We start from the raw sequence: 57,671 nt of genomic DNA, 5'->3' as shown, positions 1-57,671 counted from the left end.
AGTCACATCCAGCATCTCTGGCGCCTGACACACCGCCATCGCGAGCAGGCTCACTCCTACATTTGGATGTGTGGCGCACACATTATTTGTGGACGCTGGAGATCCCCTGTAGGAGTGAGCCTGCTCGCGATGAGGCCATCACATCCAGTATCTCTGGCGTCTGACACACCGCCATCGCGAGCAGGCTCGCTCCCACATTTGGATTTGTGGCGCACACATTATTTGTGAACGCTGAAAATCCCCTGTGGGAGTGAGCCCGCTCGTAACGCGGAACTCAGACCTGCCGCTGCCGGACTTTCAGGTGACGCGCATACCACGGGCGTTGCGGTACGCGGCGGAACAGGCTGGCGAGTTTTTTGTCGTCTTCGCTGAAGGTGATGCGCAGTGCGAGCTTCATGGTTTCCGGGTCCATTTCCACGCTCTTGCCGGCCTGCAACCCCGGCGTGGTGCTGCAGCCGTGGGTGCTCGGGCCGAGCCACGGGTCGTCGATTTCAACGAAACGGCCCGGCGCGAACCACGGCACACCATTGACCTCAAGCCGCGTGACCTCGCCCGGATGAAAGCGCTCGTGCGCGCGGAACCAGTCTTCCAGTCGATCATCGATCCAGCCGTGGAAGTGCCAGAACACCGGGCTTACATGTGAAGAAAACGGGTCGCCAAGAAAATCATTTTCCGCCCCGAACCAGCGCGCGGAAAAGTCCGATGGGTCCCTGGCGAACGGCACCGGTTGCCCATTCGACGGATCGCGCGGCACCGACGCCCAGCGCATGTGCAGCCAGTCGTGCAGGCCCAGTTCGACTTCCGAACCGAACTGCCCCAACGTCAACTTCGATAGATAACGCGGATCGCGGTACTGCGATTCCCAGACCTGAAAGTTGCTGTGATAGGTCTCGGCGGTCTTGATGTCACTGACCCACTGGGTGTAATCGGCGTCCTCGCTGGCCAGCCAGGTCGGCGGCAGCGAGGCGCCGTCGTGGTTATCGAAATAACGTGCGAAACCCTGACGGTCGCGCTCCAGCTCCGGCTGCGGCATCGGAAAACTCGGCCAGGATGGCAAGTCCTGCATCGAGCGCGCCGTGCCGAGCATGTGGCGGTGCATGAAGAAAAAATCCACACCCGAGCCATTGCGATCCTTGCGCGGGCCGCGGGCATCGCGCTCCTTGTCGCGCGGGCCGGGCTGCCAGCCAATGCCGCGCAACGCCCCGCGCTTGTCCTCGGAAAGGGTGTGCCATTTGTCCCGCGAGGCGTGCCACAACTGGTGGAACAAACGATGTTCCGGCGACGTCAGCCACGCCAGCAATGTCGGATTGAGGCCGGTGCGTTCGCGCGCTTCAGGGAACAGGCATTTGTGCGCGACAAACTGGCTGTCCAGCGCCGGCAAACCGAGCGGCCGGTCCAACCGCAACAAGCGCCCGCTGAGGGTGCCACTGCCGGCATTGCCGAAATCCGCCCAGACTTCGTCAAGGGTGACCGCCAATTCATACGCAGCGGCGCCGTTGGCCGATTGGGTATCGACCAGGCGCCAGTAAATCTCGCCGGGTTTGCTCGACAGCAGATCACCGATCACCCGATAACGCGGTTCGCCGTCGCTGCGCAACTGCTGCGCAGTGTCCACGCAGCCGCGCAAGCCCCGGCCACGCTGGGCAATGTCGAGAAACAGCTGCAAGCCCTGCAACGGCAACCCGTCGAGCCCCGGCTGCGCCCCGTCAAACCGGATATCCCAAACCCCGCGCAGCGAGTTCGCCAAGTGCTGGCCGGCCGTATCCGCGAGATCGACAGTTGCCTCGCCGGGGGTGATCGTCGGGTCCGGTCTGGTCCATTCGCGATGCCCATAATAAGCCGCAGGCACGGCGGCGCCGGTCAGCGCCAGGCCCGCCATGAACCATCGTCGAGAAATCGTCATTGCCCTACCTGTGTCAGCCATGAAGCAGGCTTTATCCAAGCTAGAACGTTCAACCGCAGGACAAATTTAAGCGCTTGGCTGTAAGCGCGAGGCTTGCCCGCGAAGAGGCCCGAACAAACACCTAAATTCTTGCCCCAGCCACTCGTTCATCCCAGATAGCAAAGGCCCCTGCGTTGGCACCGGGGCGGCGAACCTGACTGAGACGGCAATGACAAAACCACGTTCGAAAAAGGCTCTTTACATCGGCCTGCCGCTGGCCCTGGCGATCAGCGCCGGTGCCGGTTTTGCGGTTTGGAATCACTGGTTCAAGGACAACCCCGGCTACCCGGTCAAGGTAATGAAACAGGCCGACGAGCTGCACGAACGCATGTTGTCCTTCGACAGCCACATCAGCCTGATGCAAAACTTCGGCACCCAAGGCAACGAGGCCGACAAGGATGGCGAAGGCCAGTTCGACCTGGTCAAAGCCAATCGCGGGCACCTATCCGGCGCTGCCCTGACGATTTTCGGCTGGCCGGAAATGTGGAACGGCCCGAACGCGCCGCACAAGCCTACCGCCGGATTTGTCGAGGAGGCCCGCAACCAGCAGGAGATCCGCTACAAAATCATCACCGGCATGGTTCGCGATTTCCCCAATCAGGTCGCCATCGCCTACACCCCCGACGATTTCCGTCGCTTGCACGGTGAAGGCAAGTTCGCGATTTTCATCAGCATGCTCAACGCCTACCCGCTGGGCCACGACCTGAACCTGCTGGACCTGTGGACGGCGCGCGGCATGCGCATGTTCGGCTTCAGCTACATCGGCAACAACGACTGGGCCGACTCGTCGCGTCCGCTGCCGTTTCTGAACGATTCGCCAGACGCGCTCGACGGCCTCTCGGATCTGGGCAAACAGGCGGTCAAGCGCCTGAATGACCTCGGGGTGATCATCGATGTTTCGCAAATGTCGACCAAGGCCCTGGAGCAAGTCGCGCAACTGAGCCGCACGCCGCTGGTGGCCTCGCACTCGGCACCGCGGGCGATGGTGGATATACCGCGCAACCTCAGCGACAAAGAATTGCAACTGATCAAGCACAGCGGCGGCGTGGTGCAGATTGTCGGTTTTTCGCAATACCTGAAACCGCTGACCCAACCCACCCAGGACAAACTCAACGACCTGCGCAAACGCTTCGACCTGCCGCCGCTGCCGAACCTGGCGATGGCGCTGATGCCGGGTGACCCGATCATCTCGGCGTGGTCCGAGCAAAAGTTCGGCCAGTACGCCAGTGGCCTCTATGCGATTCTGGAGGAAGAACCCAAGGCCAGCCTGAAGGACTTCGGCGACGCGATCGAATACACCGTGCGCAAGATCGGCATCGACCACGTCGGCATCAGCTCTGACTTCAACGAGGGCGGCGGCATCAAGGGCTGGGAAAACGTCAGCGAAATTCGCAACGTGACCGCCGAACTGCTGTCGCGCGGCTATTCCGAAGCGGACATCGCCAAGCTCTGGGGCGGCAACTTCCTGCGTGTCTGGGACCAGGTACAAAAAGCCGCCAGACCGGCGCAAATCTCGCAGCAGGACCAGAGCAAGCCATGAGTGATCGTCGAACCTTTTTGAAACAGGCCGGCATCCTCGCCGCTGGCCTGCCGTTGACTGCCGGCCTGCACCGCAGCGCCAATGCAACCCTCGCCAATAACCCGCACAACGCCCTGCCGGCGCCGCTGCCCCGGAACAAATGGGCGCAGTTGCGCCAGTTGTTCGACCAGGATCCGGACTACCTGCACTTCTCCAATTTCCTCATCACCTCGCACCCCAAACCGGTGCGCGAGGCCATCGAAATGCACCGCGCAGCCCTCGATAAAAACCCCGGACTGGCGATGGATTGGGACTTGGGGGTGATCGAGCAACGCGAAGAAGACGTGCGCGTGTGGGCCGGTCGCTACTTGCAGGCCGACGCCAAACAGATCGCGCTGACCGGCAGCACCACCGAGGGCCTGGCGATGATTTATGGCGGCGTGCACGTGCGCCCGGATCAGGAAATCCTCACCAGCGTCCACGAACACTACGCCACGCACACCATCCTTGCCCTGCGCACCCAGCGTGACGGGACCAAGGTGCGCAAGATCAAACTGTTCGAAAACCCGCAGACCGTCAGCAAGGAAGAAATCCTCGCGGCTATCGACCGCAGCATCAAACCCGAAACGCGGGTGCTGGGCATGACGTGGGTGCAATCGGGCAGCGGCGTGAAAATCCCGATCGCCGAGATCGGCGCACTGGTGGACAAGCACAACCGTGGCCGCAGCGATCAGGACCGGATCATTTATCTGGTGGACGGCGTGCATGGTTTTGGCGTCGAGGACCTGAGTTTCCCGGCCATGAACTGCGACTTCTTTATCGCTGGCACCCACAAATGGATGTTCGGCCCGCGCGGCACCGGCATCGTTTGCAGCCGCAGCGCCGAGGTCAAATACGTCACGCCGATCATTCCGACCTTCTCCGAAGCCACGGCGTTTTCCACCACCATGACGCCCGGCGGTTATCACTCGTTCGAGCACCGCTGGGCGCTGAATGAGGCGTTCAAATTGCATCTGCAATTGGGCAAGGCTGACGTGCAGGCGCGTATCCACGCGCTCAACGACTACATGAAAAAACGCCTGCTGGCGCATCCGCAGATCGAGCTGGTCACGCCGCTGAGCCGCGAGCTGTCGTCAGGTTTCAGTTTCTTCCGGGTCAAGGGCAAGGACGCCGACAAGATCGCCGCTTACCTGATGCAGAACCGCGTGGTCGCCGATGCGGTGGACCGCGATGTCGGGCCGGTGATCCGCACCGCTCCGGGGCTGCTGAATACCGAAGCCGAAATCGACCGTTTCATGGTCTTGCTCGGCACCCAGCTCGGCTAAACATGCGCCAGGAGCGAGCGTGTGTGGCGAGAGGCTTGTGTGGCGAGGGGGCTTGCCCCCGTTGGAGCGCGAAGCGCTCCCCGAAGCGCTCCCAGAACCCACGACTGCGGTGCATCAGGCATACCGCATGCGATGGTTTTGCGACTGCTGCGCAGCCGAACGGGGGCAAGCCCCCTCGCCACACAAGTCCCCTGCCACAGGGGTGTAAGACGCACCGGCGGTGCCCGCCCCACCCGACTCCTTTTACCTTTGCCTTTTATCTTTGTATCGAGAGAGATGATGAACAGTGAGCTGCGTAGTTTTTCCCTGAAGACGCTCCCCGCACTGGCCTTAGCCGCCGTCGCCAGCCTGCTGCCGGGCGTCGCCCAGGCCGCTGAACCGGCGCAACCGGGCAAGGTGTTCAAGGATTGCAAGGACTGCCCGGAAATGGTCGTCCTGCCCACGGGCACCTTCACCATGGGCACGCCGGACAACGAAGTCGGACGCGAGCCGGATGAAGGTCCGTTGCACCCAGTGACCTTCGCCAAACCGCTGGCCATCAGCCGCTTCCAAGTGTTGGCCGGCGAGTGGGACGCCTATCTGCGCGACACCGGTTACGTGATGCCCGATGGCGATACGCGCCCCGGCCGCGAGTGCAAGGCTGGCGTGCCGCGCTACGAGCGCACGGCCAAACATCCAGCGGTGTGCATGGACTTCCCCGAGGCCAACGCCTACGTGGAATGGCTGTCGAAAAAATCCGGCAAAACCTACCGACTGGTCAGCGAATCCCTGCGTGAGTACGCCGCGCGCGCCGGCAGCAGCGGGCCGTTCCCCTTCCCGTTCGATGAAGGCAAGGAATACAGCATCGCCAAACACGCCAACACCTACGGCGCCGCCGACGGCTACAACTTCACCGCGCCGGCCGGCAGCTTCCCGGCCAACGCGTTCGGCGTGTACGACATGCACGGCAACATCTATGAATGGACCGCCGATTGCTACAACGAAAACTACCTTGGCGCACCGAGCGACGGCAGTGCCTGGCTGACCGGCGATTGCAAAGTGCGGCGCATCCGCGGCAATGACTGGGGCGAAGCGCCGGTGTTCTCGCGTTCGGGCAACCGCAACGCGACCTACACCGACACCCGCGGCGACTGGATCGGCTTTCGCGTCGCTCGGGATCTGTGAGGCCCCCACCTCCTGTCGCATGACCTGCAACAAACCCGTGCGCGGCTAAATCGCCGCCCACGGGTTTCGTCTTTCAAGCAGCCAAACTCTTGAACCATTGCCCATTGCGGCCCTTGAAGCGGAAAACTTCCATGACCTCAAAATCGCGCGGCGCCTTCAGTGAAGTCCTCGGCCTGCTCAAGCCTTTCCGGTTCATCGTTGTCGTGTCGATCCTGCTCGGCATGCTCGGTGGCCTGAGCATCACCGCGTTGCTGGCGACCATCAATGACGCGCTGAACGCCGCCACCAGCCCGTCACCGCGCGCATTGGCGGTGTTTGTCGGGCTGTGCGTGGTCGCGTTGACCACGCAGATTCTGTCGGACATCGGCACCAACCATGTCGGCCAGCACATCATTGCCGGCCTGCGAAAATCGCTGGGTGAAAAAGTCCTGCTGGCGCCAATCGAACAGATCGAACGCTTTCGCAGTTATCGACTGATTCCGGTGCTGACCCACGACGTCGACACCGTCAGCGATTTCGCTTTCTCGTTCGCGCCGCTGGCGATTGCGTTCACCGTGACCCTCGGCTGCCTGAGCTACCTGGCGTATTTGTCGCTGCCGATGTTTGCCTTGCTGCTGGTCGCGCTGACCATCGGCACTGCTCTGCAATACGTGGCGCGGGCCAAGGGCATCAAGGGTTTCCAGGCCGCTCGCGAAGCCGAGGACGAACTGCAAAAACACTACAGCGCGATTGCCGCCGGGGCCAAGGAACTGCGCATCCATCGTCCACGCCGCCAGCGCATGTTCAGCCAGCGCATCGAAGGCACCGCCGACTTCATCTGCAATACGCACATCCGCGCGGTCAACACTTTTGTGGTCGCGAAGACCCTCGGCTCGATGCTGTTTTTCGTGGTAATCGGTCTGGCGCTGGCCCTGCAATCGTTCTGGTTGGGCACTGACAAAGCGGTGCTCAGCGGTTTTGTGCTGGTGCTGTTGTACATGAAAGGCCCGATGGAATATTTGGTGACCACCCTGCCCGTGGTCAGCCGCGCCAACATCGCGTTCAAGCGCATTGCCGACCTCGCCGAGCAGTTTTCGTCGCCGGAACCGCACTTGTTGCTCAGCGACAAAGACGCGGCCAAACCGCTGGTCGAGCACCTGGAAATGCGCGACGTGCATCTTGCCTTTCCGGCGGTGGACGGCAGCACGCCGTTCGCCCTCGGCCCGGTCAACCTGTCGATTGCCCAAGGCGAGATTGTGTTCATCGTCGGCGAAAACGGCGGCGGCAAAACCACGCTGATCAAACTGCTGCTGGGTCTGTATGCGCCACAGGGCGGTGAAATCATCCTCAACGGCGAGCCGGTACTGGCGAAAAACCGCGACGATTATCGCCAGTTGTTCACCACGATATTTGCCGATTACTACCTGTTCGATGAACTGGTGCAGGGCGATCAGAACGTTCCCGCAGACGCCAGCCGATACCTCGAACGCCTGGAAATCTCGCACAAGGTGAGCATCCGCGACGGCGCTTTCACCACCACCGACCTGTCGACCGGCCAGCGCAAACGCCTGGCGCTGTTGAACGCGTGGCTCGAAGAACGCCCGGTGCTGGTGTTCGACGAGTGGGCGGCCGACCAGGATCCGGTGTTCCGGCGCATTTTCTACACCGAGCTGCTGCCGGAGCTGAAATACCTGGGCAAGACCATCATCGTCATTTCCCACGATGACCGTTACTTCGATGTCGCCGACCAGTTGGTGCGCATGGAGGGCGGACGGGTCGTCAGCGAAAAAGCCCCGTTGGCCACCGCCTGAGCCGCCCCACTTTCTGCGCCTTTTGTGAGCTCCCATGAACGAACTTCTTGATGATGATCTGCTGGCGCTGCTGCTGGCAGAGGCCGATGACGCCGTCCACGCCCCGGCGACCACAACCCGACTGGAGCAAGCGCCGCTGTCGTTTGCCCAGCAGCGCTTGTGGCTGGAGCAGCAACGCGCGCCGCACAGTTCGGCGTACAACTTGCCGCGCGCCTTGCGCCTGAGCGGTGAGCTGCATGCCGATGCGCTAGAGGCGGCGCTGAATCGCGTGATTGACCGCCACGACATCCTGCGCAGCGCCTTCACCGAACTCGATGGCGTGCCGACACAGATCGTCGAGCGTGAAGCGCGGCTGACCCTGCACCGCGAAGACCTGTCGACCCTCGACGAGCAGGCCCGCGCCGCAGCACTGGCGCAGCGCATCCAGGATCAAGCGACGCGGGCTTTCGATCTGCGCCAGGCGCCGTTGATTCGGGCGACGTTGCTGACCACCGCGCCGGGGCAATACCTGTTGCTGCTGAACATGCACCACATCGTCTCGGACGCCTGGTCCAACGCGATCCTGATGGAGGATTTGTCGCGCGCCTACGCTCAGGCGCGGGCGGGTGATGATTCGCCGTTGCCGCCGCTGCACTTGCAGTACGCCGATCACGCGCACTGGCAGCGCGGCGAATACCTCGACAGTAGCGCTTGCGCGCGCAGCGGCGATTACTGGCGCGAGTACCTGGGCGGTGAATTGCCGGTGCTTGAATTGCCGCAGGACGCGACTCGCGCCGACGGTCAGCAGCACTTGGCCGGACGCTTGCAGTGGACGCTTGAACCGGCTCTCGCCGAGGCCTTCAACGCGTTCTGCCAGCGTCAGGGATTGACGCCATTTGTGCTGGCGCTGGGTGCCTGGCAATTGCTGCTGGCGCGCTACAGCAACCAGAACGACTTCACCGTCGGCGTGCCCAACGCCAACCGCAATCGCGGCGAAACCCAGGAGCTGGTGGGGTTTTTCGTCAGCAGCCAGGTGTACCGCGTGCGCCTCGATCCGTGCCAGCGCACGGTGGATTTCCTGCAGGCACTGCGCGGCCAGTCGCTGGCGGCGATGGACCATGCCGATTACCCGCTGGAACTGCTGATCGACCAGTTACAAAGGCCGACCAACCACAGCGCAAATCCACTGTTCCAGGTGTTGTTCAATTGGCGCACAGGCGGTGCGGACGCGCCGCCGATGGTTTGGGATGGGCTGACGCTGGACTTCCTTGATGCCGGGGAAAATCAGGCGAAATTCGACCTGTCACTGGATGTCGAATACTCCGCGCAAGGCCTGACGGCCAGTCTGGAATTCAGTCGCGACCTCTACCAGGTCACCACCATCGAGCGCATCGCCGGGCATTGGCAGAACCTGCTGCAAGCGATGATTCAGACACCTGAACGCAGCGTCGGCGAGTTGCCGTTGCTCAGCCCGCACGAACACCGCCAGACCCTCACCGAATGGAATCCACAGCCAACCCGGCTGCCGCGCCAACGCTGTCTGCATCAGGCGATCGAGGCACAGGCCAGCCGTGCCGGTGAAGCCATCGCGTTGACGTTTGGCGAACAGCACATGAGTTACGCCGAGCTCAATCGCCAGGCCAATCGCCTGGCTCATCAATTGATCGGCGCAGGGGTCGGGCCGGAAGTGCTGGTGGGCATCGCGGCGGAACGCACGCCACAGATGATCATCGGCCTGCTGGCGATCCTCAAGGCCGGCGGCGCTTACGTGCCACTCGACCCGGCGTATCCGGCCGAGCGACTGGCCTACATGATTGAGGACAGCGGTATCACGGTGGTCCTGACCCAGGCGCACCTGCGCGAACAACTGGCGCTGCCGCCCGAGGTGCGCTGCCTGATCCTCGAGCCGACGGCCACTGGCGCCGAGCACAATCCCGACGTTGCGGTGCACCCGGACAACCTCGCGTATGTGATTTACACCTCCGGCTCCACCGGCAAACCGAAGGGCGCGCTGCTGCCGCACCACAACGTGATGCGTCTGTTCGACGCCACGGCTGACTGGTTTGCTTTCAATCACCGCGACGTCTGGTGCCTGTTTCATTCCTACGCGTTCGATTTCTCGGTGTGGGAAATCTTCGGCGCACTGCTGCACGGTGGCCGACTGGTGATCGTGCCGCACGCGATCAGCCGTTCGCCGCAAGACATGTACGCGCTGCTCTGCGCAGAAAAAGTCAGCGTGCTGAACCAGACGCCTTCGGCGTTCAAGCAATTGATGCAAATTGCCTGCGCGCCGGGCCAGAGCCTGAAGCAACAGTTGCGTTACGTGATTTTTGGTGGCGAGGCGATCGACGTGCAAAGCCTGCGCCCGTGGTTCGAGCGCTTCGGCGATCACGCACCGCAGTTGGTCAATATGTACGGCATCACCGAAACCACCGTGCACGTGACGTACCGGCCGCTGTCGCTGGCCGACCTCGACTGTGCGGCGGCCAGCCCGTTGGGCGTGCCGATTGTCGACCTGTCGTGGTACGTGCTCGACCCGCAGCTAAACCCGGTGGCCAAAGGTTGTATCGGCGAGCTGTATGTCGGCGGCGCCGGCCTGGCGCGCGGCTACCTCAACCGCCGGAGCCTGAGCGCCAGCCGTTTCATTCCTGATCCATTCGACGCGTTGCCCGGCGGGCTGTTGTATCGCACCGGCGACCTCGCCCGCTATGGCGCCGACGGCAGCATCGAATACGCCGGGCGCATCGATCATCAGGTAAAAATTCGCGGGTTCCGCATCGAGCTGGGGGAAATTCAGGCGCGCCTCCAAGGCTTGCCGGCGGTGCGCGATTGCGTGGTGCTGACACACGAAGGGCCGAGCGGGCAGCAACTGGTCGGCTACGTGATCGCCAGCGAACCACCGACCGCCGAACTGCGCGAGCAATTGCTCGCCGCGCTGCGATCACAGTTGCCGGACTACATGGTGCCGGCGCATCTGTCGTTCATCGAAGATTTCCCGCTGAATGCCAACGGCAAACTCGACCGTAGTAAATTGCCGGCGCCCGACGCCAGTCTGTGGCAGCAAGCTTACGTGGCGCCGCAAACACCGCTGGAGCAAGCGCTGGCGGAACTCTGGCAACAAGCGCTGGGGGTTGACCGGGTGGGCATCAGCGACAATTTCTTCGAACTCGGCGGGCACTCGATTCTGGCGATCCAGTTCATTTCCACACTCAAAGCGCAATTGAACATCGACCTGCGCCTGCAAGAACTGCTGGCGCACCCGAGCATTGCGCAGTTGGCGGCGTTTCTTTCGCGCAAGCATCGCGATCAGAGCCAATGCGTGGTCGAACTGAACAGCGCGCCGAGCGGATCGCCCACATTGTTCTGTTTGCACCCGAGCGGTGGCATCGTGTTTTGCTACCAGCCGTTGGCGAAAAAACTCAAGGCGCATGCGGCGGTGAGCGGCGTGATACATCGCGGGTTCAGCGAGCAACATAACGACACGCACACCTGGGACGAGATGATTGCCGATTACAGCAGCGAAATCATCAAGGCCCAACCGCAAGGCCCTTATCACCTGCTGGGCTGGTCATTGGGCGGCGCCATCGCGCTGGACATCGCCGCCACGCTCGAAGGCCTAGGCCATCAGGTGGCTTTTTTAGGCTTGGTCGACAGCACCGTTCCAGAGCACCTGTACCCCGCCGACCTGCCGCGCCAGCGCCAACTCGACGAGGCGAGCCACAGCGAAGCCTCGGAAGAAATCCGCGATGCCATTCACTACTTCGACCTGCTGTTCCCGACGCTGACCGAGCACACGGCGGCGTGGCTGCGAGATTCGCCGCAAGGTTCGGTGAAAGGGTTTTATGACTGGGCAACCGGGCTGGTCGAACCCGGCCAGGGCGACTTGCTGGCGACCGTGCAAAACATCAAAAACGAAGTCATGAATGCCCAGGCGTTCGCGGTACACGATCGCCTGGTCGAAGCGTTCGCAGCGTTCACCTTCAAACCGGTAACCGTCCAGCCCAGCTGCTGGTGGGCCACGCCGGAAAAAACCGCGCAAGAACTGGCCTTCAACGAAACCCTGATCAAACGCTACAGCCGCACCGGCGCACTCAACTGCTCAATGCACTCACCGCTGCTGCACCGCAGCATGATCTTCGACGACACACTGATCGAATCAGTGATTGAAACATTCCTCGCGAGCGTGAGCACCCAGCGCTACCCCCCTCCTCCTCAGTAGAAATGCAGCGACGCGATGAAGTGATCCAGACACATCGCGTCGCTGCCTATCGCGAGCAAGCTCGCTCCCACATTTTGATGTTTTTGAATCAGCAAGAAAGTGGTTGGCTGTTAGGGAGCTATCGCGAGCAGGCTCACTCCTACAGGGATTGCGCATATCCGGGAGAACCAGGTCGGCTATCAGGCCGCCTCGCGGCGCTTTTGCGGTGCCCGCCCCCTCGTGAGGCCGAGCGCAGGTTCTGCGTAGTGGGCAACCCGGCAAGGATGCCGGGTTAGCCGCCCCCGGCCAGGGATGGCCGATGGCGGCGGGCCCACGGAGCAGGACCGGAGCGAGGGCATGCCGAGCCTAGGCGAGGCACCGAACGAAAGGGGCAAGAGCGCTTTGGTTACTTTCGCGCTTCTCGAAAGTGACTCGCTGTAAAAGCGAAACCCAATGCCGCCGTGACCGCAGAAATGGATATGTACACCCGACAAGAACAAGTTGGCTGATAGAAAGCTATCGCGAGCAGGCTCACTCCTACAGGGATTGCGCAGACTCGGGGGATACGGGTCGGGCCAATAAAAAGCCCGACTCACACATCGCGAGTCGGGCCCAGTCAAACAGTGAAAACGCAATCAGAACTCAGGCGTGTACTTCACACTGAACATCACATTACGCGGATCACCATAATTATTGTTGCCATTAATCTGATTGTAAGCCGGCGTGAAATACCCCTTGTCAAACAAGTTGTTCGCATTCATCGCCAACTCGATCTCCGGCGTCAACTGATAACCGACCCGCGCATTCCACACCGCATAACCCGGCACATTCACCGCATGATCGAAACCCACCGTGTGAGTCTGAGCGGTGAAGCCCAAACCCGTGCTGACCTGCTTCCAATCGCCAGTGAACTGATAATTGCCCCACACCCGCAACATATGTTTCGGCGTCCACCAGCTAAAGATCTTGCCCTCGTTCTCCGGGTCTTCCAGATACTTCGTAGTGTTATAGGTATAACCGGCAAACAGTTGCAGATTGTCGATCACCTCACCGCTGATCTCGGCATCCAGACCCTGACTGCGGACCTTGCCCGAAGCATTCGAGCAATACCAACCGTCACAACTCTGCTCGCCGGCCGTGTCGATAACGGCACGGTTTTCCTGGTCATAACGGAACAGCGCCAAGGACGTATTGATGCGGCCATCCATCAACTCGCCTTTGATGCCCACTTCATAGTTGCTGCCGATAATCGGCTTGACCACCGAGCCGCCCGTAGTGCGTTCGGTCTGCGGCACAAACACGTCGGTGTAGCTGGCGTAGACCGACCACTCGCGGCTCAGGTCATAAATGATCCCGGCGTAAGGCGTGACTTCACCGGATTCGGTGGAGGTGCTTTCAGGTTCTTCGGTGATGGCGGTGGTGGTCTGGGTCCAGGATTTGTAGCTGTAGTCGTACCAGCTGACCCGCGAACCGAGAACCAGCGTCAGGTCGTCGACCGGTTTGACTCGCCAGCTGCCATACAGGCCTTTCTGGCGAATGTCGTATTCGCTCGGGAAGCCACGGCCACCCGGGCTGTTGATCAAACCTTCGTAGCTGATGTCGGGACGATCGTGATTGATGTCGAAGATATTGTCGGAGCTGTTGTTGAAGGTCCGCGCGTACTTGTCATCGGTCGTCACCTTCGAATAGTTGCCGCCGAACATCACTTCCTGCTGCATCGACCAGGCGTCGAACTTGCCGGTGACGTTCATGTCCAGAGCGACTTTGGTGGAGTCCAGGTCTGTCAGGAAGTCCGCGTATTGCACCCCGGTGCCATCGGCGTTGATGCCGTTTTGCACGCGCTGGTTTTTCGCCTTGTTGGTTTCCGTCATGCGCACGGCGCCGACCTTGAAAGCCCAGTCGTCGTTGAAGCGGTGTTCCAGATCGGTGTAAAGCGTGGTGACATCGATGTCCGAATGGTTCCACTTCGCGCCGGTGTACGTCTTGCGTGGCAGGTCGATCGGTTTGCCGTCGGCATAACGCGGGAAGCCGCGGACATTGGAGCGCGATTCGCCGTCGGACTGGCTGACCGCGAAGCCGACTGTGGTGGCGTCGCTCAGGTCAAAGTCCAGCGCGCCGTACAGCGAGGTGGTTTCGTACCATTCGGAATCAACGAACGAGTGGCTGTTGTCCTGGTCGGCGACGAAGCGGCCGCGGATCGTGCCTTCCTGGTTCAGCGGTCCGCCGGCGTCCAGTTGCAGACCGTAGTGATCCCACGAACCGGCCTTGCCAGTCAGGGTCACTTTGGGTGCTGCCTGACCGCGTTTGCGCACCAGGTTGACCGCGCCGCCGGGGCTGCCGGTGCCTTGCAGCAGACCCGAGGCGCCACGCAGCACTTCCATGCGGTCGAAGAAAATCAGGTCCTGGGTGGCCCAGTTGCCCAGCGCGTAGGTGTTACGCGGGATCGGCACACCGTCGTACTGCCAGTCATCGATCTGGAAACCGCGCGACGACAGGACCAAGCCTCTGCCCACGCCCTGCGCGCCGACCAGACCGGTGGTTTTGTTGGCCGCGTCCTTGAGATCGACGATGCCCTGATCATCCAGTTGCTTGCGGGTGATCACCGTTACCGATTGCGGAATTTCCCGCAGGGTGTGGGTGCCCTTGCCGATGGTCACGGCGTTCGAGGTGTACGAGTTCGAACCTTCAGTGGTGGCGCTGGCCTGTTGCGCGCTGATGGTCGTGGCGCCCAGTTCCAGGCCCTGAGTCGAGGTGCCGCGCACCAGCATCAGCGTGTTGCCTTCAAAGCTGTAGTTGACGCCCGTGCCGCTGAGCAACTGGCTGATCGCCGCTTCGCTGCTCAACTTGCCGCTGACCTGTGTACTGCGCAGGCCGGCCATATCGTCGGCGTTGTAGATCACCTGTTGATTGGTCTGCGCGCCAAATGCCTGCAGCGCCTGCGGCAACGACTGGGCAGGAATATTGAGACTTAATTCTTCGGCACAGACCTGTGCGCTGAGTGGCAGCAGGCACGTCAGGCCGAGGCTGGCCATGGAACGACGCGAGCGCAGGGATCGGGCAATGACCAACGCCTTGAACAGAGGTTTGAACTCGTGAATTGCTGACATCGTGCTCTCTATTATTGAAGTGGTTAAGACATGGGCGCCCGAGCACCCTGTCGCTGCCAGACCTGAAAACCGCTTGCCTCGGCGGCCCATGCAGGCGTGCGTGGCAAGTCGTGACCGGCCCCTCCCCGGGCTCGATCGCTGGTCCGGACAGCGGAAAATGTTTTTTTGCAGTCGGTGCAACTGAACCTTGTGGCTACCCTGCCCGGTTCGATTTGTCTGCTTACGTTAGTAAGACGCAGCACCGGGGGAAAACCGGAATGAGTTTATTTATCATTCACAATAATTTTCACAAAAAAAGGCCGGCGCACTAAACGCCGGCCTGTTTTTTCCGTCGCCTCAACCGTTTAAAGCAGCCTTGGCGTTGTGCAATTGCCGGGCTTTTTCGGTGAGCAGGGCTTTTTCTTCAGGGCTCATGCTGTCCAGACGCACCCGCGCCTGGGCGATTTTCTCCAGTTGGCCGGGGCTGCTTTCCTGCGCGCGCAACGCCGCTGCCAGGCCCGCCACGGTCGGATGATCGAAGACCACGCCCGGCTGGATTTCGCACTGCAACAACTTGCGAATGCCCGCCACCAGTTTGATCACCAGCAACGAATGGCCACCGGCGGCGAAAAAGTCGCGGTCGATGCCCAGCCGCTCGACCCCGAGCAATTGCGCCATGCGCGTGGCCAGCAGTTGCTCCAGTGCATCGCGCGGCGCCAGGCCTTCGTCATTCGCCGGAATGGCGGCCAATTGCTGCAACGCGCGGCGGTCGATCTTGCCGTTGGCCAAGCGCGGGAAACTGTCGATGAACTGCAAATGCTGCGGCAGCATCACGCTCGGCAAGCGCAGCGCCAGTTCATCGCGGATAGCCTCAAGCGCCCCGGCCGCCGGTGTTTGCGCAGCGACGATAAACGCGAGCAGCCCCGCTTGCGCGCTCTCACCCGGCAGCACCAGCGCCTGCGCAACGTGCGGCAGGCGCAGCAACTCGGCTTCGATCTCGGCCAGTCCAATGCGGAAACCGCGCACCTTGATCTGCTGGTCGCGGCGACCGTGCAGTTGAATCGCCAGGTCCGGGCGATAACGCGCCAGGTCACCGGTGCGGTACAGCCGCTCCTGAGGATTGAACGGGCTCTGGATAAACACCTGCGCATCGGCCTCGGCATTCACGTAGCCACGGCACAACTGTGCGCCGCCCAGGTACAACTCGCCGAGCACACCGACCGGCGCCAGTTGCAGGTTGTCGTCGAGCACGAACACTTTATTGTTGCCCAGCACCTGCGAAAGAATCCCGCAGTCCGCTGCATCGGCGTCCAAACGCAGCGGATGCACCAGCACGCCGACCGTGGCTTCGGTCGGGCCGTAGTGGTTGAACACCCGGCAATCGCTGCGCAACCGGGCGAGCTGTTGCACCAGCGCCGGAGCAATCGGCTCGCCGCCGAGAATCAGCGTGTGCGGCAGTTGCGCGCGTTCGCTGGCGAGCAGCGCGGCAAGGTGCGACGGCACGATTTTCAGGCAATCAATCGCCTGTTGCTGGACGAATTCGGCAAACAAACCGCCATCCTGCATCTGCTCGTCGCTGGCCACGTGCAGCGTCGCGCCGTTGAACAGGGCGCCGAACAGCGCGGTGTTGCCGAGGTCTGCGGCCACGGTGGAGGTGAATCCGAACTGCTTGCACAGCGGCAAACCCAACGCCTGACTGGCGTGAGCGGTGTAGTTGAGCAACTGCTGATGCTCAATCACCACGCCTTTCGGCACACCGGTGGAGCCGGAGGTGAACACCACGTAGGCGGCATCGCTGGCCTGCGTGTCGAACGCGCTGACCGAGACTGCCGAGCCCGGCGCCGATGTCGATTGCAGCACGCGTTGCACGGTGGCCACGGGCAGCGGCTGATCGTGCCACTGGCCGATCTGCCCGTCCGCGACCAACAGCAGCGCCGCGCCGGCCTGTTCCAGCATCAGGGCTTGGCGCGCCAGCGGCCACTGCGCATCCAGCGGCAGGTACGCGGCACCGATGCGCCAAGCGGCGAGCATCGCCACCACCAGATCTGTCGACCGCGGCAAGGCCAGCGCAATCACCGCGCCCGGCGTCAGGCCCTGATCCTTCAGGGCCTGGGCCAGCGCTTCGACGTTGGTCTGCAACTGCGCATAACTGAGGCGTTGTTCGGCGGCCGTCACGGCGATCGCGTCCGGCGTCGTCTGCGCCCAATCGGCAATGCGCTGCGGCAGGTAGCGGCCATCGATCAAGGCTTGCGCGGGCGGGTTGAGCCCCAGCAGACGTTGCTGCTCGGCGGCGCCCGACACCTGCACCTTCGCGATTTCGCCGTGAACATTGGCGACGATGCTTTCGAGCACGCTGTGCAATTGTGCGATCAACCCGTCAATCGCCTGCGCCGAATAGCGCGACGCTGCGTAGTGAATGCGCAACGCCTGCGGGCCGCCCGCCGAATTGGCTTGCAGCTCCAGCAGCAATTCGAACAGCGCCTCGCCCGACTCGGCACGCGACTGCGCCGACCACTGCAGCCCTGCAGCGGTTTGCGCCTGCGCAGCCCGGCTCAGGGTAAATCCATAAGCCGGGCGCGCCGCGCTCGGCGCCAGTTCCGCCGACCAGTATTCCTGCCAGGTGCGGTGTTCTTCCAGCCGCGCGGCCAACTCGGCCAGCCACGTGCTGAACGGCGCGCGCGCGTTCAAGGACAAATGCAGCGGCAGGGTTTTCTCGAACACGCCCACGGCAGCGCTGAAGTAGTCGTAATCGTCGCGACTGTCATGCCGCGCGCCGACCAGTATCTGCTCGTGCCCACTGAGTCGGCCCAACAGCAACCACCAGGCACCTTGGACCAGCACCTCCAGCGATTGCCCCAACGAACCAGCCAACTGCTGTAAACCCTCGCGCAACGCCGGCAGAAGATTGATCGACTGCAACGCGGTGCTCGATGGCAACGCCGCGCCTGAGTTGCGATAAGCCAGCCACGGTGTGCTCAGCTCGACGTCCGCCCCTTGCAGATGCTCCTGCCAGTAAACGCGAGCGCCGGCGGCGTCTTCGTCGAGCACGACTTCGCTGCGCCATTCCAGATACTGGCTGAATTCCCCGGTTTCTTCGTCGTCCTGCGCCGTCTCCTGCGCATATGTCAGCAGCAATTGCTGATAAAGCAGGCGCACGCCACTGTCATCGAAGCTGTGGCGGGCCAGGCCGACAACCAATTGCCAGCGCTCATCGGCCAAGCGATACAGCACAGCCTGCGCGCCCTCGGATTCCCCGACGACATGACAACGTTCTGCCCATTCAGCCAACTGCGCCTGGATCTCTGCAGGCGTCACGACCCGCATCTGCACCGTCAGCGGAAACCGCTGGGCAGCCCCGGCGAACTGCCGAAGACCGTGCAAACCCGGCGCTTTCGCCAGCCGCGCGAGCAACATCGGCTGCTGCGCCAGCACGCTATCGAGGGCGGATTGCAGGCGCTGCGGATCGAGCGCTCCAACAATGTCGACCTGCAGAAACCGCAGCGCATCGGCGCAGACCGGCGCCGTCGGCAGCCGTTCGATCAATAGCTGCTGCTCGGCGGTCAAGGCGTAACCCAGATCCTGCTGGTCCATCGATACCTCGTTCATGCTCCGGTTTCCTCGGTGTTCATTGCGCGTTCAAGGGCGCTGCGGTCGAACATATCGCCCATCGCCACGACGATCTTGCGCGGCCCTTCGAACGGATCACGGGCGTGCGCCACCAGCATGTTGTCGAGCAGGATGGCGTCACCCTTTTGCCAGTCGAAACGCACCGCGCACTCTTCGTACAGATCGCCGATGCGTTGCATTACTTCATCTTCAATCGGCGTGCCGTCGCCATAGAACACATGGCGCGGCATGCGCTCGAGGCCGAACATCGACAGCAGGTCTTCGCGCACATCCGGCTCCAGCCAATAGATGTGATGCAGTTGCACCTGATTGAAGAACGACTTGGCGCCGGTCACCGGGTGACGAATGATCGCCGGGCCCGGCGTGCGGGTTTGCAGTTCGTTGTTGTCGAGCCAGCGCCATTCGATGCCACCGGCGCGGCACCGCGCTTCGACTTCGGCGCGGTCCTCGGTCTTGAAGAAGTGCTGCCAGGACACGTCAAGGTTGTCAGTGAAGGTGCGCACGTAGAGCAGGCCTTTTTCCTCGAACTTGTCGCGCAGGTCCGCCGGCAGTTTTTCGTACATCAAGCGGCAATCCACCACCGGCGTCGCCCCGCCGACCGGCGCGGCCTGCTCGCAATAAAACATTTGCTTGCGCGGCCAGCGGTCCTGATGCGAGCTCTCGTTGTGGAACAGGATCATCTTGCGCTCCGGGTACGGCGTGGAGCGGTAGGTGTTCTTGCCGCCCTCCTTCTTCGGCAGATCGCCGTACTGGCCGTACAACCCCGGCTGGATCGCTTCGGCAAACGCCTCGAAACCCTGAATGCCATCGAGTTCGAAACCGCGGAACAGGATCCCGGCATGGGTTGCCAGTTTGGCTTCGATCAGCGCCCGGTTGTGGTTGATCCACTCGATCAAGTCCAGCTGCGGCTCGTTCGGTTCCAGCAGCAACGGGAACGGTTGCGGCGCGGCCATCAGCGATTCGCGCACCGGCGCTGGCCGGGCCTTGGCTGCCGGGGCGGCACCGCGTTTCAAGAACTTGCCGAGCTTGTCGGCCTTCGGTGCTGGGGCTTGCGGTGCTGGAGCCTGAGGTGCGGGCGCGGCTGGCTTGGCGGCCACCGCTGAATTGTCGACTGGCATGCTGATAGCTCCCAATTGAATGTCCTGATCAGCGACGATCTGTTCCAACAGGGCTATCCAGGCCTGCACCAGATGCTGAATGCGCTCGTGTCCGAACAAGGTTGTGGCGAATTGCCAATTACCCAGCAATTGCCCTTCTTCATCGTCAACGAACAAGGCCATGTCGAATTTAGAATGGGTCTCCAGCGCCGGCAGCGATTCGACGCTCAAACCGCCCATGGCGTGGGTGCTTCCCGGCAGGTTGTTCATCACGAACAACACCTGCACCAGCGGGTTCATGCCTTTGTGGCGCGGCACGCCCGAAGCCTCGACGATCATGTCGAATGGCAGGTCCTGATGCTCAAGCGCGCTGAGCAGGGTTTCCTGGGTCTGGCCGAGGAATCTGGCGAACGGCATTTCAGCATCGAACCGCGAACGCAGCGGCAGGACGTTGACGAAGAAGCCGATCAGGCGTTCCAGTTCCGCTTGCTCACGCCCGGCGACGTCAGCGCCGACCAGCACATCCGCGCCGCCACTGACCTGGTGCAACAACACCTGGAACGACGCCAGCAGCGTGCTGTACAAGGTCACGCCGCGCTGCATCGACAACTGGCGCAGCGCCGTGCTCAGGCCCGGGCTCAGGCGGAATTGCACGGCATCGCCCTCATAAGAAGGCGTCGGCCCGCGCGGGTTGTCCGTTGGCAGCGATAACTGACCGTTGTAACCGGCGAGCCGGGTCTTCCAGTAATCCGCCTGACGCGCCAGCACACCTTCCTGTTCGAGGGCCTGCTGCCACAACGCAAAGTCGGAATACTGCACGTCGAGCGGCGGCAACGGCGTCGAATCAGCGACTTTGCTGCGGTCGTAAATCTGCACCAGTTCGTTGACCAGCAGGCCCATCGACCAGCCGTCGGAAATGATGTGGTGCATCGCATAAAGCATCACGTGCTCGGTCGGCCCCAGGTGCAGGATCCGCCCACGCAACAGCGGCGCATGTTCCATATCAATCGGCGTGCGGGCGTTTTCCAGCGCCGCTTGCGCGACCAGTTCTTCCTGCGCGCTGCGTGAAAGAGCGGACAAGTCGATCACCGGGAAATCCAGTTCGACGTGTTCGGCAATCAGCGCAATCGGATCACCTTCATCGTCCTGGGTGTACGCGGTGCGGAGCACTTCGTGACGACGCACGACTTCAGCGAAGCTGCTGATCAGTCGCTCGACCGACAGCTCGCCGCGCAGGCGCAACGCCATCGGCATGCCATACGCCGACGTGCCACCGGACAGTTGCTCGGCGATCCACAAGCGGCGCTGCACCAGCGACAGCGGTGCGCTGGTTTTACTGCCATGCGCCTTGAGCAGCGGCGCTTTGAGCAGCGCTGCATCGCTGACGGGCAAGCCTTGCTCGAACAACCGTTGTTCATGCATGTAGGCCGCGAGATCTTGCAGGCGCGGGTGGCTGAACAGGTCACGCAGGTTCAACGGGCAATCGCTGAGTTTGCGCAGACGCGAAACTGCCTGGGTCGCCAGCAACGAATGTCCGCCGAGCTCAAAGAAATGGTCGTTGCGCCCGACCTGCTGCAGTTCCAGGACCTCTTGCCAGACCGTGGCGATCTGCTGTTCCAGCACGCCGACCGGAGCGATAAAGTCGCCGGACGCCGCCGTCGCATCGACACGCGGCAACGCTTTGCGGTCGATCTTGCCGTTGGGGCTCAGCGGCAGGGTTTCGAGCAGCAGCACATGCGCCGGCACCATGTAATCCGGCAGGCTGGCGCGCAAACGGGCCTTGAGATCTTCACGCAGCAGCGCCTGCGACGTCGCATCGCCGCGGGCCAGTGCCGGGTCATCGAACGCCACGTAGGCGACCAGTTGCTGACCGATGGCCGCCGGTTGCGCCACCACCAGCGCCTGACGCACCGACGGCGCCTGTAGCAGATGAGTTTCGATTTCACCGAGTTCGATGCGGAAACCGCGAATCTTCACTTGGTGGTCAAGCCGTCCGGCGTAGTCGATCAAGCCGTCGGGGCGATACCGCGCCAGGTCACCGGTGCGATACAGACGACCACCGCCGAGCGGGTCGAACGGATCGGGAATGAAGCGCTCGGCGGTGAGGTCTGCACGATTGAAATAGCCGCGCGCCAGCAAATCACCGCCAATCACCAGTTCGCCGACCACACCGACCGGCGCCGGTTGGCCATGCATGTCCAGCACGTGCAAACCGCGCCCCTGCAACGCATGGCCGATCGGCATGGTCGCCGGCAGCGGCCGTTGGCCGAGTGCGTAGTCAGTGCAATCGAGCTCCGTGGCGCTCACCGCCGCTTCGGTCGGGCCGTAGGTATTGAGCAGGCGCACGTGCCCGAGGCCAGCCTTGGCCCAGGTCGCGACGCCTTCCGGCGGCATCGCTTCACCGCCGACACTGACCAGCCGCAACCGGCCGTAGTCGCGTGGCGCGCTGGCGGCGAAGTCCTTGACCAGCATGTTCCAGTAAGCCGTGGTCAGGTCGCTGAGGGTGATCTGTTTGTCCAGCACTTCACGATGCCAGGTTTCGCTGTCCCAGATCTCCGGACCGCGCAGCACCACCGAGGCGCCGCAGATCAGCGGCGGGTAAAGCTGTTCGACGAAGGCATCGAAGTTGAACGTGGCAAACTGCAAACCGCGATCCGCAGCGCTCAAACCATGGAAACCCACGGTCACTTGGGTATGCCGGGACAGCGCCGAGTGATTGATCGCCACGCCTTTCGGGCGGCCGGTTGAGCCGGAAGTGAACATCACGTAGGCCAGGTTCTGCGCACGGCAACGCACCGGCAGATTGTCGTCCTGCTGCGGCAACGTCAGATGATCGAGGCTGAGCAGCGTGACGTTTGGCGTGGTCGGCAGCGCGGCTTGCAAATGGCTTTGGGTCAGCAACACACGCAGCCCGCTGTCCTCGATCATTGCCCCGAGGCGCTCGGCCGGGTATTCCGGGTCCAGCGGCACGTACGCGCCACCCGCCTTGAGCACCGCCAACAGGCTGACGATCATTTGCGGCGAACGCTCGACGGCGATCCCGACCAGCACATCCGGGCCGACGCCGTGCTGCACCAGCAACCGCGCCAATTGGTTGGCCCGACCGTTGAGTTCGGCGTAGCTCAAACGCTGCTCGTTGTAGATCAGCGCCAGCGCATCCGGGGTCTTTTGCACCTGTTGTTCGAACAACTGCTGCACACAATGCTCGTCATCCGGTTGCGCCAGCACGTCGCGCAGCGCCACCGGCACCAGGGTCAATTCACCGAGGCAACGCTCGGCGCCGGCCTCGACCATTTGCAGCAACAATTGGTCAAGGCACGCCGCCAATTGCGCGATCACCGCGCCATCGAACTGCTGACGGTTGTAACTGAACTGCAGCGACAGTTGCTCGCCGAGCATCACCGACAGCGTCAGTGGGTAGTTGGTCTGTTCGACATTCGTCACTTCGCCGAAGCGCAGGTCATGCGCTGCGCCCTGCTGCAAGGCTTCGGCAATCGGGTAGTTTTCGAACACCAGAATATTGTCGAACAGCGCTTCCCCGCCCTGCCCGGCCCAGCGCTGAATGTCGAACAGCGGCGTATGTTCCTGCTCGCGCAGCAACAGGTTCTGCGCCTGCACTTGCTGCAACCACTGGTGCAACGGCTGCTCGGCACGCGGGCTGGCGATCACCGGCAAGGTGTTGATGAACAGACCGATCTGCTGCTCGACGCCATTCAGTTGCGCCGGACGCCCGGACACCGTGGCACCGAAACTCACCGTGTCCTGCCCGGTGCAGCGCTGCAACAACAGCAGCCAGGCGGCTTGCACCAAGGTGTTGGCGGTGACTTTTTGCGCTCTGGAAAACTGATTGAGACGGGCGGTGCGCGCGGCGTCGAGGTTGAGGAAATGCTCGCCTTGGCCGAGCTGATCCTTGGCGCTGCACAGCAGGGACTTGGCGAGGAACGTCGGCTCGTCGAAGTGGGCCAGTTGGCCCTTCCAGAACGCTTCGCTGAGCTGCGCATCCTGGCGCGACAGCCACTCGATGTAGTCGCGATAACGTCCGCCGCCAAGTGTCGGGGCGCTGCCGTTGTAGCGTTGCAGCACATCGCCGAGCAACTGCGAATTGCTCCAGCCGTCCATCAGGATGTGATGGCTGGTGTAGATCAGGTGATAGCGCTCGGCGCTGACCTGCACCAGCACCAGACGCAGCAACGGCGCGGCCTGCAGATCAAAACCCTGGTCGCGCTGGGCGTTCGCCAACGCGCTCAGCGCTTGTGGCAGATCGCTGCGCGAGCGCCAGTCGAGCACGCTGAACGGCACGCGCAAGGTTTTGTGGATCACTTGCAGCGGACGCTGCAATTCACCGTCCCAGCGGAAACTGCTGCGCAGCACATCATGGGCATCCATTGCCGCTTGCCAGGCTTGCTGGAAGCGCTCGACCTGCAGCCCATCGACGTCCACGCACAGTTGATTGATGTAGTCGCCACCCTGTTGTTCGTAGAGGGTGTGGAACAACATGCCCTGCTGCATCGGTGACAGCGGATAAAGGTCTTCGACCTGGCTCGGATTCAACGCCAGACCGTCGAGTTGCACTTGGCTCAGGTCGGCCAACGGGAAGTCGGACGGGGTCAGGCCCTGATGCGCGGATTGGCAGCAGTGCTCGATCAAACGCTCGAGTTCGCGGGCGTAGGCCTGGGCCAAGCGCTCGATGGTCGCCTCGTCGAACATCTGCTCGCTGAACGTCCAGCCGATGTTCAATTCACCGGCAAACACCCGGCCGTTCAGGGTCAACCAGTTATCCAGCGGGGCCAGCGGGCTCTGCTGAGTGCCGCAGGCTTCGCTGGCCGGGGTGAACAACGCGGCGGACTCTTCGCCGAACGCGGCGTCAAACTGGCCGAGGTAGTTGAAGGTGATGCGCGGCACCGGCAGCTCTTTCAGAGCCTGGCGGCTGGCGTCGTTGCCGAGGTAGCGCAACGCGCCGAAACCGAGGCCTTTGTCGGGGATCGCGCGCAGTTGTTCCTTGATCGCTTTGATCGATGCACCTGGCTCGGTTGCAGCCGTCAGGCGCACCGGGAACAGGCTGGTGAACCAGCCGACACTGCGGCTCAGATCAATCTCGTCGAACAACGCCTCGCGGCCATGGCCCTCGAGTTGAATCAGCGTCGAGCTATCGCCGGTCCAGTCGCCGATCACCCGCGCCAGCGCGGTCAGCAGCAGGTCATTGATCTGCGTGCGGTAGGCCGCCGGCGCTTCTTGCAGCAGCTTGCGCGTCTGATCCTTGTCGAGTCGGGTTTGCACCTGTTGCGCATGTCGATTGTGCAGTTCGCCGTGCGGGCGGTCGCACGGCAGATCTTGTCGCGCACCCTGCAATTGCGTGGTCCAGAAGGCCAACTGAGCCTGCATCGGCGCGCTGTCGGCATGCGCCTGCAAGCGCCGCGCCCACGCCTGGGTGGCGCTGGTCTTGGCCGGTAATTTCAGCGCTTGGCCGGCGTGCAATTGCTCGTAAGCCAGTTGCAGGTCTTCGAGCAGAATGCGCCACGAAACGCCGTCCACCACCAAGTGATGGATCACCAGCAACAAGCGCTGGCGGCCATCGGCGAGGTTCGCCAGCACCGCGCGCAACAGCGGGCCTTGGGACAGGTCGAGGCTGCGCTGCGCTTGCTCGGCGAGCCCTTGCAGTGCGGCGTCATCCGCCACGTCGGCCTGCCACAACAACGACGGCTGACGCTGTTGTTCGGCCAGCGAACGATGGTTGGCGACCCAGGCAGCGCCCTGCCGCGTGAACGTCAGGCGCAACGCGTCATGATGCGTGACCAGCGCCAGCAAGGCCTGCTGCAGATGCCCGGCGTGCAATGGCGCGGCGGCTTTGAGCAACACCGACTGGTTCCAGTGATGCGCCTCGGCGAGGTCGCGTTCGAAGAACAATTGCTGGAATGGCAACAGCGGCGTGTCGCCGGTCACCGGGCCTTGATCGATGCTCAACGCATCTTCGCCGAGCGTGGCCACCGCAGCGAGGCTTTGCACGGTCTGGTGCAGGAACAGGTCTTTGGGGCTGAAATGAATCCCGGCCTGACGCGCGCGGCTGACCACTTGAATCGAGATGATCGAATCACCGCCCAACTCGAAGAAGTTGTCGCTGATCCCCACCGGCGTGCGCCCGAGCACGCTTTGCCAGATCTCCACCAAGGTGTGCTCGGTGGCGTTGCTCGGGGCGCGGTAAGCGTGGCTGCTGACGCTGGTGTCTGCCTTCGGCAAGGCCTTGCGCTCGAGTTTGCCGTTGGGGCTGACCGGCATTTTTTCCAGCCACAACCAGTGCTGCGGCACCATGTATTCCGGCAGGCTCTGGCTCAAGTGCGCTTTCAATTGCTGCTGCACGGCGTGACGAGTTGCGTCGTCGGCGCTCAGCAGGGCCGCGCGTTGCGGCACCACGTAAGCCACCAGCAGCGTGCCGTCCTGGGCGATGACCACGGTTTCGCGGACTTCGTCGTGCTCGGCCAGCCGCGCTTCAATCTCGCCCAGTTCAATGCGTAAACCACGGATTTTCACCTGATGGTCGATGCGCCCGGCGTATTCGATGACGCCGTCGGCGCGATAGCGGGCCAGGTCGCCGGTGCGGTACAGGCGCTGGCCGCTGCCGAACGGACTGGTGACAAAACGCTCGGCGGTCAACGACGCGCGACGATGGTAGCCACGGGCCAGGCCTTCGCCGCCGAGGTACAGCTCACCGGTCACCCCTACCGGCAGCGGCGCCAGCTCGGCGTCGAGAATGTAGGTGCCGACGTTGGCAATCGGCTGGCCGATCGGCACCACGTCATGCCCTTCATCCACACACGTCCAGTGGGTCACGTCGATCGCCGCTTCGGTCGGCCCGTAAAGGTTGTAGAGCCCGGCGTTCGGCAACTTGGCGAACACCTGTTGCTGGGCGTCGACTTGCAGCGCTTCGCCACTGCAAACGATGCGGGTCAGGCTGGTGCACGCGGTAACTGCCGGGTCCTGGACGAACACCTGCAACATCGACGGCACGAAATGCAGCGTGGTGATCTGTTGCGCGCTGATCAGTTCGATCAGTTGCGCCGGATCGCGATGCGCACCGGGCGCCGCGACCACCAGGGTCGCGCCGGTCAGCAGTGGCCAGAAAAATTCCCAGACCGACACGTCGAAACTGAACGGGGTCTTTTGCAGAACCTTGTCCGCGCCATCGAGCTGATACGCCTGCTGCATCCAGCACAGCCGGTTGACCAGCGCCGAATGGCGGTTGGCCGCGCCTTTCGGTTTGCCGGTGGAGCCAGAGGTGTAAATCACGTAGGCGAGGTTTTCGCCGTGCAGCGACGGCTGTGGGTTAGCGTCACTGCGCGCGTCCAGCCAGTCGTCGTGCTGATCCAGCACCAGGCTGCGAATGCCCGGCGGAATCGGCAACTGCCCGAGCAAACGGTTTTGCGTCAACAGCAGCTCGATGCCGCTGTCTTCAAACATGTAAGCGAGGCGTTCCGACGGGTATTCCGGGTCCAGCGGCACGTAGGCACCACCGGCCTTGAGAATCGCCAGCAGGCCGATGACCATTTCCACCGAGCGCTCGACCGCGATGCCCACCAAAACGTCGGGGCCGACGCCCTGCTCGATCAACACATGCGCTAACTGGTTGGCCCGCGCGTTGAGTTCGGCGTAGCTCAAGCGCTGCTCGGCGAACACCAGCGCGCAGGCGTCCGGGGTTTTCCCGACCTGCTCCTCGATCAGCTTGTGGACCGGGCGCTGCAACGGGTAGTCGGCCGCCGTGGCGTTCCAGTCCTGGATGATGTGTTGGCGTTCGTGCTGATCCAGCAGCGCCAGTTGCGCCACCGGGCGATTGACGTCTGCCACCAGCTCGCGCAACAGGTTCACCCAGTGCCGGCCCAGGCGCTCGATGCTCGCCGGCGCGAACAAATCCGTGGCGAAGGTCAGCGCGGCGTGCAAGCCCTGCGGGTTGTCGCTGGTATCGAGGCTCAGGTCGAACTGCGCGTTGCGGTGTGCCCAACTGAGGTGTTCCAGTTCGAGGCCGGGCAATGCCGCCGCCAGTGTCGATTCGGCTTCACTGCGGTGGTTGAACATGGCCTGGAACAATGGGCTGTGGCTGAGGTTGCGCTGCACTTGCAAGGCATCGACCAATTGCTCGAACGGCAGGTCCTGATTCATCTGCGCCGCCATCGCCGTTTGCTTGACCCGTTGCAGCAATTGCGCGGCGCTCAGCGTTTCGTCGAATTCGGCACGCAGCACTTGGGTGTTGACGAAGAAGCCGATCAGGCGCTCGGTTTCCAGGCGATTGCGGTTGGCAATCGGCACGCCGACGCGGATGTCGGCCTGGCCGCTGTAGCGATGCAAAAGCATCTGGAACGAGCCCAGCAGCAGCATGAACAGCGTGACGTTTTCGCGACGGGCCAAGGCTTTCAGTTCGGCGCTCAGCGCGGCGTCGATTGCCACTGGCAGGCGCGCACCACGGAAGCTCTGCTGCGCCGGACGCGGATGATCGGTGGGCAATTCCAGCAGCGGTTGTTCGCTGCCCAGTTGCGCGGTCCAGTAACTCAATTGACGGTCGCGCTCGCCGGCAGCCATCCACTCACGCTGCCACACGGCGTAGTCGGCGTACTGCACTGGCAATGCCGGCAGAGTGGCCGCTTGCTGCTGACTGATCGCCGAATACAGCGCGAGCAAATCTTCGACCATGACTTGCAACGACCAGGCGTCAGACACGATGTGGTGCATCGTCAGCACCAACACATGATCCTGCGCCGCTCTTTGCTCGCCAACCTGACCGCCGACGTCCAGCAGCACACAACGCACTAAAGCGCCGTCGAGCAGATCGAACGGACGCTGGGTTTCGTTCTCGACAAAGGCTTTGATACGCGCTTCGTCGGCGCCCGCCAGGCGTTGCTCGGTGAAGCTGATACGCCCTTGCGCCTGGATCACTTGCGTGGTTTTGCCGTCGTTCTCGATGAACGTCGTGCGCAGGCTTTCGTGGCGCTCGACCAAAGCCTCGAAGCTGCGCTGCAGCGCGGTTTTGTCGAGTGCGCCGCGCAGGCGCAGGGCGGTCGGAATGTTGTAGGCGGCGCTGTGCGGATCGAGTTTCCACAGGAACCATTGCCGCTCCTGGGCAAACGACAGTGCCAGCGGTTGCTCGCGCGAAACCCGGTTGATGACCGGTGGCTGCTGGCTCTGCCCGGCGTCCAGCGCGCGGACGAAATCCTCCAACACGCTGTGTTCGAACAGGCTGCGCAGCGGCACCTGAATATCCAGCAAGCGCCGCACGCGCGACACCACTTGGGTGACCAGCAGCGAATGGCCGCCGAGTTCGAAGAAGTTGTCGGTCAAACCGACGCGCTCAAGCTTGAGCACGTCTTGCCAGATGGCCGCGACGTGCTGCTCGCGCGCACTTTGCGGGGCCACGTAATGCGTCTGCAACTGGCTGGCATCGACGGCCGGCAAGGCCTTGCGATTGAGCTTGCCGTTCGGCGTCAGCGGCAGGCGCTCGAGAAACAGCCAGTGCGCCGGCACCATGAATTCCGGCAGGCACGCGCTCAGCGCGGCCCGCAGTTCATCGCGCAGGCGCTGTTGCGCGTCTGCGTCAGCAAAGTTCAGTTGCGGGGCGACCACGTAGGCCACCAGTTGCTGGCTGCCCAAGGCTTCCTGAGCCAGCACCGCCACTTCGCGCACGCTGGAGTGTTCGAGCAGACGTGCTTCGATTTCGCCGAGCTCGATCCGGAAGCCGCGAATCTTCACTTGATGGTCGATGCGGCCCATGTATTCGAGCACGCCGTCGTGGCGATGGCGCGCGAGGTCGCCGGTGCGGTACAGGCGCGTGCCGTTGCCGAACGGGTCCGGCAGAAAACGCTCGGCGGTCATCGCCGCACGCGCGTGATAACCACGGGCGAGGCCGTCGCCGCCGATCAGCAGTTCGCCGATGCAACCGGCCGGGTTCGCCGCCAGTTCATCGCCAAGGATGTACAGCGTGGTGTTGGCAATCGGCTTGCCGAGGTACGGCTGGCGCTGTTGCTCGGTCAATTGCCAGGCCGCTGACCAAATGGTGGTTTCGGTTGGGCCATAGAGGTTCCACACCTGCCCCGCGAGGCCAAGCATGCGCTGCGCCAGATCATCGGCCAGCGCTTCACCGCCGCAGAAGAATTTGCAGCCGCGCAGAATCGACGCCTGCTCGTGGTCGAGCAACATGCGCCAGGTCGACGGCGTCGCCTGCACCACCGTGACCTGCTGCTGTTCGATCATGCTCAACAGCGCTTGCGGGTCCTGGGCCGTCTGCTTGTCGACCAGCACCACCCGCGCACCACAGAGCAACGGGCCGTAGATTTCCAGACCGAAAATATCAAACGAGAACGTGGTCAGCGAGAGCATGCGGTCGGCGGCCACCAGCCCCGGTTCGCGAACCATGCTGACGACAAAATTGACCAGCGCCTGATGGCGCACCATCACGCCTTTGGGTTTGCCGGTGGAGCCGGAGGTGTAAATCGCGTAGGCGAGGTTTTCGCCATCGATCGCGACGTGCGGATTTGTCTCGCTGTAGCCGCGCGCGTACTCGCCCAGCGGATCAAGCAACAGCGTCTGCACCTCGTGCGGAATCGGCAATTGCTCGAGCAGATGCGTCTGCGTCAGCAGCAATTGCAGGCCGCTGTCCTCGATCATGTGCGCGAGGCGCTCTTGCGGATATTGCGGGTCCAGCGGCACATAAGCGCCACCGGCCTTGAGAATCGCCAGCAGCCCGACCAGCATGTCGAGGCTGCGATCAATCGCGATGCCGACCAGTCGATCAGGGCCGACACCGAGCTCTATCAGACGATGGGCCAACTGATTCGCCCGACGGTTGAGCTGCGCATAATCCAGCGCCTGCCCGTCAAACACCAGCGCAGTGGCGTCTGGCGTACGCAGCGCCTGAGCTTCGATCAACTGGTGAATGCAACGGTCGGTCGGGTAGTCGGCGGCACTGCGGTTCCAGTCGACCAGCACGTGCTGTTGCTCGCTGGCGTCGAGCAAGGCCAGTTCGCCGATGCGTTGTTGCGGGTCGGCGACGATGCTCACCAGCAGGTTTTGCCAGTGCCGCGCCAGCCGCTCGATGGTGCCGTGATCGAACAGGTCGGTGGCGTAGGTCAACTGCGCGCCCAGGCCTTCGGCACCGTCGAAGGTTTCCAGGGTAAGGTCGAACTGCGCGGTGCGCGACGGTTGATGCAAGTGGCGAATGCTCAGCGCCGCCGGATCGGCGGCCGGAGCATTGCGCGTGGTGCCGCTGCTCTGGTGGTTGTACATGACCTGAAACAGCGGGCTGTAACTGAGGCTGCGTTGCGGTTGCAACGCTTCGACCAATTGCTCGAACGGCAAGTCCTGGTGCGCCTGAGCGGCCATCGCGGTGGTTTTTACCTGCGACAGCAGCGTGCTGAAACTCGCTTGTGCGTCGAACTCGGTACGCAACACCTGAGTGTTGACGAAGAAGCCGACCAACCGCTCGGTTTCAACGCGGTTGCGGTTGGCGGTCGGCACGCCGACGCGAATGTCGGCCTGACCGCTGTAACGGTGCAACAGAGTCTGGAACGACGCCAGCAACAGCATGAACAGCGTCACGTCCTGAGCTTTGGCCACGGCGCGCAACTGGTCGGCCAGCGACGCTGGCAAGGCCAGTTCGACCCGCGCACCGCGCAGGCTTTGCACGGCCGGGCGCGGATGATCGGCGGGCAACTCGAGCACCGTATGATCGTTGCCCAACTGAGTTTGCCAGTAACCCAACTGACGTTCGCGCTCGCCGGCCTCCATCCAGTGCCGCTGCCAGATGCCATAGTCGGCGTACTGGATCGACAGCGCCGGCAGTGCCGGAGTCTGGCCCTGACGGTAAGCGCCATAGAGGTGCAGCAGCTCCTCGATCATCACCCGCATCGACCAGCCATCCGAAGCGATATGGTGCTGGGTCAACGTCAACACATGATCCTGCGCGCCGAGGCGCAGCAGGCTCACGCGCAGCAGCGGCCCGTTGATCAAATCGAAGGGTTGCGCGCCCTGCGCGGCGACAAACGCATCGACCTGCGCCGCTTGCGCCAGCGCGGTGCTGCTGCGGTCGAGCTCGTGCATGCTGATCGCCAGCGGCATGTGCGGATGAATCACCTGCAACGCGCGCTCGTCCTGTTGCTGGAACGTGGTGCGCAAGCTCTGATGGCGCTCGATCAGCGCATTGAAGCCGCGCTCCAGCGCCGTGACGTCAAGCTCGCCGTGCAACTGCATGGCGCTGGGAATGTTGTAGGCGGCGCTGTCGGGGTCCATCTGCCAGAGAAACCACTGGCGCTCCTGAGCAAAGGACAGCGGCACCGGATCGAACTGCGACTGCGTTTCGGGGATCGGCAGGTTGGCCGGCGAAACGCCTTCTTCGAGCATCTTTTGCAGATACACCCTGCGCTTGTCGAGCGGCAAAGTAATGAAGCGCCGAGCGATCTTCAAAGCGACATTGGTATCCATCAAACTTCCTCCATTTCGTCAAGCAGGGCGTCCAGCTTGCTCAGTTTCAACGTATCGATCTGCTCACCGGCGGTGGCCAGACGGCTGACGAAATCTGTCAGTACAGGGTTCTGGAACAGCAGTTGCGGGGTCAGTTTCAGCCCCAGTTCGAGTTGCAGCCGCGACACCACATTGACCGCCAGCAGCGAGTGGCCACCGAGCTCGAAGAAGTGGTCATGCAAACCGACGCGCTCCAGGTCCAGCACTTGCTGCCAGATCGCCGCGACCTGCTGCTCAAGTTCGCTGACCGGCGCGACATAACCGCCTTGCAACTGGCTGGCATCCGGCGCTGGCAGCGCCTTGCGGTCGAGTTTGCCGTTGGGCGTCAACGGCAGTTGCGCGATAAACAGCACGTGGGCCGGCACCATGTACTCGGGCAGGCTTTGCTTGAGGCGCGCCTTGAGTGCCTCGCGCAAACCGCGTTGCGCCTCGGCATCGTCCAGCGCCAGTTGCGTGGCGACCACGTAGGCCACCAGTTGCTGAGCGCCCTGTGCTTGCAACGCGAGGACCGCGACTTCGCTGACCGCGTCGTGTTGCAGCAGGCGCGCTTCGATTTCACTCAGCTCGATGCGGAAACCGCGAATCTTCACTTGGTGGTCGATGCGCCCGCGATATTCGAGCACGCCGTCGGCCCGATAACGGCACAGGTCGCCAGTGCGATACAGACGCTCGCCGTTGCTGGCGAACGGGTTCGGCACAAACCTCTCGGCGCTCATGCCCGGCCGTGCCAGATAGCCGCGCGTGATGCCGGCGCCCGCCAGGTACAGCTCGGCGCTAACGCCCACCGGCACCGGTTGCAGGTCGCCATCGAGCAGGTAACTGGCGGTGTGTTGCAGCGCTCGGCCGATATTCGCGCTGCCGCCCGCCTCGCGCCGGGTCCAGGTCGAATAGGTGGTGTCTTCAGACGGGCCGTACAGGTCGAAAACCTGCTCGATGCTCGCCTGCTCGTAGAGCGCATCCACCAGCGATTGCTTGAGCGGTTCGCCGGCGAGGTTGATGATGCGCACGCTTTCGGGAATCTGCCCGGCACTGTGCAGCGCATTGATCGCCGAAGGCACGGTGTTGATCAGGCGCACCTGATCGCGCGCCGGCAATTGCGGCAGTTCCAGCGCATTGTGGGCGATGATCAGCGAGCCGCCGTTGGCCAACGTGACGAACAGCTCCCACACCGACAGGTCGAAGCACACCGAGGTCGAGGCCAGCACGCCTTGGATGTCGTCGCGGCTGTAGACCGTTTGCGACCAGTCGATCAGCGCCAGCACGTTGCGATGGGCGATCGCCACGCCTTTCGGTTTGCCGGTGGAACCGGAGGTGTAGATCACGTACGCCAGGTTGTCCGCAGTGACGCCGGTAACCGGTGCGGTGTGCGGATACGCCGCCAGTTGCGGGTCGAGCTGATCGACCAACAGCAGTTGCATGTTAGCGCCAACGGTCAGCGTCGCGGCGACGGCCTGCTCGCTGAGCAGCACCCGCGCGGCGCTGTCTTCGAGCATGTAGGCAACTCGCTCCGCCGGGTATTGCGGGTCCAGCGGCACGTAGGCGCCACCGGCCTTGAGCACCGCGAGCAGTGCGACCAACAAACTGGCGGAACGCTGCATGGCGACGCCGACCCGCACTTCCGGGCCGACCCCCAGCTCGATCAACTTGTGCGCCAGGCGGTTGGCCCGCGCGTCGAGTTCGGCGTAGGTCAATTGTTGCGCGGCGAAGGTCACCGCCAATGCGTGCGGTTGCGCCGCCACTTGCTGCTCGATCAACTGGTGCACGCACAGGTCCTGGGCGAACCCCTGGCCCGGCGGATTCCACGCCAGCAGCACTTGCTGCTGCTCGTTTGCGTCGAGCAATTGCAGTTCATCCAGGCAACGCTCGGCGGCGGTCATCTGGCTCAGCAGATGCTGCAGATGCGCCGCCAGTTGCTCGATGGTCGCCGCGGCAAAACTGCCGCGCTGATAGCTCATGTGCACCGTCAATTGACGGTCCAGACTCACCAGCACGGTCAACGGGTAATTAGTCTGCTCATGGTTGGCCACCGCGCCAAAGCGCAACCCGTCCGGGGCGCCCTGTTCCAGCGCCTGGGAAATCGGGTAGTTCTCGAACACCATGATGCTGTCGAACAAGGCTTCACCGCCCTGCCCGGCCCAGCGCTGGATGTCGAACAACGCCGTGTGTTCGAACTCGCGCAGCGCCAGGTTCTGCGCCTGCACCGCTTGCAACCAACTGCCGAGCGACTGCTGCGCACGCGGCGTGGCGATCACCGGCAAGGTGTTGATGAACAGGCCGATCTGTTGCTCGACACCCGGCAAGTCAGCCGGCCGCCCGGCGACAGTCGCGCCGAACGCCACGGTGTCTTTGCCGGTGTAGCGTTGCAGCAACAGCAGCCATGCGGCTTGCACCAGCGTGTTGACCGTGACTTTCGAGGCGCGGGCGAACTCGCTCAATCGCAAGGTTTGCTCGGCATCCAGCACCTGGAAGTGATCGGCATAACCTTGCTCGTCGGCGTCCGCCGGGCGGGCCATGGCTTGCGCCAGACGCGTCGGTTGCTCGAGGCTGCGCAGCGCCGGCAGCCAGAAAGCTTCGCTGGCGGCGGCGTCCTGACGTTGCAGCCAGTCAATGTAATCGCGATAGCGTCCGCCATGCGTAGCCTGGAACTGACCGCTGTAACGCTGCAGCACTTCGCCGAGCAATTGCGAGTTGCTCCAGCCGTCCATGAGGATGTGATGGTTGGTGTAGATCAGGTGATGACGGTTGTCGTCGATGCGCACCAGCACCAGGCGCAGCAAGGTCGACGCGTGCAAATCGAGACGCTGGCGCTCGATGTCCGCGAGGGTTTGCAACGCCTGTTGCTGCTGCGGCTCGGCGCGCAGGTCATGCAAGCTGTACGGCATCTGCGCGTGTTTGCTGACCACCTGCACCGGCGCGTCCAGTTCACCCTGCCAGACGAAGCGCGTGCGCAGGATATCGTGGGCATCCACCGCCGCTTGCCAGGCCTGATGGAAGCGCTCGGGGTCGAGCCCTTCGACGTCCAGACGCATTTGATTGATGTAGTCGCCGGTGGCTTCTTCGTACACCGCGTGGAACAGCATGCCTTGCTGCATCGGCGACAGTGGATAGACGTCTTCGATCAACTGCGGCGCCAGCGGCAAGTGGTCCAGTTGCGCCTGGCTCAAGCGTGCCAACGGGAAGTCGGATGGCGTCACGCCGTGTTGCCCGGCCTCGCAGCAATGGCTGATCAGCGCTTGCAGTTCCCGCGCGTAATCGTCGGCCAACTGTTGAATGGTTGCCTCGTTGAACATCTCGCGACTGAAGGTCCAGCCCAGATTCAATTCACCGCCATATACCTGACCGTTGAGTGCCAGATGGTTGGGCAGTGGCGCCTCGGCGTGCAGTTCATCACCGGCCGCTTCGCTGGACGGCACGAACAACGCGCCGTCGCTCTCGGTGAAGCTGCCGTCGAACTGACCGAGGTAGTTGAAGGTCAGGCGCGGCACCGGCAGTTGTCCCAAGGCCTGGCGCGCGGCGGCGTCACCCAGATGCGCCAGCGCACCAAAGCCGATGCCCTTGTTGGGGATCGCGCGCAGTTGTTCCTTGATCTGCTTCAGCGAACCGCCGAGGTCGGCCAGCGGCGTCAGTTTCGCCGGGTAGACGCTGGTGAACCAACCGACAGTGCGGGTCAGGTCCACGCCGTCGAACAGCTCTTCGCGGCCATGCCCTTCGAGCTGGATCAACGTGCTCTCGGCACCGGTCCAGCGCACCATGACGCGGGCCAATGCAGTCAGCAGCAGGTCGTTGACCTGGGTGCGATACGCCGCCGGAGCGTCTTGCAGCAGTTGCCGGGTCAGGTCTTTGTTCAAACGCGTGCGCCCGGTCAAGGCGTGGCGATTCTGCTGCCCGCCCTCGGCGTTGTCCGCCGGCAACGCGACCTCGGCGCCTTGCAACTGTTGTTGCCAGTAGGCCAATTCCTGTTGCAACGGCGCACTGCGCGCATAGGTTTGCAGGTGTTCGGCCCAGACTTTTGCCGCACTGGTTTTGCCCGGCAATTGCAGCGGCTCATCAGCGAGCAGCTGCCGATAAGCGCTTTGCAGGTCGTCAAACAGAATCCGCCACGACACGCCGTCGACCACCAAATGGTGGATCGCCAGCAGCAACCGCTGGCTGCCATCGTCGAGGTTCGCCAACACCGCACGCACCAGCGGCCCGTCTTGCAGGTTGAGGCTGCGTTGCGCTTCATTGGCCACGACTTCCAGCCCGGTCGCGTCGGCGACATCGACCGCCCAGACCAATGCGTCGCCGTGTGGCTCGACTGCGCGGTAGTGCGCCTGCCAGCCATCGGCCTGCTCGACGAAACTCAGACGCAAACCATCGTGGTGCGCTACCAGCGCGCCCACTGCACGTTCCAGCACCGCAGCGTCGAGGTGTTGCGTCGGTTTGAGCATGACCGCCTGATTCCAGTGCTGGCGCTCAGGGATGGTTTGCCCGAAGAACACCTGCTGCACCGGCAGCAGCGGCAGTTCGCCGGTCACCGGGCCTTGATCGATCAGCAGCGCTTGTTCGCCGCGTCGCGCAACGCTGGCCAAGGCCTGAATGGTCTGGTGCTGGAACAAGTCTTTGGGGGTGAAACGGATGCCGGCCTGACGCGCGCGGCTGACCACTTGGATCGAGATGATCGAATCGCCGCCGAGCTCGAAGAAGTTATCGCTCAAGCCGACCTGATCGAGTTTCAGCACGTCCTGCCAAATCGTCGCCAGTTGCTGCTCCAGCGCACTTTGTGGCGCGACGTAGGCTTGCTGCAACTGACTGACGTCGGGTTTCGGCAAGTTCTTGCGGTCGAGTTTGCCGTTGGGGGTCAGCGGCAGGCGTTCGAGCAGCAGCAAATAGGCCGGCACCATGTGCGCCGGCAAGGCGCTTTTCAGTTGCTCGCGCAGGCTCTCGGCAAAATCGGTGCGCGCGATATTTTGCGCATCGCTGACCACATAGGCGACCAGACGTTTGCCGCTGCCGGCGGTGCCTTCCTGGGCAACCACCACCGCTTCGCGCACGTCATCCAGCGCTTGCAGGCGCGCTTCGATCTCGCCGAGTTCGATGCGGAATCCACGGATTTTCACTTGGCTATCGATGCGATCCAGATAATCGAAAGTGCCATCGGCGCGCTGACGCACCAGGTCGCCGGTGCGGTACAGCTGGCCACCGACGTTGCTAAACGGGTCGGCCACAAAGCGTTCTGCGGTCAGCCCCGGACGGTTCAGGTAACCGCGGGCCAGGCCCGTGCCGCCGAGGTACAACTCGCCCGCCATGCCTTGCGGCAACAGGTTGAGGTCGGCGTCGAGCACATAGGCGCTGCGGTCGCCGATGCGGCTGCCGATTGGCGCGTAAGCAGCGCCACACGGTTCGGCGCGACCGGCCTTCCAGATCAGCGGCGTGACTACGGTTTCGGTCGGGCCGTAACCGTTGATGATGTAATCCGGGTCGAGGGCGCGCTTGACCCGCTCGAAACTGGCGGCCGGCACGGCGTCGCCACCGAAGCAATAGATTCGCACTTTCGGCGGGTTGCCTTCGCGCTCGGCGTGCTCGGCCAGTTGCTGCAGGTACACCGGCGGGAATGCGACCACGGTGACGCCGTGCTCGCGCATGGCGTTGTAAGTCTGTTCCGGGGTCCACAGGTTGTCATCGCGAATCAGCAGCGAGGCGCCGTGAGTCAGGCTGGTCAGCCAGCGCTCGTGGGCGCCGTCGAAAGCAAACGACATGAAGTGGAATTCACAGTCGCTGGCGCGCATTTCGTAGCGCTCGCCAATCGCCTGGCAATGCATCGCCAATGGGCCGTGGGCGACGCTGACGCCTTTCGGGTTACCGGTCGAGCCGGAGGTGTAAATCACGTAAGCGAGGTTGTGCGGATCGAGCGCCACGGTTGGCGCGGTATCGGGTTGGCCACTGAGGTCGAGGCGGTCGAGTTCCAGCACCGGGGTCGCGCCGTCCAGCGGCAGTTGCGCCGACACGCGCGAATCGCTCAGCAACAGCGCCAGCCCCGAGTCCTGCATCAGATACGCCAGGCGTTCACGCGGGTAACTGGTGTCCAGCGGCACATACGCGCCACCGGCCTTGAGCACCGCCAGCAGCGCAACGATCACCCCTTCGCTGCGCGGCAACGCCACGCCGACCCGGGTTTCGGCGCCGACGCCACGGGCGATCAGTGCGTGAGCCAGTTGATTGGCGCGGCGGTCGATCTCGCCATAGCTGAAATGCTCCCCGGCAAAAATCACCGCAGTGCGCTCCGGGGCCTCGGCCGCCCATTGGCTGATGCGCTGGTGTACCGCGAGGTCCAGCGGATACGGCTGCGGGTGATTGTTGGCCAGTTGCACGGCCAATTCCTGCGCACTCGCCAAGGCAATTTCGCCGAGGTTGCGTTGCGCCGATTCGGCAAATTGTTCGAGCAATTGCAGCAACTGCGCGCTGATGCGTTCGATCACCGCCGCGCAGAAATGCGCGCGGTCGAAGCTGTAATGCAGCGCCAGAGTCTGGCCGAGGGTCACGGCGACGCTCAACGGGAAGTGCGTCTGCTCGAGGCTGGTGACTTCACCGAACACCACGCCGTGCTCCGCGCCTTGTTGCAGCGCCTGGGCAATCGGGTAGTTCTCGAACACCAGAATGTTGTCGAACAAGGCCTCGCCGCCCTGCCCGGCCCAACGCTGAATATCTGCCAATGGCGTGTGTTCGAACTCGCGCAGGCTGAGGTTTTGCGCCTGCACCGTTTGCAGCCAGGCCGCCACGCTCTGGTCCGGACGTGGCGTGCCGATCACCGGCAAAGTGTTAATGAACAGCCCGACTTGCTGCTCGATGCCCGGCAAGTCCGCCGGACGCCCCGCCACCGTCGCGCCGAACGCGACCGTCTGGTGACCGGTGTAACGCTGCAACAACAGCAGCCAAGCGGCTTGCACCAACGTGTTGAGGGTGACTTTCTGCTGCCGGGCAAACGCTTCGAGCGCTTGCGTCTGGCTGGCCGGCAACGTCTGATAATGATCGCCATGACCGCTTTGGCTTTGCTTGTCGCTGACCACGCGCGCCAGCCGCGTCGGCTCTTGCAGGGACGCCAGTTGCTCGGCCCAGAAGTTCTCGCTCAACTGCGCGTCCTGACGTTGCAGCCAACCGATGTAATCGCGATAGCGCCCGGCCGCAGCCGCTGGACCGCGCCCGCGATAGCGCTGCAAGACTTCGCCAAGCAACTGCGAGTTGCTCCAGCCATCCATCAAAATGTGGTGATGGGTGTAAATCAGGTGCCAGCGATCGGCAGCGGTCTGCACCAGCACCAGGCGCAGCAACGGCGCCTGGGTCAGGTCAAAACCTTGTTGGCGTTCGGCACCGGCCAGATTATCGAGGGCGGCGACCTGATCGTCACGGCTGCACCAGTCCAGCGTGGTAAAGGGCAATTGCACCTGTTTACGCACGATCTGCAGTGGTTGTTCGAGCTCGCCCTGCCAGACAAAACCGCTGCGCAGGATGTCTTGAGCGTCGACGGTGGACTGCCACGCTGCGCGGAAACGCTCAGGATCCAACCCTTGCACATCGACGCGCAACTGGTTGATGTACTCGCCCGCCGCTTGCTCGTACAGCGTGTGGAACAGCAAGCCCTGTTGCATCGGCGACAGCGGGTAAAGATCGTCGAGCAGCCCGACGTGCACCGGCAGCGCATCGATTTGCGCCTGGCTGATGCGCGCCAACGGGAAGTCCGACGGCGTCGCGTGTGGCGCCGGCAGCGTGCTGCAGTGTTCGATCAGCTCGCGCAGCTCGGTGCCGAAGTTGTCAGCCAGTTGCTGCACCGTCGCCCGGTCAAACATCTCGTGGCTGAAACCCCAGCTCATTGCCAGTTCGCCGCCATAGACCTGGCCTTCCAGGGTCAACCAGTTAGCCAGCGGCGCGCTTGGGTCCTGAGCCTGGCCGCTGCCCTCGGTGGACGGCACAAACAGTGACGTTTGGTCGAACTGACGATCAAACTGCCCGAGGTAATTGAAGGTGATCCGTGGCGGCGTCAGTGCCGCGAGTTGCTCGCGCTGCGCCGGTTCGCCGAGGTGGCGCAACACGCCGTAACCCAGGCCTTTGCCCGGTACGGCGCGCAGTTGTTCCTTGACCGTCTTGATCGAATCCGCCAGCGTCGCCGCCGGTTGCAGGCGCACCGGGAACAGGCTGGTGAACCAGCCCACGGTGCGGGTCAGGTCGAGTTCATCAAACAGATCTTCGCGACCATGACCTTCGAGTTGAATCAGCGCCGCCGGTTGAGCGCTCCATTGGCAGAGCACCCGCGCCAGCGCCGTCAGCAGCAAGTCGTTGACTTGCGTGCGGTACGCCGCCGGTGCGCTTTGCAGCAGTTGGCGGGTCAGTTCACGGTCCAGGCGCCACTCGATTTTCTCCCCGAAGCGGTTGTCCAGACGACCGTCGGCGCGATCACGCGGCAGTTGCTGTTCGCTGGTTTGCTGCTGCCAATAAACCATTTCTTCGTTGAGCTTTGGCGCGTGCTGCTGCAAGCGTTCGGCCCAGGCCTGATAGGCGCTGGTCTTGCTCGGCAGAACAATCGCGCCGCCACTTTGCAGCTGCGTGTAAGCCTGCTGCAAATCTTCGAGCAACAGCCGCCACGAGACGCCATCGACGGCCAGGTGATGGATCACCAGCAACAGCCGTTGCGCGCCATCCGCCAGGGTCACCAACATCGCTCGCAGCAGCGGACCGTCAGTCAGATCGAGGCTGCGCTGAGCTTCGTTGCACAACGCGAGCAGCGCGGCCTCGCTGTCGGCCTGACGCTGCCAAAGTGCACACTCGCGCACTTCGCCGGCATAGTGTTGCTGCCAGCCTTGCGCGCCTTCGACGAAACGCAGGCGCAGCGCGTCGTGGTGATTGCACAAACGCGTCAACGCGGTTTGCAGCCACTCGGCTTGCAGCGGTTCGCGCGGTGCCAGCAACAACGACTGGTTCCAGTGGCCACGCTCGCTCATCGGTTGCGCAAAGAAATATTCCTGCACCGGCGTCAGCAGCACGTTGCCGCTGGCCGGGCCTTGATCGATGGTGCTCTGCTCCGCGACCGTCGCCACCAGCGCCAGGCTGCGCACGGTTTGATACTGGAACAAGTCGCGCGGGCTGAGGCGGATGCCGGCCTGACGCGCACGGCTGACGACCTGGATCGAAATGATCGAGTCGCCGCCCAATTCGAAGAAGTTGTCCTCCAGGCCAATACGCTCGACACCGAGCACGTCCTGCCAGATCGCCGCGAGGGCTTTTTGCAGCGCGTCCTGCGGTTCGATAAAGGCTTGCTGCACCGCCGCTTCCGGCTCGGGCAAGGCCTTGCGATCAAGTTTGCCGTTGGCCGTCACCGGCAGTTTGACCAGCGGCATCAGGTGCGTCGGCACCATGTATTCCGGCAGACTGCCGAGCAGCCAGGCTTTCAGCGTTTGCGGCCATTGTGCATCCGGTTCAGCGGCGTCGAGCACCAGATAGCCGACCAGATGTTTGCCGCCCTGCACCAGCACCACCGCTTCACGCACCAGCGGGTGCTGCATCAGTCGGGTTTCAATCTCGCCCAACTCGATGCGCAAACCGCGCAGTTTGACTTGATGATCGAGACGCCCGAGGTATTCGATAACCCCGTCGGCGCGTTGGCGCACGCGGTCGCCGGTGCGGTACAGGCGCGCACCGTCATGGAACGGGCACGGCACAAAACGCTCGGCGGTCAGCCCCGGACGACGATGGTAACTGCGCGCCAGACCGGCGCCACCGAGGTACAACTCACCGGCGACACCCGCCGGCACCGGCAGCATCTGGGCATCCAGCACGTGGGTGCGCAGGTTGGCAATCGGCTGGCCGATCGGCACGCTGTCGGCGCCTTCATCGACGCAGGTCCAGTGAGTAACGTCGATGGCGGCTTCGGTCGGGCCGTACAAGTTATACAAACCGGCGTTCGGCAATTTGGCGAACACTTGCAATTGCGCATCCAGCGGCAATGCTTCACCGCTGCAGACGATCCGCTTGAGGCTGGTGCAGGCTTGCACGCCCGGCTCATGGATGAATGCCTGGAGCATCGACGGCACAAAGTGCAACGTGCTGATGCGGTGGCGCTCGATGGTTTCGATCAAGCGCGCCGGCTCGCGGTGCTCACCCGGCGCCGCCACCACCAGGCGGGCGCCGGTCATCAGCGGCCAGAAAAATTCCCATACCGACACGTCGAAACTGAACGGGGTTTTCTGCAACACCGCGTCGCTGTCATCCAGGCCATAGGCTTGCTGCATCCAGCACAAACGATTGACCAGCGCCGCGTGGCTGTTGCCGGCCCCTTTGGGTTTGCCGGTGGAACCGGAGGTGTAAATCACATAAGCCAGATTCTGGCTGTGCAGCGCCACCGGCAGGCGCTCGGCGCTGTAGCGATCCAGCCAATCGGCCGGCTGATCAAGGGTGATGACCGTCACGCCGGCCGTCGGCAAGCGCTGCAGCAGCGAAGTCTGGGTCAGCAACAGCGCAATCGCGCTGTCTTCGATCATGTAGGCCAGGCGTTCCTGCGGATATTCCGGGTCCAGCGGCACGTAGGCGCCACCGGCCTTGAGAATCGCCAGCAGGCCGACGACCATTTCAATCGAGCGCTCAACGGCAATCCCAACCAGCACATCCGCGCCGACGCCGTGCTCGCGCAACAGCTGCGCCAGTTGATTGGCCCTGGCGTCCAGTTGCGCATAGCTCAACGTTTGCTCGCCGAACACCAGCGCCGTCGCTTCGGGGCTGCGCGTTGCCTGAGCTTCGATCAACCGATGCAAGCATTGCTCGCTCGGATAGTCCTGCGCCGTGGCGTTCCAGTCGTGGACCAGCGCCTGCTGCTCGGCCGCGTCCAGCAGCGGCAATTCGCCGACACGCTGGGTGGCATCGGCGACCATCGCCTGCAACAGGCGCGTCCAGTGCCGGGCCATGCGCGCGATGGTTGCGGCGTCGAACAGGTCGTTGGCGTAGGTCAGCGCCGCGTGCAGCTTGCCGGCCTTTTCCCAGGTATCCAGCGTCAGGTCGAACTGCGTCGTGCGGCCCTGCCAGTCGATCATGCCCAATTCCAGGCCCGAGGCCGTGGTCACCGTGCTGATGTCGGCGACTTGCGGCTGGTGGTTGTACATCACCTGGAACAGCGGCGTATGGCTGAGGCTGCGTTCCAGTTTCAGCGCTTCGACGAGACGCTCGAACGGCAAATCCTGATGCGCCTGGGCGCCGAGCGCGGTTTCCTTGATGCGGCTGAACAAGTCACTGACGCGGGTCTGGCCGTCCAGTTGGGTGCGCAGCACCTGGGTGTTGACGAAGAAGCCGATCAGGCCTTCGGTTTCACCGCGATTGCGGTTGGCGATGGGCACGCCGACGCGGATGTCGGTCTGCCCGGTGTAGCGGTGCAGCAGCGCGTTGAAGGCGCCGAGCAGCAGCATGAACAAAGTGATGTTGTGCTTCTGCGCGGTGGCGCGCAGTTGTTCGGCCAGTTGCCCATCGACGGCAAATTCATGGCGGGTGCCGCGATAACTCGGCATCGCCGGACGCGGGTGATCGAGCGGCAACTCCAGCACCGGATGCTCATCGCCCAACTGCGCCTGCCAGTATTGCAGTTGCCGCGCCTGCTCCCCGGCTTCCAGCCAGCGGCGCTGCCACAGCGCGTAGTCGCTGTACTGGATCGGCAATGCCGCCAGTTGCGGTTGCGCGCCGGCATCATGGGCGTCGTAGCAACGGATGAACTCGTCGATCAGCACGTTCATCGACCAACCATCGGACACGATGTGGTGCAGGGTCAGCAGCAACACGTGTTGCTGCTCGGCGAGTTGCAGCAACTTGACTCGCAGCAGCGGACCGACGGCCAGGTCGAACGGCTGCAACGACTGTTGCTCGGCTGCTTGCGACACCGCCAGTTCACGCTCGGCGGCCGGCAAGGCGCGCAGGTCGAGGTGCTCGATGCGCAGCGGCGCGGTGGTCGGCACTTGTTGCAGGCTGTCATCGGGCTGGCGCTGGAATACGGTGCGCAGGGTTTCATGACGAGCGACCAGGCTGGCAAACGCCTGATCCAGCGCAGTCAGGTTCAACCGGCCGGTGAGGCGTACCGCGCCGGGCAAGTTGTAGGCGCCACTTTGCGGGTCCAGTTGCCAGAGAAACCACATGCGTTGCTGAGCGTAGGACAACGCTTGGCGGTCCTGCGCCTCAACCCCTTGGGGGATCGGGAAACGGGCGAAATCCACGCCTTCCTTTTGCAAGGCCGCTAGGAACATCTGGCGCTTTTCAAGGGGCAACCCGATAAACCGGCGAGCAAGTTTCAAGGAGTCTTCAGCATTCATTTCTTAGCATCCGGATCAGTAGGCAGGAAGCACAAAGGCACGTCGTCCCTATAAAACGAATGCAGACCGGAAAAATTAGCGAATGAGAATAAGTGTCAGGAAGGTGATGCGCGGGGATGTGCTGAACATGCAAAACCCTGTAGGAGTGAGCCTGCTCGCGATGGGGTCCACACAGGCAACATTCATGTTGACTGCAAGGTCGTCATCGCGAGCAGGCTCACTCCTGCAAAGGCTGATTCAGATAAGTCAGGCGCTGGTGGCCATGGCGTGGCGGCGATGGTGTACGTCCAGTTGATCCTTGATCACTCGCAGCACCTTGGCCTCGTGCTCATGAATAAAGAAGTGGCCGCCGGCGAGCATGTCCACCGAGAAACTGCCTTGGGTTTCCTTGCTCCAGCCGATCAATTGTTCGGTGGTGGCCTTGTCGGCCTTGCCGCCGAGCACGTGCACCGGGCATTTGAGCAAGGGCCGCTGAACCGGCTGGAAGCGCCCGCACAAAAGAAAATCGGCGCGCAGCACCGGCAAGGTCAGGCTCATCAATTCTTCATTGGCCAGCACTTCTTCGCTGGTGCCATTGAGCGTGCGCAGTTGCTCGATCAGCTCGGCATCGGTCTTCGGTTCGGCAAATCCGCGATCATAATCGGCGCGCATGGTTGGCGCCGCCGTGCCCGAGGCGAACAGCGCCACCGGTTCCGGGCATCCGAGCGCGCGAAAGGCGTGGGCCAATTCGCACGCCATCAGCGCGCCGAGGCTGTGGCCGAACAAGGCATACGGGGCTTTCAAGGTCGGGCGCAATTCCCTCGCCAGTTGCATCGCCAGCGCCCGCATGTCGGTGTGCAACGGTTCGTCGAACCGCGCGCCACGGCCCGGCAGTTCGACGGGTTGCAATTGCAGCCATTCCGGCAATTTGCGCCGCCAGCGGCTGTAGACCATGGCGCTGGCGCCGGAATACGGCAGGCACAGCAGGGTCAGTTGGGTCACCGTGGGCTCCTCGAAAAGATGGGTCTACCCAAAGGAACGGCCCGACGCCGACGGGAATTAGTCACGGCGGGTTAAATTTCCCCCGCAGGCGCTCGTCCCCTCATCAGACCAAAACCAACAAGAGTGCACGCTGTGGACCTGCAGACCATCCTGGGCAAACTGTTCGCCAATGCCGGCGCTGTCGGCATCGAAGGGGTTTTTCAATTCGTCTTCGGCCCGCATCACGCGTACTGGTCCGAGGTCAAGGCCAGCAGCCGCACTGAAACCGGGCGCCATCCCAGCCCCGACGTGACCATTGAAGTGGCGCAAGACGACTTTCTCGGAATCATGGGCGGCAGCGTCAACGTCGAGGAATTGTTCGCCAGCGGTCGCCTGAAAATCGGCGGCAACATGGGCCTGGCGACGATGCTGCCGCAGATCATCGACCATGCCCGGCATGGCGGCGCCGTCGCGCAAAAAGTCGATATGAACAAACGCTACCCGACCCCGCCGCGCCTCAGCGAACGCCTGACCGCCAGCCTGCCGATCCAGCGCACCGTTGAACGGCGCCCGCGCAGTGAACTGTCGAAAGACCAGTTCGACAGCGACTATTTGCCCCACGGCATCCCGCTGGTGATCAGCGACGCTTTACAGGACTGGCCGCTGTTCAAGCTCAGCCGCGAAGAGTCGCTGGTGCATTTCGCCGAACTGCAAGGCATCACCCGCCACGGCGATTATGTGAAGAAGACCTTTTCCACCGAACGCGATTTCCGTTCGACGTCGATGGCCGAGTTCATCGCTTCGCTCGACAGCCCGGCGGTCAAAGGCGCGAATGACGAGCCGCCGGCGTACATGGGCAACAACATCCTGCCGGCGCAATTGCTGCAACAAATCAAGTACCCGCCCTACTTCGATCAATCGCTGTTTATTGCGCCGCGCATCTGGATCGGCCCCAAAGGCACGCTGACGCCACTGCACCGCGACGACACCGACAATCTGTTCGCGCAGGTCTGGGGCCAGAAGACGTTTACCCTGGCCGCGCCGCATCATCGCGAGGCGTTGGGCACTTGGTCCACGGCGCCGCAGGGTGGCCTCGATGGTTGCGATTTCAACCCCGATGCGCCGGACTATCAACGCTTCCCCACCGCCCGCGACGTGACGTTTTTGCGGGTGACGCTGGAGGCCGGGGATTTGCTGTTTTTGCCCGAGGGCTGGTTCCATCAGGTGGAATCGGTGTCGACGTCGTTGTCGGTGAATTTCTGGGTCAATTCGGGGCGCGGCTGGTAACTGCGCCTGAAACCTGTGGGAGTGAGCCTGCTCGCGCCTACAGGTGAAACTTCATTTCAGATGACGGAAGCTTTGGATCGCCGAGCCAAGCACCACCGCCCCGGCCGCGATCGCCACCCAGAAACCGCTGCGCGCGCCGAATGCATCCACCAGCCACCCGGAACTCGCCGCGCCAATCGCCACGCCGATGCTTAGCCCGGTGACCAGCCATGTCAGGCCTTCAGTCAGTTTCGCCGGCGGCACGATGCGCTCGACCAACGCCATCGCCACAATCAGCGTCGGCGCAAAGAACAATCCGGCGACAAACACCGCCAGCGACAATCCGAAAATGTTCGTCGCCAACAACAACGGCAACGTGGTCACCGCAGTCATCACGCCGCCATACAGAAACAATCTCGGCAACGGCACTTTCGAGCGCAACGCGCCAAACGCCAACCCGGCCAGGCACGAGCCGATGGCGTAAACCGACAGCACAATGCTCGCCGCCGCCGGTTGCCCCTGCTGCTGGGCGAACGCCACCCTGACCACATCGATCACCCCGACGATGATGCCCATCGCGGTCATCAACAGCATCAGCAAGCGGATTTCCCCAGAACGAATGATCGAACCCATGTGGTGAGTTTCATGCGCATGCACTGGCGGTTCGGTGCCGCGTTGCAAGACAAACGCGGTCACGCCAATCGCCAGCATCAGCAACGCCGCCAACGGCCCGGCCTCGGGAAACGCGACCACGCACAGACCGACCGACAGCGGCGGGCCGACGATGAAACATACTTCATCCAGCACCGATTCCAGCGCATAAGCGGTCTGCAATTGCGGCTGGCCGCGATACAGCTCGGTCCAGCGCGCGCGGACCATCGCCGACATGCTCGGCATGCAGCCGGCCAGGGCGGCGAAGACAAACAGCGTCCAGTGCGGCGCCTGCAATCGGGTGCAGAGCAACAGCAGCAACAGTGCCCCGCCACCCACCAGCGCCGACACCGGCAAGATCCGGCTCTGGCCATAACGGTCGACCAGCCGCGACACCTGCGGCGCACAAAACGCCGTGGCCAAGGCAAACGTCGCCGCCACCGCACCGGCCAAGCCATAGCCGCCCTTCAACTGCGCGAGCATGGTGATCAGGCCGATGCCGGTCATGGAAATCGGCATGCGCGCGATCATCCCGGCCAGCACAAACGCACGCGCGCCGGGCGCCTGGAACAGTTCGCGGTAAGGGTTTGCCATGGAATGCGGGCCTCGATTCGGGCCTGCAAGTTGCCATAAGGCGGTTGGCGGGGAAAGCGTGGAATTGTTGGCGGAATGTGAAGGCCCCATCGCCAGCACCGTTACCGCACAAATGAACTCTCAGCCCACCCCGTCAGTCAGCTACTTAGGCCCTCAACTCAAGGCGCTAGCGCTCATGCAGATTTCCCTCGATCAACAAGTTGCACTCGTCACCGGCGCCAGTTCCGGCATCGGCGCTGGCGCCGCGAAAGCACTGGCCGCGGCCGGTGCTGCGGTGGTCATCAACTACAATTCCCAGGCTGAACCGGCCGAAGCACTGGCCAGACAAATCAATGACAGCGGTGGCCGCGCCATCGCCATCGGCGCCGATGTCTCGAAAGAGGCCGACGTCGAACGGCTGTTCGCCGAGACCCTCAAGGCCTTTGGTTTCCTCGATATTCTGGTGGCCAATTCCGGCCTGCAAAAAGACGCGAACGCCGTGGACATGAGCCTCGACGACTGGAATAAAGTCATCGGCGTCAACCTCACCGGGCAGTTCCTTTGCGCCCGCGCGGCGTTGCGGATTTTCAACCAGCAAGGTGTTCGCCAAGGCGTGTCGCGCGCCGCAGGCAAAATCATCCACATGAGTTCGGTGCACCAGCGCATTCCGTGGGCCGGACACGTCAATTACGCCGCGTCCAAGGGCGGCGTCGACATGCTGATGCAAACCCTCGCGCAAGAAGTCAGCCATCAGAAAATCCGCATCAACGGCGTCGCGCCGGGGGCGATTCGCACGGCAATCAACCGCGCGGCCACCGAGGGCGATGCCGAGCAGAAACTCCTCGAACTGATCCCTTACGGTCGCGTCGGTGACGTCGAGGACATCGCCAACGCGGTGGTTTTCCTGGCCTCCGATGCGTCCGACTACATCGTCGGCACAACCCTGTTTATCGACGGCGGCATGAGCCTCTATCCGGAGTTCCGTGGCAATGGCTGATCATCATTCCGAACGACAAAGCGCCATCGACGCCCACGGCATCATTGGCGATATGCGCAGCGCGGCGCTGGTCAACGACAAGGGCAGCGTGGATTTTTTCTGCTGGCCGGAATTCGACAGCCCGTCGATATTCTGCTCGCTGCTGGACACGCCCGAAGCGGGGATTTTCCAGTTGTCCCCGGATTTGCCCGATGCGCGCCGCGAGCAGATTTACCTGCCCGACACCAACGTCCTGCAAACCCGCTGGCTGAGCGATCACGCGGTGGTCGAAGTCACCGACCTGCTGCCGATCGGCGACAACGAAGACGACTTGCCGCTGCTGATGCGCCGAGTGCGCGTGGTCAGCGGCACGGCGACCCTGCGCATGCGTTGCGCGGTGCGCCATGACTACGCCCGTGCAGCGACGACGGCGCAAATGGACGGCGACGACGTGGTGTTTACAGCGCCGGACCAGCCGTCGATGCGCCTCAATTCCGATCATCCGTTGACCCTGGATGGCGCTGCCGCGACTGCCGAATTCACCCTTGAACAGGGGCAAAGTGCCGCGTTCCTGTTGGGCGCCATCGACGATTCGCGCTTTCAGGAAGGCGCCGCCCAGTTGTGCATCGAGCGCACGCTGAAGTTCTGGCGTGACTGGATCGGCCAGTCCAACTATCGCGGACGCTGGCGCGAAATGGTCAACCGCTCGGCCCTCGCGTTGAAACTGCTGACCTCGCGCAAACACGGGGCAATCCTCGCCGCCGCGACTTTCGGCCTGCCGGAAACCGCGGGCGGCGAGCGCAATTGGGATTACCGCTACACGTGGATCCGCGACGCCTCGTTCACCGTGTACGCGTTCATGCGCCTGGGCTTCGTCACCGAGGCCAACGCCTACATGAAGTGGTTGCGCGGACGCGTCAGCGACTGCAATGGCAGCCCGATGAAGCTGAACATTCTGTACGCCGTCGACGGCCGTCAGGAACTGCCGGAAACCGAGCTCACGCACTTCGCCGGGCATGGCGGAGCGAAACCGGTGCGCATCGGCAATCAGGCTTACGAGCAGGTTCAGCTCGACATCTTCGGCGAGCTGATGGACGCGGTGTATCTGGTCAACAAGTACGGCGACGCGATTTCTCACGAAGGCTGGCAACACGCGGTGCAAGTGGTCGATCAGGTCTGCGAAACCTGGCAGCAAAAGGACGTCGGAATCTGGGAAATGCGCGGCGAGCAACATCACTTTCTGCACTCGCGATTGATGTGCTGGGTGGCGCTGGACCGGGCGATTCGCCTCGCCTCGAAACGCTCGCTGCCGGCGCCGTTTGCACGCTGGGACGAAACCCGTCAGGCGATTTATGCGGACATCTGGGAAAACTTCTGGAACGAAGAACGCGGACATTTCGTGCAGTACATGGGCGGCACGGCGCTGGACGGCTCGATGCTGCTGATGCCGCTGGTGCGTTTTGTCAGCGCCAAGGATCCGCGTTGGCTGGCGACGCTGGAAGCGATCCAAAAAAGCCTGGTGCGCGACGGCATGGTCTATCGCTATCGCAACGACGATGCGCAGATCGATGGTCTGGCCGGCACCGAAGGTGCGTTTGCGGCGTGTTCGTTCTGGTACGTGGAATGCCTGGCGCGGGCCGGACAGGTCGAAAAGGCGCATCTGGAGTTTGAGCAGTTGTTGCGGTATGCCAATCCTCTGGGGTTGTACGCCGAAGAGTTCGACAGCCATGCGCGGCATCTGGGCAATACGCCGCAGGCGTTGTCGCACCTGGCGTTGATCAGCGCGGCGAGTTTTCTCGATCGCAAACTGAGTGGTGAGAAGAGCTCCTGGCAGCCTTGAATCGGGTCTGACGGAATCAGCTGTTGTCGGAATATTCGCTTTTGCGAGAAGGTTTTGTCGCAGTAATGCCTGCCGGCGATCAACAGAAATGGGCGTTATCGGCGAAACCAAAGGGTTGTCTAGGGTTGCAGCTGTTTCGGTTAAAAAAACTGCTGCCGTTGCCCTGGCAACCCTGCGTCCGGCACCGGCAAATACCTTGTTGCCAGCTGTTACATCCGCCCCTAACATTCACCGTCAACGGGTACAGCGGAGCTGTCCAACAAAACCCGAATGCGTGAGCCGCAGCCTGAAAAAACTCGAAAAGTACGGATCGCTGAAATACCTGGCGCAATGGCAAGGCTTGCGCGGGGAAGATCTGGACATCGATCTGACCGTGGAAAAAGCACTGACCTGCTCGCGGACCAAAATGGTGGTGACGTTCACGCCGGACCGCACCAAGTATTTCAACCAGATGGCCGAGGCAGAAGCCCAGAGCTGACGCAGTTTTTTGCGGTGCAAAAATCCCGCTGTGGCGAAATACGTACCTGTGGCTGTGTGGGACGGTTTCATCAGCATGAATGTTTTTGCCGGTGCCCATTTTCAGGAGTTCTCTCGTGACCCAGTCGCCAGCCGTCCACTACGTTGAAACGCCGCACCTGAACATCGCTTACGAACAGCACAGTCCTACGAATGGCGAGCCAATCATTCTGCTGCACGGTTTCCCCTATTCGCCGCGCGGTTACGATGAAGTCGCCCCGGCCCTCGCCGCCCAAGGTTATCGCGTCATCGTCCCGTACCTGCGCGGCTACGGTCTGACCCGGTTCAAGCACCCGGACACGCCGCGCTCCGGCCAGCAAGCGGCGCTTGCGCAGGACTTGCTGGACCTGATGGACGCCCTCGCCCTCCCGCACGCCGCGCTTTGCGGCTACGACTGGGGTGGACGCGCGGCATGCATCGTCGCGGCGCTGTGGCCGCAGCGGGTTCGCTGCCTGGTCACTGGCGATGGCTACAACGTGCAGAACATTCCCGGCTCGATTCGGCCGCTGGATCCTGAGACCGAGCATCGGCTCTGGTATCAGTATTATTTCCACACCCCGCGCGGCGTCGAAGGCTTGACCGCGAAACGCCGCGCGCTGTGCGAACTGCTCTGGCGCCTGTGGTCGCCGACCTGGGCGCGCAACGCCGAGCGTTATCCGTTGAGCGCGCCGGCCTTCGACAATACCGATTTCGTCGAAGTGGTGATTCACTCGTATCGGCATCGCTTCATGTATGCCCCCGGCGATCCGGCGCTGGAATGGATCGAAGATGCGCTGGCCAGACAGCCGACCATTGGCGTGCCGACGATTTCCCTGTGCGGCGCCGACGATGGTGTGGGACCGGCCCCGGAGCAGGACGAAGACCTCGAGCATTTCACCGGTCAATATGAGCGCCGGGTTTTGGCGGGCGTCGGCCATAACATTCCCGAAGAAGCGCCCGAAGCGACGATCAAAGCGCTACTGGATCTGCTGCAAGGCTGACACTGAAGCGTTCGCGATAGGCTTGCGGCGTCACACCGATGGCACGCAGGAAGCTGCGGCGCAGGGTTTCTTCGCTGCCAAAGCCGCATTGCGCGGCGACGCGTTTGATCGCCACGCCGGTGTCGCTGAGCAAGCGGCGCGCGGTCTCGACGCGGATCAGTTCGATGGCGCGCGCCGGGGTTTGACCGGTGTCGGAACGGTAATGGCGGATGAAGCTGCGTTCGCTCATGCCGGCCTGTAGCGCCAGGGTGGCGACGCCGAGGTCTTTGGTCAGATTTTCGCTGATCCAGGCATGCAGTTCGTCGAAGCGATTGCCTTCCTGCTGCAGCGCCAGCGTGACGCTGAATTGTGATTGACCGCCCGGACGCTTGAGGAACACCACCAATTGCCGCGCAACGTCGAGGGCCATGGCGCGGCCGAGGTCTTCTTCGACCATCGCCAGCGCCAGGTCGATGCCCGCGGTGACGCCGGCGGAGGTCCAGATCGGGCCGTCGTTGATGAAGATCGGGTTGGGCTCGACGCGCAGCTGCGGATGTTTTTGCGCCAACTCATCACAACGCGTCCAGTGTGTCACCACGCGCCGACCGTCGAGCCAACCGCTGGCCGCCAGCAAAAACGCACCGGTGCACACTGACGACACGCGGCGGCAACGCGATGCGTGTTCACGCACCCAAGCCACCAGCGGCTGATCATCGGCCGCAGCGTACACACCCCAACCGCCAGCGATGATCAACGTATCGCTGGGGGCTGGCGGCAATGGCTCGGCCAACAGCGCCAACCCAGCGGAGGACATCACCGCCCCGCCACCGCTGGCGATCACCGTCGGCGCGTACGGCGCAGACAAACCCTGTTGGCGCGCGATGTCGTTGGCCGAAGCAAACACCTGCAACGGCCCTGTGACGTCGAGCAGTTGCACATTGGCGAATGCGAGCACATGGATGGCTTTAGGCATGATTGGCGGGATTCGTGGGGTAATTGGCGGATGCGCCAAATCCTACGAGCCTACAGTGAAGCCGTCCACCCCCAACTCAGGAGAAAATGCCATGGCGCTGCAGATCGGTTTTTTGCTGTTTCCGCAGGTTCAACAATTGGACCTGACCGGGCCGTATGACGTGCTGGCCTCGCTGCCGGACGTGAACGTGCATTTGATCTGGAAGGACCTGATGCCGGTGACCGCGAGTACCGGGCTGGTGCTGAAACCGACCACCACGTTCGACGATTGCCCGGCGCTGGACGTGATCTGCATTCCCGGAGGCGCCGGGGTCGGGCCGTTGATGGAGGATGAAGCGACCTTGGCGTTTATCAACACGCAAGCCGCCAATGCGCGTTATGTGACGTCGGTGTGCACCGGCTCGCTGGTGCTCGGCGCGGCAGGCCTGCTCAAGGGCAAACGCGCGACCACGCACTGGGCGTATCACGATTTGCTCGGGACCTTGGGCGCGGTGCCGGTGAATGAGCGGGTGGTGCGCGACGGCAATCTGCTGACGGGAGGCGGAATCACCGCCGGCATCGACTTTGCCCTGACCCTGGCCGCCGAACTCTTCGACGAGGACACTGCGCAGGTCATCCAGCTGCAACTGGAATACGCGCCGGCCCCACCTTTCCAGGCCGGCAGCCCCGACACCGCGCCGCACACTGTCGTGCAAGAAGCGCAGCGGCGCGCGGCACCGTCGTATCAACAGCGTAAAGCGATCACCGAACGCGCAGCGGCCAGACTCGAGATTTGAATAGGGCTGAACCGGGCTGAACTGGCATGACCTGGCCTGGCCTGGTCTGGCCTGGCCTGGCCTGTGGGAGCGAGGCTTGCCCGCGATGAACGATGACGCGGTGTTACAGGCAAACCGCATCATCGTTCTTCGCGGGCAAGCCTCGCTGCTACAAGAGACGGGTTTTCCATGGGCGAAAAAAAACCCGCCTAAGCGGGTTCTCAAGACCATCGCGACATCCTGTCGGCAGCCATCCTGGCTAATGGTCGATCATCCATGATCCTGAGCACTTCCTGTGCTTCAGTTGATCGATCCAGAATAAGTGCTTCGCGGCAGGTTAAACAGACGACATACCCGCACCTGCGTGTAAGCGTTTGACCATAGGCAGCAAAATCGCAGTTTTCGACAGACCAAAAAAAACCCGCCGAAGCGGGTTTTTCCCAAGACCATTACGACTCCCTGTCGGCAGCGTGTCCTTGCTTATGGTCGATCATCCGTGATCCTGAGCACTCCCTGTGCTTCAGTTGATGAGGCTAGATTACGCTTCGGATCCAATGCGCAATAGACGACATAGCTACTAACGCGTGTAAGACATTCGCTATAGCGACCCTTCCGCAAACCCTTAGGCGACTAGGGCATCAAGCCTGCAGGCGTTGATTTACAAGGCTCTCAGCTATGCATTGGTCGCCATGACCGCCCCACCCACCTAGAACCCAACCGCAGCCAATTAATCGCCCTGCTGTTCAAGAATCTTCGCGGCGGGTTCCAAAAATTCTTCAATATTGCTCATCTGCTCATCCCAGCCACGGCTGTCCATGCGGAACGCCTTGAGCCGGCGATTTTGCGGAATATGGTCAAAACCGGATTCAGTCACCTTCAGCAACGTGCCGTTATCCATGTCTTCGAGCTCGAACAGCACCAGCGTGGTCGGCTCTTGGGAATAATCGACGTCAGGCTCGACCGCATACGGGTGCCAGCGAAACGAAAACACCCGCTCCGGCTCGACGCGCTCCACCAACACATTCCACAGCAAGTGCTCATAACCGGGATAGGTAATCTGCCCCTGCGTCCACTCACCCGCAACAAAGCGCTTGCCCTCAAGCGCCACGCCAAACCACTGGCCAAACGCCTCGGCATTGGCCACCACGCGCCAGACTTGCGAACGCGGCGACTTGAGCAAAATCTTCCTTTCGATGCGATCTGATGCTGGATTCATAAGTCACCTCCTGTAAAGAACAGTAGGCCTGTAAGACCACAAGACCAACCCTAAAGTTGTATCAAGCACGGGAGCAATCGCTAAGACCTGAAACAAGCGGCTGCGTTTGCGTGCGCAAGTTGTGCTTTGAGGCTTTGAACGCGAACACATGGCTTCACCTGAAGACGCTTTTCTGTAGGAGTGAGCCTGCTCGCGAAAGCGTTGTTTGAGTCAACCCATCCATCAACTGACAGGCCGCTTCGCGAGCAGGCTCGCCCCTACAGGCGCGGTGTTGGATGATGGACTTTCGCTTCGCTACACTGCACTTCAACTTTTCAGATCATCACGAGGTTCTTCCATGCACTTACGCTTCCTCCTGGCGCTGACGCCATTGTTGTTCAGCACGTTTGCGCAGGCTGTGGACTGTGACAATGCGACCAATCAGGGCGATATGAATCGCTGCGCGGCCGAGCAGAATAAAGCGGCGGACAAGGAGCTGAATGCGCTGTACCAGCAAATAACCAAACGCCTGAAAGACAACCCCGACGCGAAGAAGCTGCTGGTCGGCGCGCAACGTAACTGGGTGGCGTTTCGTGATTCCGAGTGTAAGTTCTCGGCGTCCGGGGTCGACGGCGGCAGCGTTTATCCGCTGATTTACAGCAATTGCACGACGGACCTGACCCAGCAGCGGGTCGAGGCTTTCAAGCGTTATTTGAAGTGTGAAGAAGGTGATTTGAGCTGCCCGGTGCCGGGGGTTTGAGATTGCGGGGGGGCTGATGGCCTCTTCGCGTGCAAGCCTCGCTCCTACCGGTTTGGTGTCGTTGCATCAACCCGCAAATTGTAGGAGCGAGGCTTGCCCGCGAAGGCTTTCTACCTGACAACCAGGAATCTAAACCTGCCAAAACTCAAACCTGCCAAACCTCTGGCCCAACAAAAAACGCCCGCGCATTATCCTCAAGACTTTCCAGGTGATACCCGCCCTCCTGCACGATCAGGCACGGTAACCCAAGGCTGCGAATCCGTTCGCCCAACACGGCAAAACCTTCCCGGGTCACCGCGACTTTGCTTTGTGGGTCGAGCTCGAAAATGTCGAAACCCAGCGACAGCACCAATACCTCAGCGCCGAAGTCCTTTACCGCCGCCAACGCTACCTCAAGTTGCCCGAGGAAATCCGCTTCACTCGCGCCATGCTTCATCGGCAAGTTCAGGTTAAAACCCTCGCCCGCCCCGGCGCCGCGCTCGTCGGCAAACCCGGCGACACCTGGGTAGAAGTTGGTCGGATCGCCATGCACCGAGACGTAGAGCACGTCATCGCGCTGGTAGAAAATCTCTTGAATGCCCTGACCGTGATGCATGTCGGTATCGAGTACCGCGACGCGCGCGAAACCGGCGCGCAGCACTTGCGCCGCGACTGCTGCGTTATTCACGTAGCAGAAACCACCTGCCGCTTCGGCGCGGGCATGGTGACCGGGCGGACGGCATAACGCGTACGCCGCCGGTTCGCCATCAAGCAACGCCTGAGCGCCGGCAATCGCGCTTTGCGCCGACCAATAGGCCGAGCGCCAGGTCTGCTCGCCGACCGGGCAACTGCCATCGGCGAGATAACGCGCGGCTTGCGCCAAAATCCCGCGCAAGGCATTGGGCTCGCGGACGAAAATGTTCGACATGACTTCATCGCCCCAGTCTTCGGGGATTTCTTTCCAGCGCTGATGGGCTTCCTGAAGGAAGGTCAGGTACGGCGCGCTGTGCACGGCCAGCAACGGTTGAAGTCCAGCGTCGATTGGTTGCTCGACGCTGAAACCGAGGGAATGCGCAGCCTGCACCAGTCGCTGCGCGCGCTCGGGCACTTCTTGTGGCGTGCGCATCTGTCCGCGCGAATAGTAGCTGCGTGGATGGTGGAGCAATTGTTCGGCATGGAAAAAACTGCGCATGGGATAAATTCCTGTCAGTTACGAAAACTTTGGCCCGCCCTCAAACTCCGTGGCGAGCGAGCTTGCTCGCGCCGGGCTACGAAGCGGCCCCAAAACTCTTGTCAGTGATGAGGGCCTGTACCGGCCCCAGTCCTAATTGACCACGCCGGCCCGAGCCAGCACGGCATTGAGCAAAACGTCGGTGCCTTGGCGCACATCGTCCGGCAGCACATCTTCGGCTTCGTTATGACTCAAGCCGCCAACACAGGGGATAAACACCATCGCCGTCGGACAGAAGCGCGCGAGGTGAATCGCGTCGTGCCCGGCGCCGCTGACAATCGATTGCTGGGTGTAACCGAGGGCGTCCACCGCTTGCTGCACCGCCGCTACGCACTCGGCGTCGAACGGCGTGGCCGGGCTGATCCAGTGCGGGGTGATCGTCAGTTGCAGTCCGCGCGCATCGGCAATCGCCTGAAGTCGCGAACGCACTTGCTGCTCCATCGCCGCAATCGTCGCGTCATGGTGATGACGCAAATCGACGGTGAAATTCACCAGCCCCGGA

The 57,671-nt window shown here is 62.6% G+C and carries 23 protein-coding genes (1 of these 23 only partly in view); 12 read left to right on the top strand and 11 right to left on the bottom strand.

Going from position 1 to position 57,671, the window contains the following annotated elements:
- Positions 1-274 precede the first annotated feature (274 nt).
- A complete protein-coding gene (pvdP, locus tag BLU01_RS22875) occupies positions 275-1,903 on the bottom strand; it encodes a pyoverdine maturation tyrosinase PvdP (RefSeq protein WP_092279749.1) in 1,629 nt (542 codons plus the stop codon).
- A gap of 208 nt (positions 1,904-2,111) precedes the next feature.
- On the opposite strand from pvdP, the gene pvdM reads away from it, so the two are divergent.
- The 5 genes from pvdM (at position 2,112) to BLU01_RS22850 (ending at position 11,938) form a co-directional block, all read left to right on the top strand.
- The gene (gene pvdM / locus BLU01_RS22870) at positions 2,112-3,482 is read left to right on the top strand and encodes a pyoverdine-tailoring dipeptidase-like protein PvdM (protein ID WP_092279747.1); all 1,371 of its coding nucleotides are present in this window, start codon (positions 2,112-2,114) and stop codon (positions 3,480-3,482) included.
- Complete coding sequence (gene pvdN / locus BLU01_RS22865; RefSeq protein WP_092279745.1) at positions 3,479-4,786, top strand: pyoverdine-tailoring periplasmic protein PvdN; 1,308 nt, start codon at positions 3,479-3,481, stop codon at positions 4,784-4,786. The genes pvdM and pvdN overlap by 4 nt, the downstream gene beginning before the upstream one ends.
- Before the next feature lie 279 nt (positions 4,787-5,065).
- The gene (gene pvdO, locus BLU01_RS22860) at positions 5,066-5,950 is read left to right on the top strand and encodes a dihydropyoverdine dehydrogenase (protein ID WP_092279743.1); all 885 of its coding nucleotides are present in this window, start codon (positions 5,066-5,068) and stop codon (positions 5,948-5,950) included.
- Between the two features lie 131 nt (positions 5,951-6,081).
- Positions 6,082-7,740, top strand: coding sequence for a cyclic peptide export ABC transporter (locus BLU01_RS22855; protein ID WP_092279741.1), 1,659 nt, complete (start codon positions 6,082-6,084; stop codon positions 7,738-7,740).
- 34 nt (positions 7,741-7,774) lie between these two features.
- Positions 7,775-11,938, top strand: coding sequence for an amino acid adenylation domain-containing protein (locus BLU01_RS22850; RefSeq protein ID WP_092279739.1), 4,164 nt, complete (start codon positions 7,775-7,777; stop codon positions 11,936-11,938).
- 614 nt (positions 11,939-12,552) lie between these two features.
- Here BLU01_RS22850 and BLU01_RS22845 read toward each other — a convergent pair.
- From BLU01_RS22845 to BLU01_RS22825, 5 genes are all read right to left on the bottom strand, one after another.
- Complete coding sequence (locus BLU01_RS22845; RefSeq protein WP_092279737.1) at positions 12,553-15,024, bottom strand: TonB-dependent siderophore receptor; 2,472 nt, start codon at positions 15,022-15,024, stop codon at positions 12,553-12,555.
- A 336-nt stretch (positions 15,025-15,360) separates the two neighbouring features.
- The gene (locus BLU01_RS22840; RefSeq protein ID WP_092279735.1) at positions 15,361-18,609 is read right to left on the bottom strand and encodes a non-ribosomal peptide synthetase; all 3,249 of its coding nucleotides are present in this window, start codon (positions 18,607-18,609) and stop codon (positions 15,361-15,363) included.
- Positions 18,606-32,183: a non-ribosomal peptide synthetase gene (locus tag BLU01_RS22835; protein WP_092279733.1), complete on the bottom strand. Its 13,578-nt coding sequence runs from the start codon at positions 32,181-32,183 to the stop codon at positions 18,606-18,608. The genes BLU01_RS22840 and BLU01_RS22835 overlap by 4 nt, the downstream gene beginning before the upstream one ends.
- On the bottom strand, positions 32,183-44,536 hold the full coding sequence (locus tag BLU01_RS22830) for a non-ribosomal peptide synthetase (protein ID WP_092279731.1): 12,354 nt from the start codon (positions 44,534-44,536) through the stop codon (positions 32,183-32,185). Before BLU01_RS22830 ends, BLU01_RS22835 begins: the two co-directional genes overlap by 1 nt.
- Positions 44,537-44,782: 246 nt before the next feature.
- Positions 44,783-45,517: a thioesterase II family protein gene (locus BLU01_RS22825; RefSeq protein WP_092279729.1), complete on the bottom strand. Its 735-nt coding sequence runs from the start codon at positions 45,515-45,517 to the stop codon at positions 44,783-44,785.
- 132 nt (positions 45,518-45,649) lie between these two features.
- On the opposite strand from BLU01_RS22825, the gene BLU01_RS22820 reads away from it, so the two are divergent.
- Positions 45,650-46,783 carry a cupin-like domain-containing protein gene (locus tag BLU01_RS22820; RefSeq protein WP_092279727.1) on the top strand — a complete coding sequence of 378 codons (1,134 nt, stop codon included), beginning with the start codon at positions 45,650-45,652 and terminating at the stop codon, positions 46,781-46,783.
- Positions 46,784-46,834: 51 nt separating this feature from the next.
- Here BLU01_RS22820 and BLU01_RS22815 read toward each other — a convergent pair whose 3' ends face one another.
- Positions 46,835-48,007 (bottom strand): MFS transporter, encoded by a 1,173-nt coding sequence (locus tag BLU01_RS22815; RefSeq protein WP_092279725.1) that lies wholly within the window; start codon positions 48,005-48,007, stop codon positions 46,835-46,837.
- A gap of 175 nt (positions 48,008-48,182) precedes the next feature.
- On the opposite strand from BLU01_RS22815, the gene BLU01_RS22810 reads away from it, so the two are divergent.
- From BLU01_RS22810 to BLU01_RS22795, 4 genes are all read left to right on the top strand, one after another.
- Positions 48,183-48,983 carry a glucose 1-dehydrogenase gene (locus tag BLU01_RS22810; RefSeq protein ID WP_092279723.1) on the top strand — a complete coding sequence of 267 codons (801 nt, stop codon included), beginning with the start codon at positions 48,183-48,185 and terminating at the stop codon, positions 48,981-48,983.
- Positions 48,976-50,802: a glycoside hydrolase family 15 protein gene (locus BLU01_RS22805; RefSeq protein WP_092279721.1), complete on the top strand. Its 1,827-nt coding sequence runs from the start codon at positions 48,976-48,978 to the stop codon at positions 50,800-50,802. The genes BLU01_RS22810 and BLU01_RS22805 overlap by 8 nt, the downstream gene beginning before the upstream one ends.
- Before the next feature lie 88 nt (positions 50,803-50,890).
- Positions 50,891-51,280, top strand: a complete 390-nt coding sequence (locus tag BLU01_RS28110; protein ID WP_231987102.1) for a hypothetical protein — start codon at positions 50,891-50,893, stop codon at positions 51,278-51,280.
- Positions 51,281-51,395: 115 nt separating this feature from the next.
- A complete protein-coding gene (locus tag BLU01_RS22795) occupies positions 51,396-52,298 on the top strand; it encodes an alpha/beta fold hydrolase (RefSeq protein ID WP_167370445.1) in 903 nt (300 codons plus the stop codon).
- On the opposite strand, the gene BLU01_RS22790 is transcribed toward BLU01_RS22795, so the two are convergent.
- Complete coding sequence (locus tag BLU01_RS22790; protein ID WP_092279717.1) at positions 52,267-53,250, bottom strand: GlxA family transcriptional regulator; 984 nt, start codon at positions 53,248-53,250, stop codon at positions 52,267-52,269. The two genes, BLU01_RS22795 and BLU01_RS22790, sit on opposite strands and share 32 nt — an antisense overlap.
- A 91-nt stretch (positions 53,251-53,341) precedes the next feature.
- On the opposite strand from BLU01_RS22790, the gene inhA reads away from it, so the two are divergent.
- Positions 53,342-54,025, top strand: coding sequence for an isonitrile hydratase (gene inhA, locus BLU01_RS22785; protein WP_092279715.1), 684 nt, complete (start codon positions 53,342-53,344; stop codon positions 54,023-54,025).
- 706 nt (positions 54,026-54,731) lie between these two features.
- Here inhA and BLU01_RS22780 read toward each other — a convergent pair.
- Positions 54,732-55,220 carry an SRPBCC family protein gene (locus tag BLU01_RS22780; RefSeq protein WP_092279713.1) on the bottom strand — a complete coding sequence of 163 codons (489 nt, stop codon included), beginning with the start codon at positions 55,218-55,220 and terminating at the stop codon, positions 54,732-54,734.
- Between the two features lie 337 nt (positions 55,221-55,557).
- Here BLU01_RS22780 and BLU01_RS22775 point away from each other — a divergent pair, with 337 nt between their 5' ends.
- Positions 55,558-55,959, top strand: a complete 402-nt coding sequence (locus tag BLU01_RS22775) for a lysozyme inhibitor LprI family protein (protein WP_092279711.1) — start codon at positions 55,558-55,560, stop codon at positions 55,957-55,959.
- Positions 55,960-56,104: 145 nt separating this feature from the next.
- On the opposite strand, the gene BLU01_RS22770 is transcribed toward BLU01_RS22775, so the two are convergent.
- A complete protein-coding gene (locus BLU01_RS22770) occupies positions 56,105-57,130 on the bottom strand; it encodes a histone deacetylase family protein (RefSeq protein WP_092279709.1) in 1,026 nt (341 codons plus the stop codon).
- 132 nt (positions 57,131-57,262) lie between these two features.
- Positions 57,263-57,671, bottom strand: partial view of a Zn-dependent hydrolase gene (locus BLU01_RS22765; RefSeq protein ID WP_092279707.1) — the end only. It continues 821 nt past the right edge of the window; 409 of the gene's 1,230 nt are visible here — the last part of the coding sequence; its start codon lies off the right edge, out of view; its stop codon occupies positions 57,263-57,265.

Origin of the sequence: Pseudomonas prosekii (assembly GCF_900105155.1) — a bacterium.
GTDB classification, from domain to species: Bacteria; Pseudomonadota; Gammaproteobacteria; order Pseudomonadales; family Pseudomonadaceae; genus Aquipseudomonas; species Aquipseudomonas prosekii.
The sequence above is the reverse complement of the archived record's forward strand: the minus strand, read 5'-3'. Positions and strand labels throughout refer to the sequence as shown.

Bases quoted from the DNA above. Each gene is read 5' to 3' on its own strand.
- BLU01_RS22815 (WP_092279725.1), bottom strand. From the start codon at position 48,007: ATGGCAAACCCTTACCGCGAACTGTTCCAGGCGCCCGGCGCGCGTGCG.
- BLU01_RS22840 (WP_092279735.1), bottom strand. From the start codon at position 18,609: ATGAACGAGGTATCGATGGACCAGCAGGATCTGGGTTACGCCTTGACC.
- BLU01_RS22855 (WP_092279741.1), top strand. From the start codon at position 6,082: ATGACCTCAAAATCGCGCGGCGCCTTCAGTGAAGTCCTCGGCCTGCTC.
- BLU01_RS28110 (WP_231987102.1), top strand. From the start codon at position 50,891: ATGGGCGTTATCGGCGAAACCAAAGGGTTGTCTAGGGTTGCAGCTGTT.
- pvdN (WP_092279745.1), top strand. From the start codon at position 3,479: ATGAGTGATCGTCGAACCTTTTTGAAACAGGCCGGCATCCTCGCCGCT.
- BLU01_RS22770 (WP_092279709.1), bottom strand. From the start codon at position 57,130: ATGCGCAGTTTTTTCCATGCCGAACAATTGCTCCACCATCCACGCAGC.
- BLU01_RS22790 (WP_092279717.1), bottom strand. From the start codon at position 53,250: ATGCCTAAAGCCATCCATGTGCTCGCATTCGCCAATGTGCAACTGCTC.
- pvdO (WP_092279743.1), top strand. From the start codon at position 5,066: ATGAACAGTGAGCTGCGTAGTTTTTCCCTGAAGACGCTCCCCGCACTG.
- BLU01_RS22810 (WP_092279723.1), top strand. From the start codon at position 48,183: ATGCAGATTTCCCTCGATCAACAAGTTGCACTCGTCACCGGCGCCAGT.
- inhA (WP_092279715.1), top strand. From the start codon at position 53,342: ATGGCGCTGCAGATCGGTTTTTTGCTGTTTCCGCAGGTTCAACAATTG.
- BLU01_RS22805 (WP_092279721.1), top strand. From the start codon at position 48,976: ATGGCTGATCATCATTCCGAACGACAAAGCGCCATCGACGCCCACGGC.
- pvdM (WP_092279747.1), top strand. From the start codon at position 2,112: ATGACAAAACCACGTTCGAAAAAGGCTCTTTACATCGGCCTGCCGCTG.
- BLU01_RS22775 (WP_092279711.1), top strand. From the start codon at position 55,558: ATGCACTTACGCTTCCTCCTGGCGCTGACGCCATTGTTGTTCAGCACG.
- BLU01_RS22845 (WP_092279737.1), bottom strand. From the start codon at position 15,024: ATGTCAGCAATTCACGAGTTCAAACCTCTGTTCAAGGCGTTGGTCATT.
- BLU01_RS22835 (WP_092279733.1), bottom strand. From the start codon at position 32,183: ATGGATACCAATGTCGCTTTGAAGATCGCTCGGCGCTTCATTACTTTG.
- BLU01_RS22850 (WP_092279739.1), top strand. From the start codon at position 7,775: ATGAACGAACTTCTTGATGATGATCTGCTGGCGCTGCTGCTGGCAGAG.
- BLU01_RS22830 (WP_092279731.1), bottom strand. From the start codon at position 44,536: ATGAATGCTGAAGACTCCTTGAAACTTGCTCGCCGGTTTATCGGGTTG.
- BLU01_RS22780 (WP_092279713.1), bottom strand. From the start codon at position 55,220: ATGAATCCAGCATCAGATCGCATCGAAAGGAAGATTTTGCTCAAGTCG.
- pvdP (WP_092279749.1), bottom strand. From the start codon at position 1,903: ATGACGATTTCTCGACGATGGTTCATGGCGGGCCTGGCGCTGACCGGC.